Annotated in this window: 64 protein-coding genes and 1 tRNA gene (1 of these 65 only partly in view); 29 read left to right on the plus strand and 36 right to left on the minus strand. The window is 62.2% G+C overall.

The features are described 5' to 3' along the window. On the minus strand, positions 1-267 hold the 5' portion of the coding sequence (locus ASD99_RS29355; RefSeq protein ID WP_057145776.1) for a DUF2155 domain-containing protein. Its footprint begins 327 nt before the window's first position; 267 of the gene's 594 nt are visible here — the first part of the coding sequence; the start codon lies at positions 265-267; the stop codon falls past the left edge of the window. A gap of 123 nt (positions 268-390) precedes the next feature. After that, the gene (locus ASD99_RS29360; protein WP_057145777.1) at positions 391-789 is read right to left on the minus strand and encodes an NADH:ubiquinone oxidoreductase subunit NDUFA12; all 399 of its coding nucleotides are present in this window, start codon (positions 787-789) and stop codon (positions 391-393) included. A 228-nt stretch (positions 790-1,017) separates the two neighbouring features. Here ASD99_RS29360 and panB point away from each other — a divergent pair, with 228 nt between their 5' ends. Together panB and panC are read left to right on the plus strand one after the other, a co-directional pair. Then, entirely contained in the window at positions 1,018-1,860 is an 843-nt protein-coding gene (panB, locus tag ASD99_RS29365) for a 3-methyl-2-oxobutanoate hydroxymethyltransferase (RefSeq protein ID WP_057145778.1), read from the plus strand. Then, complete coding sequence (panC, locus tag ASD99_RS29370) at positions 1,857-2,708, plus strand: pantoate--beta-alanine ligase (RefSeq protein WP_057145779.1); 852 nt, start codon at positions 1,857-1,859, stop codon at positions 2,706-2,708. The genes panB and panC overlap by 4 nt, the downstream gene beginning before the upstream one ends. A gap of 88 nt (positions 2,709-2,796) precedes the next feature. Here the strand turns inward: panC and ASD99_RS29375 are convergent, their stop codons facing one another. Beyond that, on the minus strand, positions 2,797-3,114 hold the full coding sequence (locus tag ASD99_RS29375) for a hypothetical protein (RefSeq protein WP_244497937.1): 318 nt from the start codon (positions 3,112-3,114) through the stop codon (positions 2,797-2,799). A 76-nt stretch (positions 3,115-3,190) separates the two neighbouring features. On the opposite strand from ASD99_RS29375, the gene ASD99_RS35235 reads away from it, so the two are divergent. Continuing rightward, on the plus strand, positions 3,191-3,313 hold the full coding sequence (locus ASD99_RS35235) for a hypothetical protein (protein ID WP_274533730.1): 123 nt from the start codon (positions 3,191-3,193) through the stop codon (positions 3,311-3,313). A 23-nt stretch (positions 3,314-3,336) separates the two neighbouring features. Here the strand turns inward: ASD99_RS35235 and ASD99_RS29380 are convergent, their stop codons facing one another. Beyond that, complete coding sequence (locus ASD99_RS29380) at positions 3,337-3,825, minus strand: GNAT family N-acetyltransferase (protein WP_057145781.1); 489 nt, start codon at positions 3,823-3,825, stop codon at positions 3,337-3,339. A 4-nt stretch (positions 3,826-3,829) separates the two neighbouring features. Further along, positions 3,830-5,329, minus strand: coding sequence for an Asp-tRNA(Asn)/Glu-tRNA(Gln) amidotransferase subunit GatB (gene gatB / locus ASD99_RS29385; protein ID WP_057145782.1), 1,500 nt, complete (start codon positions 5,327-5,329; stop codon positions 3,830-3,832). A gap of 282 nt (positions 5,330-5,611) precedes the next feature. Here gatB and ASD99_RS29390 point away from each other — a divergent pair, with 282 nt between their 5' ends. Beyond that, on the plus strand, positions 5,612-5,869 hold the full coding sequence (locus tag ASD99_RS29390) for a YjhX family toxin (protein ID WP_056584435.1): 258 nt from the start codon (positions 5,612-5,614) through the stop codon (positions 5,867-5,869). A gap of 47 nt (positions 5,870-5,916) precedes the next feature. On the opposite strand, the gene ASD99_RS29395 is transcribed toward ASD99_RS29390, so the two are convergent. Both ASD99_RS29395 and ASD99_RS29400 read right to left on the minus strand, forming a co-directional pair. Further along, the gene (locus ASD99_RS29395; protein WP_056584432.1) at positions 5,917-6,348 is read right to left on the minus strand and encodes a CBS domain-containing protein; all 432 of its coding nucleotides are present in this window, start codon (positions 6,346-6,348) and stop codon (positions 5,917-5,919) included. Positions 6,349-6,435: 87 nt separating this feature from the next. After that, on the minus strand, positions 6,436-7,194 hold the full coding sequence (locus tag ASD99_RS29400; RefSeq protein WP_056584430.1) for a rhomboid family intramembrane serine protease: 759 nt from the start codon (positions 7,192-7,194) through the stop codon (positions 6,436-6,438). A 389-nt stretch (positions 7,195-7,583) separates the two neighbouring features. On the opposite strand from ASD99_RS29400, the gene ASD99_RS29405 reads away from it, so the two are divergent. The 5 genes from ASD99_RS29405 to ASD99_RS29425 all read left to right on the plus strand — a co-directional run bounded on the left by ASD99_RS29405 (position 7,584) and on the right by ASD99_RS29425 (position 11,687). Beyond that, on the plus strand, positions 7,584-8,216 hold the full coding sequence (locus tag ASD99_RS29405) for a PAS domain-containing protein (RefSeq protein WP_056584427.1): 633 nt from the start codon (positions 7,584-7,586) through the stop codon (positions 8,214-8,216). A gap of 184 nt (positions 8,217-8,400) precedes the next feature. Then, positions 8,401-9,018 (plus strand): PilZ domain-containing protein, encoded by a 618-nt coding sequence (locus ASD99_RS29410; protein ID WP_056584424.1) that lies wholly within the window; start codon positions 8,401-8,403, stop codon positions 9,016-9,018. Positions 9,019-9,291: 273 nt separating this feature from the next. Next, on the plus strand, positions 9,292-9,900 hold the full coding sequence (locus ASD99_RS29415; RefSeq protein ID WP_057145783.1) for a transglutaminase-like cysteine peptidase: 609 nt from the start codon (positions 9,292-9,294) through the stop codon (positions 9,898-9,900). A gap of 358 nt (positions 9,901-10,258) precedes the next feature. Continuing rightward, entirely contained in the window at positions 10,259-11,011 is a 753-nt protein-coding gene (locus tag ASD99_RS29420; protein ID WP_057145784.1) for an NYN domain-containing protein, read from the plus strand. A 115-nt stretch (positions 11,012-11,126) separates the two neighbouring features. After that, complete coding sequence (locus tag ASD99_RS29425) at positions 11,127-11,687, plus strand: ankyrin repeat domain-containing protein (protein ID WP_056584414.1); 561 nt, start codon at positions 11,127-11,129, stop codon at positions 11,685-11,687. A 44-nt stretch (positions 11,688-11,731) separates the two neighbouring features. Here the strand turns inward: ASD99_RS29425 and ASD99_RS29430 are convergent, their stop codons facing one another. Continuing rightward, positions 11,732-12,259: a gamma carbonic anhydrase family protein gene (locus ASD99_RS29430; RefSeq protein ID WP_056584410.1), complete on the minus strand. Its 528-nt coding sequence runs from the start codon at positions 12,257-12,259 to the stop codon at positions 11,732-11,734. Between the two features lie 19 nt (positions 12,260-12,278). Then, complete coding sequence (locus ASD99_RS29435) at positions 12,279-12,611, minus strand: DUF6949 family protein (RefSeq protein WP_413813965.1); 333 nt, start codon at positions 12,609-12,611, stop codon at positions 12,279-12,281. A gap of 134 nt (positions 12,612-12,745) precedes the next feature. Here ASD99_RS29435 and ASD99_RS29440 point away from each other — a divergent pair, with 134 nt between their 5' ends. Continuing rightward, positions 12,746-13,531: a hypothetical protein gene (locus tag ASD99_RS29440; RefSeq protein ID WP_056584403.1), complete on the plus strand. Its 786-nt coding sequence runs from the start codon at positions 12,746-12,748 to the stop codon at positions 13,529-13,531. A 111-nt stretch (positions 13,532-13,642) separates the two neighbouring features. On the opposite strand, the gene ASD99_RS29445 is transcribed toward ASD99_RS29440, so the two are convergent. Beyond that, the gene (locus tag ASD99_RS29445) at positions 13,643-13,846 is read right to left on the minus strand and encodes a DUF3126 family protein (protein WP_008875567.1); all 204 of its coding nucleotides are present in this window, start codon (positions 13,844-13,846) and stop codon (positions 13,643-13,645) included. A gap of 151 nt (positions 13,847-13,997) precedes the next feature. After that, complete coding sequence (cysE, locus tag ASD99_RS29450; RefSeq protein WP_056584656.1) at positions 13,998-14,846, minus strand: serine O-acetyltransferase; 849 nt, start codon at positions 14,844-14,846, stop codon at positions 13,998-14,000. Positions 14,847-14,993: 147 nt separating this feature from the next. Here cysE and ASD99_RS29455 point away from each other — a divergent pair, with 147 nt between their 5' ends. Further along, positions 14,994-15,596, plus strand: a complete 603-nt coding sequence (locus ASD99_RS29455; protein WP_057145786.1) for a hypothetical protein — start codon at positions 14,994-14,996, stop codon at positions 15,594-15,596. A 6-nt stretch (positions 15,597-15,602) separates the two neighbouring features. On the opposite strand, the gene ASD99_RS29460 is transcribed toward ASD99_RS29455, so the two are convergent. Genes ASD99_RS29460 through ASD99_RS29475 form a run of 4 tightly spaced genes read right to left on the minus strand, consistent with a single transcriptional unit; the run spans position 15,603 to position 17,974 of the window. After that, entirely contained in the window at positions 15,603-15,974 is a 372-nt protein-coding gene (locus ASD99_RS29460) for a hypothetical protein (RefSeq protein ID WP_156389106.1), read from the minus strand. Between the two features lie 26 nt (positions 15,975-16,000). Next, positions 16,001-16,768 carry an alpha/beta fold hydrolase gene (locus ASD99_RS29465; protein ID WP_056584393.1) on the minus strand — a complete coding sequence of 256 codons (768 nt, stop codon included), beginning with the start codon at positions 16,766-16,768 and terminating at the stop codon, positions 16,001-16,003. A gap of 20 nt (positions 16,769-16,788) precedes the next feature. Then, positions 16,789-17,352, minus strand: coding sequence for a DUF192 domain-containing protein (locus ASD99_RS29470; RefSeq protein ID WP_056584390.1), 564 nt, complete (start codon positions 17,350-17,352; stop codon positions 16,789-16,791). A 25-nt stretch (positions 17,353-17,377) separates the two neighbouring features. Further along, positions 17,378-17,974, minus strand: a complete 597-nt coding sequence (locus ASD99_RS29475; RefSeq protein ID WP_056584385.1) for a cold-shock protein — start codon at positions 17,972-17,974, stop codon at positions 17,378-17,380. 217 nt (positions 17,975-18,191) lie between these two features. Here ASD99_RS29475 and ASD99_RS29480 point away from each other — a divergent pair, with 217 nt between their 5' ends. Next, on the plus strand, positions 18,192-18,632 hold the full coding sequence (locus ASD99_RS29480; RefSeq protein ID WP_056584381.1) for a VOC family protein: 441 nt from the start codon (positions 18,192-18,194) through the stop codon (positions 18,630-18,632). A 135-nt stretch (positions 18,633-18,767) separates the two neighbouring features. Continuing rightward, entirely contained in the window at positions 18,768-19,061 is a 294-nt protein-coding gene (locus ASD99_RS29485; protein WP_057145787.1) for a DUF2218 domain-containing protein, read from the plus strand. 13 nt (positions 19,062-19,074) lie between these two features. Here ASD99_RS29485 and ASD99_RS29490 read toward each other — a convergent pair whose 3' ends face one another. Next, entirely contained in the window at positions 19,075-19,635 is a 561-nt protein-coding gene (locus ASD99_RS29490; RefSeq protein ID WP_057145788.1) for a DUF1697 domain-containing protein, read from the minus strand. Further along, entirely contained in the window at positions 19,632-20,888 is a 1,257-nt protein-coding gene (gene ilvA / locus ASD99_RS29495; protein ID WP_057145789.1) for a threonine ammonia-lyase IlvA, read from the minus strand. The genes ASD99_RS29490 and ilvA overlap by 4 nt, the downstream gene beginning before the upstream one ends. A gap of 149 nt (positions 20,889-21,037) precedes the next feature. On the opposite strand from ilvA, the gene ASD99_RS29500 reads away from it, so the two are divergent. The 3 genes from ASD99_RS29500 (at position 21,038) to ASD99_RS29510 (ending at position 24,923) form a co-directional block, all read left to right on the plus strand. Further along, a complete protein-coding gene (locus ASD99_RS29500; protein ID WP_057145879.1) occupies positions 21,038-22,441 on the plus strand; it encodes a M24 family metallopeptidase in 1,404 nt (467 codons plus the stop codon). Between the two features lie 101 nt (positions 22,442-22,542). Next, positions 22,543-23,616 (plus strand): alpha/beta hydrolase, encoded by a 1,074-nt coding sequence (locus ASD99_RS29505; RefSeq protein WP_056584365.1) that lies wholly within the window; start codon positions 22,543-22,545, stop codon positions 23,614-23,616. Between the two features lie 143 nt (positions 23,617-23,759). Next, positions 23,760-24,923, plus strand: a complete 1,164-nt coding sequence (locus tag ASD99_RS29510) for an alpha/beta hydrolase (RefSeq protein WP_056584362.1) — start codon at positions 23,760-23,762, stop codon at positions 24,921-24,923. A 24-nt stretch (positions 24,924-24,947) separates the two neighbouring features. Here the strand turns inward: ASD99_RS29510 and ade are convergent, their stop codons facing one another. Beyond that, a complete protein-coding gene (ade, locus tag ASD99_RS29515) occupies positions 24,948-26,765 on the minus strand; it encodes an adenine deaminase (RefSeq protein ID WP_057145790.1) in 1,818 nt (605 codons plus the stop codon). Positions 26,766-26,911: 146 nt separating this feature from the next. Between ade and ASD99_RS29520 the strand changes: the two genes are divergently transcribed. From ASD99_RS29520 to ASD99_RS29530, 3 genes are all read left to right on the plus strand, one after another. Next, on the plus strand, positions 26,912-27,763 hold the full coding sequence (locus ASD99_RS29520; protein ID WP_056584356.1) for an alpha/beta fold hydrolase: 852 nt from the start codon (positions 26,912-26,914) through the stop codon (positions 27,761-27,763). Between the two features lie 117 nt (positions 27,764-27,880). Further along, positions 27,881-28,546, plus strand: coding sequence for an outer membrane protein (locus ASD99_RS29525; protein WP_057145791.1), 666 nt, complete (start codon positions 27,881-27,883; stop codon positions 28,544-28,546). 226 nt (positions 28,547-28,772) lie between these two features. Further along, positions 28,773-28,858 (plus strand) — tRNA-Leu (locus ASD99_RS29530). A gap of 126 nt (positions 28,859-28,984) precedes the next feature. On the opposite strand, the gene ASD99_RS29535 is transcribed toward ASD99_RS29530, so the two are convergent. The 4 genes from ASD99_RS29535 to ASD99_RS29545 form a co-directional block, all read right to left on the minus strand. Then, complete coding sequence (locus ASD99_RS29535) at positions 28,985-29,317, minus strand: hypothetical protein (RefSeq protein WP_057145792.1); 333 nt, start codon at positions 29,315-29,317, stop codon at positions 28,985-28,987. Positions 29,318-29,695: 378 nt separating this feature from the next. After that, positions 29,696-29,905, minus strand: a complete 210-nt coding sequence (locus ASD99_RS29540; protein WP_057145880.1) for a hypothetical protein — start codon at positions 29,903-29,905, stop codon at positions 29,696-29,698. A gap of 13 nt (positions 29,906-29,918) precedes the next feature. After that, entirely contained in the window at positions 29,919-30,362 is a 444-nt protein-coding gene (locus tag ASD99_RS35380) for a hypothetical protein (protein ID WP_320410789.1), read from the minus strand. Positions 30,363-30,398: 36 nt separating this feature from the next. Beyond that, positions 30,399-30,992: an NUDIX domain-containing protein gene (locus tag ASD99_RS29545; RefSeq protein ID WP_057145881.1), complete on the minus strand. Its 594-nt coding sequence runs from the start codon at positions 30,990-30,992 to the stop codon at positions 30,399-30,401. A gap of 153 nt (positions 30,993-31,145) precedes the next feature. Here ASD99_RS29545 and ASD99_RS29550 point away from each other — a divergent pair, with 153 nt between their 5' ends. From ASD99_RS29550 to ASD99_RS29565, 4 genes are all read left to right on the plus strand, one after another. After that, positions 31,146-32,249, plus strand: coding sequence for an NADH:flavin oxidoreductase/NADH oxidase (locus ASD99_RS29550; protein ID WP_056584342.1), 1,104 nt, complete (start codon positions 31,146-31,148; stop codon positions 32,247-32,249). Between the two features lie 136 nt (positions 32,250-32,385). Then, positions 32,386-32,703 (plus strand): SH3 domain-containing protein, encoded by a 318-nt coding sequence (locus ASD99_RS29555; protein WP_057145793.1) that lies wholly within the window; start codon positions 32,386-32,388, stop codon positions 32,701-32,703. Positions 32,704-32,855: 152 nt separating this feature from the next. Beyond that, positions 32,856-33,134, plus strand: coding sequence for a DUF982 domain-containing protein (locus ASD99_RS29560; RefSeq protein ID WP_013532012.1), 279 nt, complete (start codon positions 32,856-32,858; stop codon positions 33,132-33,134). A 29-nt stretch (positions 33,135-33,163) separates the two neighbouring features. Further along, positions 33,164-33,403 carry a hypothetical protein gene (locus ASD99_RS29565; RefSeq protein WP_057145794.1) on the plus strand — a complete coding sequence of 80 codons (240 nt, stop codon included), beginning with the start codon at positions 33,164-33,166 and terminating at the stop codon, positions 33,401-33,403. Positions 33,404-33,474: 71 nt separating this feature from the next. Here the strand turns inward: ASD99_RS29565 and ASD99_RS29570 are convergent, their stop codons facing one another. The 3 genes from ASD99_RS29570 to ASD99_RS35040 all read right to left on the minus strand — a co-directional run bounded on the left by ASD99_RS29570 (position 33,475) and on the right by ASD99_RS35040 (position 34,828). Further along, entirely contained in the window at positions 33,475-33,762 is a 288-nt protein-coding gene (locus ASD99_RS29570) for a hypothetical protein (protein ID WP_057145795.1), read from the minus strand. A 67-nt stretch (positions 33,763-33,829) separates the two neighbouring features. Further along, positions 33,830-34,267, minus strand: a complete 438-nt coding sequence (locus ASD99_RS35035; protein WP_244497939.1) for an alpha/beta fold hydrolase — start codon at positions 34,265-34,267, stop codon at positions 33,830-33,832. 21 nt (positions 34,268-34,288) lie between these two features. Continuing rightward, positions 34,289-34,828, minus strand: coding sequence for an alpha/beta fold hydrolase (locus ASD99_RS35040; RefSeq protein ID WP_244497941.1), 540 nt, complete (start codon positions 34,826-34,828; stop codon positions 34,289-34,291). Between the two features lie 173 nt (positions 34,829-35,001). Between ASD99_RS35040 and ASD99_RS29580 the strand changes: the two genes are divergently transcribed. The 5 genes from ASD99_RS29580 (at position 35,002) to ASD99_RS29600 (ending at position 38,587) form a co-directional block, all read left to right on the plus strand. Continuing rightward, positions 35,002-35,745: a competence/damage-inducible protein A gene (locus ASD99_RS29580; RefSeq protein WP_057145796.1), complete on the plus strand. Its 744-nt coding sequence runs from the start codon at positions 35,002-35,004 to the stop codon at positions 35,743-35,745. Positions 35,746-35,825: 80 nt separating this feature from the next. Beyond that, a complete protein-coding gene (locus ASD99_RS29585) occupies positions 35,826-36,659 on the plus strand; it encodes a universal stress protein (RefSeq protein ID WP_056584332.1) in 834 nt (277 codons plus the stop codon). A 285-nt stretch (positions 36,660-36,944) separates the two neighbouring features. Continuing rightward, on the plus strand, positions 36,945-37,445 hold the full coding sequence (gpt, locus tag ASD99_RS29590) for a xanthine phosphoribosyltransferase (RefSeq protein ID WP_057145797.1): 501 nt from the start codon (positions 36,945-36,947) through the stop codon (positions 37,443-37,445). 211 nt (positions 37,446-37,656) lie between these two features. Next, complete coding sequence (locus ASD99_RS29595; protein ID WP_056584327.1) at positions 37,657-38,145, plus strand: NUDIX hydrolase; 489 nt, start codon at positions 37,657-37,659, stop codon at positions 38,143-38,145. 196 nt (positions 38,146-38,341) lie between these two features. Further along, on the plus strand, positions 38,342-38,587 hold the full coding sequence (locus tag ASD99_RS29600; RefSeq protein ID WP_244497943.1) for a PilZ domain-containing protein: 246 nt from the start codon (positions 38,342-38,344) through the stop codon (positions 38,585-38,587). A gap of 64 nt (positions 38,588-38,651) precedes the next feature. Here ASD99_RS29600 and ASD99_RS29605 read toward each other — a convergent pair whose 3' ends face one another. From ASD99_RS29605 to ASD99_RS29645, 9 genes are all read right to left on the minus strand, one after another. Then, positions 38,652-39,467, minus strand: coding sequence for an IclR family transcriptional regulator (locus ASD99_RS29605; protein ID WP_057145798.1), 816 nt, complete (start codon positions 39,465-39,467; stop codon positions 38,652-38,654). A gap of 29 nt (positions 39,468-39,496) precedes the next feature. After that, complete coding sequence (locus ASD99_RS29610; protein ID WP_057145799.1) at positions 39,497-40,729, minus strand: aminotransferase class V-fold PLP-dependent enzyme; 1,233 nt, start codon at positions 40,727-40,729, stop codon at positions 39,497-39,499. A 14-nt stretch (positions 40,730-40,743) separates the two neighbouring features. After that, positions 40,744-41,235, minus strand: a complete 492-nt coding sequence (locus ASD99_RS29615; protein ID WP_056584313.1) for a RidA family protein — start codon at positions 41,233-41,235, stop codon at positions 40,744-40,746. Next, positions 41,232-42,233, minus strand: a complete 1,002-nt coding sequence (locus ASD99_RS29620; RefSeq protein WP_057145800.1) for an ABC transporter ATP-binding protein — start codon at positions 42,231-42,233, stop codon at positions 41,232-41,234. Before ASD99_RS29620 ends, ASD99_RS29615 begins: the two co-directional genes overlap by 4 nt. Continuing rightward, positions 42,230-43,249: an ABC transporter ATP-binding protein gene (locus ASD99_RS29625; RefSeq protein WP_056584649.1), complete on the minus strand. Its 1,020-nt coding sequence runs from the start codon at positions 43,247-43,249 to the stop codon at positions 42,230-42,232. The genes ASD99_RS29620 and ASD99_RS29625 overlap by 4 nt, the downstream gene beginning before the upstream one ends. Continuing rightward, complete coding sequence (locus tag ASD99_RS29630) at positions 43,246-44,466, minus strand: amidohydrolase/deacetylase family metallohydrolase (protein ID WP_057145801.1); 1,221 nt, start codon at positions 44,464-44,466, stop codon at positions 43,246-43,248. Before ASD99_RS29630 ends, ASD99_RS29625 begins: the two co-directional genes overlap by 4 nt. Next, positions 44,466-45,329 (minus strand): ABC transporter permease, encoded by an 864-nt coding sequence (locus tag ASD99_RS29635; RefSeq protein ID WP_057145802.1) that lies wholly within the window; start codon positions 45,327-45,329, stop codon positions 44,466-44,468. The genes ASD99_RS29630 and ASD99_RS29635 overlap by 1 nt, the downstream gene beginning before the upstream one ends. Continuing rightward, entirely contained in the window at positions 45,329-46,270 is a 942-nt protein-coding gene (locus ASD99_RS29640) for an ABC transporter permease (protein WP_056584300.1), read from the minus strand. Before ASD99_RS29640 ends, ASD99_RS29635 begins: the two co-directional genes overlap by 1 nt. Before the next feature lie 86 nt (positions 46,271-46,356). Beyond that, entirely contained in the window at positions 46,357-47,895 is a 1,539-nt protein-coding gene (locus ASD99_RS29645) for an ABC transporter substrate-binding protein (protein WP_057145803.1), read from the minus strand. Between the two features lie 901 nt (positions 47,896-48,796). On the opposite strand from ASD99_RS29645, the gene ASD99_RS29650 reads away from it, so the two are divergent. Next, positions 48,797-52,579, plus strand: a complete 3,783-nt coding sequence (locus ASD99_RS29650; RefSeq protein WP_056584294.1) for a vitamin B12-dependent ribonucleotide reductase — start codon at positions 48,797-48,799, stop codon at positions 52,577-52,579. 750 nt (positions 52,580-53,329) lie between these two features. Here the strand turns inward: ASD99_RS29650 and ASD99_RS29655 are convergent. Together ASD99_RS29655 and ASD99_RS29660 are read right to left on the minus strand one after the other, a co-directional pair. Continuing rightward, positions 53,330-53,929 (minus strand): hypothetical protein, encoded by a 600-nt coding sequence (locus ASD99_RS29655; protein ID WP_057145804.1) that lies wholly within the window; start codon positions 53,927-53,929, stop codon positions 53,330-53,332. A 6-nt stretch (positions 53,930-53,935) separates the two neighbouring features. Then, positions 53,936-54,457: a hypothetical protein gene (locus ASD99_RS29660; protein ID WP_057145805.1), complete on the minus strand. Its 522-nt coding sequence runs from the start codon at positions 54,455-54,457 to the stop codon at positions 53,936-53,938. Between the last annotated feature and the right edge of the window lie 108 nt (positions 54,458-54,565).

Raw genomic sequence — 54,565 nt, forward strand, 5'->3', positions numbered from 1 at the left:
CGGCCGCGAATAGCAGACGCGCGGCGTGACCTGCAAAGCGCCAAATTGGACCGTCTCGTCGATATAGACATCGAAGGTGATGATGCGGCCTGTGATCTTGTCGATGCCGGCAAACTCGGCAATGGGATTGGTGACCCGTTCCGCTCCCGCAGGCGGCGCCGGCGCCGGCGCGGCGGGTTCAGGCGAAGCCGCGAAGGCCGTGGTGCTGACGGCAAGGCCGGCGGCTACCGTCAGGCCGCCCATCGATGTCAGGCTGAAAAAGCTCATATAGGGGTACCGGTGGTTCGCGCCCGGGTGATTCTATTGATCGCCAAGGCTAGTCGGCGTTTTCTGATCAGCAAGCAGCTAAACACCAATTGTGGCGATAAAGGACCGGCTTGCACCCTGTCGTTACGACCCGGGTGTCCAGGCGTCGTAGTCGCCGGTGACCTGCGGGCGGTGCTGATTGGTCAGCACCGAACCCTTCGGACGATAGGCTGCCGGAGTGCCGGTCAAATTGGGCTGATGCGACTTCTGCCAGTCGCGTGACTTGTAGTCCTCGCTCGACGGCGCGACGTCGACCCGGTGATGGATCCAGCCGTGCCAGCCGGGCGGGATCGCGGAAGCTTCCGAATAGTTGCGGTAGATGACCCAGCGGCGCGTGCGGCCTTCCGAATCGATGCCGCCCTCGTAGTAGACGTTGCCGGTTTCGTCCTGGCCGACCCTCTTGCCATGCCGCCAAGTGTGCAGGCGCGTTCCCAACGTCTGGCTGTTCCACCAGGTGAAAAACTGCGTAAGAAAAGTCTTCATCACAAAACCCTCGCGCCGGCGGCGCCCGTTTCCTGCTTATGGCGTCAGGCCTTCGGGAAGGCAAGGGTTTTGCCACAGGGAGCGTGCAAATGGCTTGCCAGAAACCCGACACAAGCCCGTGATCCTTCCGGGCGGCTGGATGGGCGCTTGCCAAGCCTTTGCGGTCTTTCTAAAGCTCTGCGCGCCATGCGGGGTATCCAACCCGGCTGCAGGCCGAAGAGGTGACGATTGGCCACGGAATTGCCGACCACCGACATCCGCATCAGCACTGAGGCGATTCGCCGCCGCAAGGGCGGCACGCCGATTGTCTGCCTGACCGCCTATACCTACCCCGTCGCCCGTCTGCTCGACGACCATGTCGACCTGCTCCTGGTCGGCGACAGCGTCGCCATGGTGCTGCATGGCCACAAGACGACGCTGGGCGCCTCGCTGGAGATGATGATCGCGCATGGGCAAGCGGTGATGCGCGGCTCGGCCAGGGCCTGCGTCGTCGTCGACCTGCCGGCTGGAACCTATGAGGATTCGGCAGCACTTGCCGTTGCCTCGGCGCGGCGGGTCGTCGACGAGACCGGTTGCCAGGCGGTGAAACTCGAAGGCGGCGTCGACATGAACAGGCAGATCGCGGCCATCGTCGATGCCGGCATTCCGGTCATGGGACATATCGGCCTGCAGCCGCAATCGGTCGAGAAGGACGGCGGCTACAAGATCAAGGGCCGCACCGAGGAGGCTGTTGCGGCATTGCTTCGCGATGCGCTCGCCGTCGAGAACGCCGGGGCTTTCTCGGTGGTCATCGAAGGCACGGTCGAGACAGTCGCCGCCGATATCACCCGCCGCATCGCCATTCCAACCATCGGCATCGGCGCCAGCAGCGACTGCGACGGCCAGATCCTGGTCATCGACGACATGGTCGGGCTCACCGTCGACCGCGTGCCGAAGTTCGTCAAGGAATATGCCGATCTGCGCGGCGTGATCGCGCATGCCGCCGAAACCTATGCAGCGGAGGTGCGAGGCCGGACATTCCCCGGCCCCGGCCATGTCTTTTCGGCGGCAAAGAGCAGGGATGACGCATGAGCCAGCCCGTCGTCGTCGACAGTGTTGCCGCACTTCGCGCGCAAATCCATGACTGGCGGCGCGATGGCCTCCGTGTCGCCATGGTGCCGACCATGGGCGCGCTGCATGACGGGCACATCTCGCTGGTCAGGATTGCACTCGAACGGGCCGATCGCTGCGTCATATCGATCTTCGTCAACCCGACGCAGTTCGCGCCGAGCGAAGATCTCGACAAATACCCGCGCCAGCTCGCCCGCGACCTCGATCGGCTGGGCGTGGCAAAGGCCGACCTTGCCTTCACACCGACGGTTGGCGAGATGTATCCCGTCGGCTTCGCCACGAAAATCTCGGTCGGTGGCCCCTCAGCCGGGCTCGAATCGGACTTTCGGCCGACCTTTTTCGACGGCGTCGCTACCGTGGTGACAAAGCTCCTGCTGCAGGCAACGCCTGACTGTGCGGTCTTTGGCGAGAAGGACTACCAGCAGCTTTGCGTCGTCAGACAGCTCTGCGGCGATCTCGACCTGCCCGTCGAGATCATCGGCGCACCGACGATACGCGACGCGCATGGTCTCGCCATGTCGTCACGCAATGCCTATCTCGACGAAACCGAACTCAAGATCGCCCGCCAGTTCAACGTGATATTGCGCAACACGGCAGTGGCCCTGGCGGCAGGCGCAGACCGGAGCGACGCAACCGAAGAGGCCAGCCGCGCCCTCATCGCCGCCGGCTTCCAAAAAGTCGACTATGTCGAGGCACGCGAAAGCCTGACGCTTGCGCCATGGCGTCGAGACCGCGAAGGGCGCCTGCTCGCGGCCGCTTGGCTCGGCAAGACCAGGCTGATCGACAATGTCGAGGTTGCCTCTACCTAAAGCGAAGGCTTGTTCCTCCGGCCGACCACAGGTCGATGTGCCCGCACTTCTTCCAGGTCGACGGTATTGCGGCGGATTCCTGCCGCGCCTACCTCTCGCTCTTTTGTCCGCCGGCCCTGACGATCAGGTGTCCCGCGACGATCCCAACCACTCCGGCAAAGGCTTTCACAAGTGCATCGATGAGGCGTGCGTGACGGCCTGGATCAATGATCTGCAGCAATTCCAGCATGCCGGCGGTCACAGCCACAAAGATCACGGCTTGATACAGTCGGTTGGGGAAGCCGAGCGCCAGGGCGAAGCCCAACAGAACATAAGCCAAGGCACGCTCAACATTCGCTTCGGCGATGTGCGGCCGCATCTGGATCGGCGACGAGGTCGCGAAAATGATGATGGCGAGCAGCGCCAACGCTGCGGTGCGAGACAGTTTGGTCATCCCCTTGCATATCCGTCGTGAGCCGGCACAGCAAATGCCGGGATGACGCATGGCCGAATCGCTGCCGCCACGCGGTGTTGCCCGCCAGTCGCCTTCCTCGCGCTATTCCTCGGTTGGCATGTACAGCTACGTCAACCGGATGCCGCTCCAGCCCGGCCCGGTGACCGGTTGACGATAAAAAGCCCAGGCGGCAGCCTATCCGAGCGGCTTCTCGAAACTCAGCGTCGTCGGCCTTGAAGTCTCATGGGATTCTCCGGCGGTGCCGACGGGCAAAAACCTCATCGATCGGTAGAAGGCGATGGCGGCGCCATTGGCCTCCTCGACCTCGACGCGTAGCGTTTGGGCTTCCGGGAAACTGGCTTCGACCTCGTCGAGCAGTGCTTGCCCGACCCCGCGCCTTTGGCAGTCCGGATGGACATAGAGCTGGTTCAACAGGATGACTTTCGCATCCGCGGTGGCGGCGGCGAAAGCCATGCCGCCGATGCGCTTGCCGTCATCGGCCACCAGGAATTCCGAATTCGGCCTTGTCAGCCCCGAGCGGAGCGAAGCGATCGAGTGCCATTCATCGGTGATCTCGGTGACTTTGGCAGCCCCATAAATGGCGTCATAGGTCGCATGCCAGGTTTCGACCAGGAGCGTCCGCACAGCGGCAAGGTCGCCCTCTCCGGCAGTGCGGACGAACACGGCCCTACTCGATGCCCAGCTTGGCCTTGACGAGGTCGTTGACGGCTTGCGGGTTGGCCTTGCCGCCGGTCGCCTTCATCACCTGGCCAACGAACCATCCGGCCATGCTCGGCTTGGCGCGCGCCTGTTCGACCTTGTCCGGGTTGGCGGCGATCACCTCGTCGACGGCCTTCTCGATGGCGCCGGTGTCGGTGACCTGCTTCATGCCACGGCTTTCGACCAGCTGACGCGGATCGCCGCCCTCGTTCCAGACGATCTCGAACAGGTCCTTGGCGATCTTGCCGGAGATGGTGCCATCCCTGATCAGATCGATGACCGCGCCGAGCTGGTCGGGCGAAACCGGAGCGTTTTCAATGTCTTTTCCGGCCTTGTTCAATTGTCCGAGCAGATCGTTGATGACCCAGTTGGCGGCGAGCTTGCCGTCGCGGCCGGCGGCCACCTTCTCGAAATAATCGGCGATCGGCTTTTCCGACACCAGGATCGACGCGTCATAGGTAGACAGGCCGAGCGTCGCGATCAGCCGCGCCTTCTTGTCGTCGGGCAGTTCCGGCAATTCCTTGGCCAGCGCATCGACATAGGCCTGGTCGAATTCCAGCGGCAAAAGGTCCGGATCGGGGAAATAGCGGTAATCGTGCGCCTCTTCCTTGGAGCGCATCGAGCGCGTCTCGCCCTTGACGGCGTCGAACAGCCGCGTCTCCTGGTCGATCTTGCCGCCATCCTCGAGAATGGCGATCTGCCGGCGCGCCTCGTAGTCGATGGCCTGGCCGATGAAGCGGATCGAGTTGACGTTCTTGATCTCGCAACGCGTGCCGAACTCGCCGCCCGGCTTGCGCACCGAGACGTTGACGTCGGCGCGCATCGAACCTTCGTCCATGTTGCCGTCGCAAGTGCCGAGATAACGCACGATGGTGCGCAGCTTGGTGACATAGGCCTTGGCTTCGTCGGCCGAGCGCATATCGGGCTTGGAGACGATCTCCATCAGCGCCACGCCGGAGCGGTTGAGATCGACATAGGACATGGTCGGATGCTGGTCGTGCATCGATTTGCCGGCATCCTGCTCCAGATGCAGCCTCTCGATGCCGACCTCGATGTCCTCGAATTCACCCTGGCGGTCCGGGCCGACCGAGACGATCACCGTGCCCTCGCCGACGATCGGCTGCTTGAACTGCGAGATCTGGTAGCCCTGCGGCAGGTCGGGATAAAAGTAGTTTTTCCGGTCGAAAACCGACTTGTGGTTGATCTGCGCCTTCAGTCCAAGGCCGGTGCGGATCGCCTGCTTGACGCATTCCTCGTTGATGACGGGCAGCATGCCGGGCATGGCCGCATCGACCAGGCTGACATTGGCGTTGGGCGCCGCGCCGAAGGCGGTCGAAGCGCCGGAAAACAGCTTTGCTTCCGAAGTGACCTGCGCATGGACCTCAAGACCGATGATAATCTCCCAGTCGCCGGTGGCGCCGGGGATCAGGCGTTTCGCGTCGGGCGTGCGGGTATCGATGAGGGACATGTAAAACCTGTTGCGTATCGATCTGGTGCCTTGTTTGCAGAATGCAAACGGACAGCGACTTTCGCTAGTCCAAACAGCCAAAAGAGACAAGCGCAAAGCCGTCGACTGGCATTTTCCGCCACCTTCAGCTAAATGCCTCTCCATTCCAATGGAGAGTGGATGTCCACTTACGCTCAGTCCCGGTAAGGCCCTGGCCTCCTAGCGAGGCAGGGCAGAAAACCTGAAACCCCGTGCCGCGAAGCTTCGCGGCGGCGGCATTTTTGTTTTCCCGGAAACTCTCCCATGGATATTTCGCGCATAGAACAGCGCATCCTGCACCTGCTCGCGCAGGGCGGACGCATTGAAGTCGAAAAGAACGAGAAAAAGCGGATCGCCTCCGTCAAATGCCTGACCCGTGACGGCTGGCACTATCCGGGCGTCGATCTCGACCTGTTTCGAAAGCTGAAGCGCAAGAAGGCGGTTTCTTCGTCGGGTAGCGGACCTTACCGCATCACCCGGCGCGGGCTGGAACTCGTCCGTTCCGAACTCGACAACAGGTAGAATACGCTCCGCCGGTCGGTCCTCCGGCCGGCGGTTCCCTTCACGGCTCAGGCGGTGGCGATGTAGGCCCTGATCTCGTCGGCCTCGCGCTCGACATCCTCGATGCGGCGCTTGACCACGTCGCCGATGGACACGATGCCATCGAGCATGCCGTCCTTTTCCACCGGCAGATGGCGGAAGCGGCCTCGGGTCATGATCTCCATCACCTCGTTGACGGTATGGTTTTCGTTGCAGATCTTCACCTTCGGCGTCATCGCCGAACGCACGGCGATATCGAGCGCGGCTCCGCCTTCGCGGGCGACAACCCGCACGATGTCGCGCTCCGAAAGGATGCCGACGATCTTGCGATCGCCATTGGTGATCACCAGCGCGCCGATCTTGTGTTCGGCCAGGATACGGATGGCTTCGCTCAGCTTTTCGTTTGGCCCGAGCGTGAACACGTCATGGCCTTTTCTCTCGAGAATTGCCTTAACCGTCATGGCGTCCTCCTCTGCTTTGCCTGCCGGTTCCTGCCCTGACCGGCCTTCACATAAGAGTGAACATCGTGCGCCGTGATCGGTTGCATTTCAAGTGCGGTAGTCGGTCGTCTCCCACTCGGCCGCCTGCCATCGCCTGTCGAACCAGCGCAGGCCGAAGAAGCCGGCGGCGAAGCCGCCAATGTGGGCCTCCCAGGCGATCTGGCCGTCTACCCCCGGGGCAAAGCCGAGAAGGCCGGTGGCGAGGTTGATTATCATCCATATGGCGAGGAAGATCACGACGCCGCGCAAGCGCAATACGAATGCGATCGGCAGCACGGGGCCGGCGAAGGCGGCCTTGCCGGCCGAGCGGTCGGTGTGAAAACCAAAACGCGCCGCGGCCCCCATCATGCCTGATATCGCGCCGGAAGCGCCGACCAGCGGCGCCTCTCCGTAAGGATGCACCGCCCAGAACAGCGCGACCGAGGCCAACCCGGTCACGGCAAAGAAGAGCGCGAACCAGAACGTGCCCAGACGATTTGCCAGCGGTGAACCGAAAGCAGCTAGCCACACCATGTTGATGGCAATGTGGGCAAAACCACCATGCATGAAAGCATAGGTGAAGGGGCGGGAAAACAGGAACCAGTCGAAGCCGTATTGGCCGGTGTAGAGAACAGGGATGAAGGCCCCGTCATACAGCAGTGTCATCTGCTGGGATTCGGTCAGCACATATTGCTGCAACAGGTAGACGACCACGCAGATGCCGATTATCGCCAGCACGACGGGCGGCAGATTGAACACCGGCTCGCGCCGGGGCTCGGGTGCGCCCTCGACCGGGTCGGCTTCCGGGGGAGTTACCGGTTCACTCATTTGAAATTGCACTCACTGCGGGATTCGAGATTCGAGCATCTAGATCACCGCGGACCGAACAGCAAACCGCGAATCGCTGGGCGCGAATCAAAAAAGAAGCCGTTCAAGGTTTCCCTTGAACGGCTGGTCGAGCCCCCTGCTCCCCTAAAACTCTTGACTGAAGTGCTGCCGATCGTCGTGAAACGACCGCTTCTGGAGTGGTTTTTAAGTGCCACGGGGCTGGCTTCGATGCAATGTAAACCACTTGTTAACCTTAACGGCCCCGACCCGTGAACAAGTGTTAACGACGCTGGCACGCTTCCTGCTCCGCAACGCATGTAGGTCATCGGAGGGCGCCCTTCTGTTCACCGATGGGACATCAGACGACAGATTGCGCGGAGCAGCATAGCATGAACCAGAACGGATCGATCACGCTGTTCCAATATTGGAACCGCCTGCGTGATGGACGCCCTGCCCCGAAGCGTTCGGAGGTCGAGCCGGCCGACATCAAGTCGCTGCTGGCCGACACCTTCATCCTGGAACGGGACACGCGCGGGCAAGCCGTATTCCGGCTCGCCGGCACAAGGCTTTGCGCCTGCTATGGCCGCGAGCTCAAGGGGTTCTCCTTTCCCTCGCTGTGGCGCGAGAAGGATCAGCGGCTCGTTTCGCGGCTGATCCATGGCGTCTTCGACCAGAAATCGGTGGTGCTCATCAGCTATGAGGGCTTCAGCCGCAACGGACGCTCCAACAGGTTCGAGCTGCTTGCCCTGCCGCTTGACGGCGGCGTCGAAAATCCGCGCTGCCTGGGCGTCATCAGCGCCGTGGAGAAGCCCTTCTGGCTGGGCGCCGACCCGATCACCGACGCGTTGATCGATTCGATCCGCGTCATCGATCCGGAGAAGGAGCTGCTGAACAACCGCCCGGCGATCGATGTTCCCTCGCTCGTTCCCGATGAACTCGGGGCACCCGAGACGATCTCCGCGCTCGGCCGGGCGCGCCGCATCCGCCATCTCGTCGTCTTCGATGGCGGGCGCGAGGAATAAGTCCGCAATCTCGCGGCTTGCTGCATGTCGCCCGAAACTGCACAGCGGTTTTGGGACAACGACATGCATAAAAAGGAAAGCCCTGAAGCGCCCACTTTTCCCCTTTGTTAACCTGCTTTGTTGTACTTCTGCGATGAAGTTCCTCGCATCGACGCGTGGGATGCCAAACGGGGTGTAGGCAGACATGAGGTCAGCGGCGGTCGACTACGCGCCGTCCCAAGCTGAAAGGCGTAACTTTCAGCGCGTCCGGGTCAAGATATACGGGCGCTTCATGCTGGAAGACCGCACCGAGCATCCCTGCCAGGTCGTCGACATGTCACCGGGCAATGTCGCGTTTCGCACCGACCGCAAAGGCATGCCCGGCGAAAAGATCATCGCCTACATCGATCATATCGGCCGCATCGAAGGTGTCGTCACGCGCACCTTGCAGGACGGTTTCGCGATGACCGTCATCGCGTCGGATCGCAAGAAGGACAAGCTTGCGGCGCAATTGACCTGGCTTGCCAACAAGCACGAACTCGACCTGCCGGAGGACCGCCGCCACGAGCGCGTCGCGCCACGCAATCCGACCAGCGTGCTGCAGCTCACCGACGGCCGTCAGTACCAGTGCCGTATCATCGACCTGTCGCTTTCCGGCGCCGCGATCGAGATCGACGTCAAGCCGGCGATCGGCGTCCAGGTCATGCTCGGCACCATGCGCGGGCAGGTCGTGCGCCATTTCGAAGACGGCGTCGCAATAGAATTCGCCGTCATCCAGCGCCCCGAGACGCTCGATTCCGAATTCAACACGCCGCGCGCCTGAGCAGGCCCGACAGCACCACTCCATGAACCCGGTCCTTGCGGCCGGTTTTTTGTTTTTACGCCCCGTGACCAGCGCGCTTCGGCTGCTCCCGGAAAGGCCTGAGTGACATCAATGCACGAGAGCAGAGGCCTCAAAACCCCAAACAAGTTAATACTCAAATAATTCAAATTTTACGTTTATTCTACTGGCGTTTTACTCAATATCTACTTCGCGCTTTTGCCTCAAATAAATCCACATGTGGCAATGTCTCCTTCGAACGGGGAGACTACAACAATGAAGAAAACGAGGGGCAAGCTGTTGCTGGTGGCAATGGCGATGCAGCTTTCCGCTTGGGGGTCAGCATATGCCGCGGGACCGGCCTATATGCACACCGGCGGACGCACCACGCAGCCTGTTGGCCACTATGAATTCTGCCAGCGCATAGCCGGCGAATGCAGCGAAAGGACCCCCAAGGGCGCGCCGGTCGAACTGACCCGCAAACTGTGGGCGACGATCGTCAACATCAACAATTCGGTCAACACCCGCATCAAGCCGCGCACCGACATGGAAAACTACGGTGTCGAGGAATACTGGGCCTATCCCGACAATGGCTATGGCGATTGCGAGGATTACGCGCTGGAGAAGCGTCGCGAATTGATGGCTGCGGGCGTGCCCGCCGGCAATCTGCTGATGACGGTCGCGCGCCAGCCGAATGGCGACGGCCACGCGGTGCTGACCGTGCGCACCAGCCTGGGGGAATTCATCCTCGACAATCTGGAAACCAAGGTGCTGTCCTGGACGGACACCGACTACACCTATCTCAAGCGCCAGTCAGATCAGAATTCCGGCGTTTGGGTGACGATCAACGATGGCCGCTCCGACGCGGTCGCCAGCGTCCGCTAAGGGCCGCCAATGCATGCCGCCCGAGAGTGCGCAGCGGTCTTGGGACGACGACAGGCATAAAACAGAGGTCAGGCGCGTCGCATGACTGCGAGGTGCTTCAGGAGAAACCCGGTCGAGTCCCCACCCTCCCCGTCCCCAACGACCGGGTCAAAGGAGCCGGCCCCGTCCCCGGGCCGGCTCCGCCATTTCTGGAATTAACTCATTGAAATCGTGATCGATGTCACGATTCCAACAGCGTTGATTTCTGTTTGCTGCGTACCTCTGCTACAACAGCAAAGTAGCGCGAACCTCGGTTCAGCGATGGTTTCACCGGCTATAGTTCGAAACTCGCGATCGCGCCAACTGCAGGAAGTGTCGCATGCCGACCGAACCTCGATCACCGCGCCTCGCGGTTCTTATCGACGCCGACAACGCTTCCGCCAAGATTGTCGACGGTCTGTTCGAGGAGATCGCGAAGATTGGGGAAGCCAGCGTCCGCCGCATCTACGGTGACTTTTCAAATGCCCGATCGAAGGGATGGGCTGACGTCTTGTCGAAGCATGCGATCATCCCGCAGCAGCAGTTCGCTTATACCGCCGGGAAGAACGCATCCGACATCACATTGGTGATCGATGCCATGGACCTGCTCCATAGCGGTCGCTTCGACGGTTTCTGTCTGGTTTCTTCCGACAGCGACTTCACCAGGCTCGCCGCCCGCATTCGTGAACAGGGCGTCGATGTATTCGGGTTCGGCGAGCAGAAAACTCCGGAAAGTTTCCGGCAAGCATGTCGCCGGTTCATCTACACCGAAAATCTTCTTCGTGGCGCTGCGAACGTTCTGGATACCGCGCCTGTGGCCAAGCCGCTCCAATCGCCCAGCGCTGCTATGCCCATACTCAAGAAAGTCATTGGCCAGATGGACAGCGAGGATGGCTGGGTGTTGCTCGGCACCTTCGGAAAACAGCTGTCAAACCTGTTTTCAGATTTTGATCCCCGCACCTACGGATTCAGCAAACTGAGCGACCTGGTGAGGAGTACAGACGCATTTGAGATCGACACCCCCAAGGGTGGAGGCATGCGAATACGGACCAAGCCTTCGGCTGGAAAAAAAGTAAAAAACAAAGCCGCGTAGCGGTGGCCAGAGGATCACAGGTCCCACCGAGCGCATCAGAACATCCCGGCCGCCTTTCCACAGGCAGAAGATCGAGGCACTATAGGCCGTTGGTTTCGCCTTCTGGATCACCGCGATGTTGGAAATCCCGGAAGATCGGCGCGAGCGTCATCGCCTGTTCAAGGCGATCGACGATGCCTTCAAGGCCGGCGATTTCGAAGGCCTCGGCGTAGCCCTGGGCGGCTCTTCCCGCTGGTTCGACGAGCGCATGCCGTTCGAATTCGGCCTCGGCCATCCGCTGGAATATGCCATCTATTGGAGCCCCGCCCGCTTCATCTCGACCTTGCTCGATGCGGGCTCGGATCCGAATTACCAGGATCACGGCGGGTTTCCGTCCATCATTGCGGCGCTGTCCACCGACCGGGCGGACAGGCTGGACATCGTGCGGGCGTTGATCGACGGCGGTGCTGACCCCAACATGCGGGGCGTGAACGACTGGACGCCACTTCACTATTCGGTGGCAATCCGCAGTGTCGATGCGATCCGCCTGCTTTTGGCGGCTGGCGCCGACCCGGCGCTCGAAACCCGCATCGATGACTACAGGACAGCCATCGAGGAAGCCGAGATTGCCGGCTTTGAAGCCGGTGCTTCATTGCTGCGCGATGCGATGGCCGGGCGCAGCTCTGACGGACAGTAAGTTGGGGCGCTACGAAACCACCGCCTGCAAATGCCAGGCTGACCTCAGACCTTCTTCAACCCCATCTTGAAGCGCTTGCCGTTGGCGACATAGTGCGCCGCCGACCCGCGCAACCTTGCCACGACCACGTCGTCCAGCACCCTGATCGCCTTGGCAGGCGAGCCGACGATCAGCGAATTGTCGGGGAATTCCTTGCCTTCGGTGACCAGCGCGCCGGCGCCGACCAGCGAATTTCTGCCGATTTTCGCGCCGTTCAGCACGATGGCGCCCATGCCGATCAGGCTGTTGTCGCCAATCGTGCAACCATGCAGCAAGGCGCGGTGGCCGATCGTGCAGCCCTCGCCGATGGTTAGCGGAAAGCCGGGATCGGTGTGCATCACCGTATGTTCCTGCACATTGGTGTCGGCGCCGATGACGATGGGCTCATTGTCGCCGCGAATGACGGTGCCGAACCAGAAGCCGGCGTTGCGGCCGACGCGCACGTCCCCGATCAGCGTCGCATCCGGCGCGATCCAGTTCGAGTCCGCATCCTCGAAGCTGGGCTCCGTTCCATCGATCGCATAAAGCGGCATTTCTGGTCTCCGAATCGTCTCACGCTGGCAATTCGGACCCTAGGAGACGGATCGTCCATGAGGCAATGGCGAGCACGACGACGCCCAGCGCCAAGGACCAGGCTATCGCCGTGCAGCCGCAGGACATCAGTGCGAGCGTCGAAATGCGGCGCTCGCGGCGGGCATCGATGGCATGGTTGACCAGCATGAAGGGCCCGGCACAGGCGGTGGCGAGCAGCGAGCGCAAGACATGTGACGGCGACACATAGGGTTCGGTGAACGCGACCTTGCGGCCCGACACCAGTTCCATGGCCGATCCGGCCAGCCCGCAGGCCGTCAGCCCGACGACAAAAGAGAAGAGTGTGAGTTCCATCGGTCCCATCTTAACTTTCCATTTACCATGAAATTGCACAGTCGTTCCATCAAGGCTGCAAGAGCCGTGCCGTGCGATGTGTGCCACCCGGGGACACCAAAGACGGACAGGCGGCCCGAGATCCGAGGACTGAGATGAAGCAGGCAGCGCTCGCCAACGGCCCCGAACTCGCGGTGGTCGATTCCAGGCTGATGAAGCGGGTGTTCTACGGGTTCGCGGCGCTGGCCCTGCTGTCGGTGGCGATCAGCCTTGGTGGCAAATGGTTCGGCCATTCGATCGCCATGGCCGGATACACCGACGACGCAACGCTCCACCAGGTGGTGATCGGCAACAATGTCATTGCCGTGCCGGCCAACGCCATCCGTTTCGCACAGGCCCGGCGCGACGGCATCGCCTCGCGGCTCGACCTCTATCTGCGCTATCCCCAAATGGACGGCTACAGCGAGGCCGCGCGCGACGATTTCAATCACAAGGGGACCGGCAAGAGCATCATCTTCCTGTCCTTCGAACAGCAGATGATGTCGCGTGACATGAGCGGCCGCTTCGCGCCGATCTACAGCGCGTTGATCACCCAGCCCGGCATTGCGGGACCTGGCGGCACGATGATGTACGGTTTCAATGAGAAATCAGGCTATCTGAACGAGGTGCTGGTTGTCGGCAAGCGCCCCGGCAAGGACCCGTTCGTGGCCCGTTGCCTGAGCGGGCCGAGCGCCGAGCAATCGCTGGCACCCTGCGAGCGCGACATCCAGGTCGGCGACCAACTCAGCCTCACCTATCGCTTCCCAAGGGAGTTTCTGGGGGATTGGCAGGCGCTCGACGCGGCAATCGCCACTGAAGCCACACGCGTCCTGAAAACAGGACATCAAGAAGGGAGATCCGGCTGGCCGGCCGCATTCGAGGCCGAGCCGACCGAGCGTTAAAGCGCGTCGCGTTCGAGCGGATTCAGGCGACGCGCTTTAGTCTTTGATTTCATGCATGTCGTCGTCCCAAAACCGGGGCCACTTTTGGGCGACATGCATTGGATTGCTGGCTCAGGCCAGATCGATGTCGAGGATCGCCATCGAAAAATTGTAGTCGCCGTCGTCCTCGTCCTTGAAGACGATGCCAAGGAATTCGTCGCCGACATAGACCTCGGCCGAATCGTCCTTACGCGGCCGTGCCTTGACCTCGATCTTGGGGTTCTGGAAGACGCGCTTGAAATAGGCGTCCAGCTTTCTGATTTCGTCCGGCTTCAACAGTCTTCTCCGATCATCGGGCTTGCTCGTTCGAACGCGCTTCTGGCACGTCGACAATGGCGATGTAAAGGCAAGCGGCCTGATAAGACGAGACAACCACCCACTCGTGCCCGCGGCCGGAATCCGACAGCAGGCGGCGGACCTGTGAAAGTCAGATGTCGAAGCTGACGACCTGATCCATCGTCTGCGACGGCAGAAGCTGGTCCATCTGGCGCGACGGCTGATCGCAGCCGGTCTCGCCGACGACGCGGGCCGGCACGCCGGCAACCGTCTTGTTGTGCGGCACTGGCGACAGCACCACCGAGCCTGCCGCGATCTTCGAGCAATGGCCGATTTCGATGTTGCCGAGGATCTTGGCGCCGGCGCCGATCAGCACGCCGTAGCGAATCTTGGGATGACGGTCGCCGCCGGCCTTGCCGGTACCGCCCAGCGTCACACCATGCAGGATCGACACGTCGTCCTCGATGACCGCCGTCTCGCCGACCACAAGGCCGGTGGCATGGTCGATAAAGATGCCCTTGCCGATGCGGGCAGCCGGATTGATGTCGGTCTGAAAGACCGAGGACGAGCGGCTCTGCAGATAGAGCGCGAAATCCTTGCGGCCCTGGTTCCACAGCCAATGCGCCAGCCGATGCGTCTGGATGGCGTGGAAACCCTTGAAATAGAGCACCGGCATGATGAAGCGGTCGCAGGCCGGATCGCGATCGTAATAGGCCTGGATGTCGACACGCACGGTCGTCGGCCAGTCCTTGTCGTCGGCCAGCATGGACTTGAACGTCTGGCGGATGAGATCGGAGCCGATGTCCTGATGGTCGAGCCGCTCGGCCAGCCGATGAATGACCGCTTCTTCCAGGCTGTCCTGGTTGAGGATGGTCGAATACAGGAACGCGGCGAGCAGCGGGTCGCGGTTCACCGCTTCCATCGCCTCGTCGCGGATCGAACGCCAGATCGGATCGACCGGCTGCAATGCGCTGTGTCGGGAAATGCTGATGCTGTTCATCGCCGTCTCGTCCTGCGCCCTGCCGGGCTTGCCTGTTGTGCTTGCCTGTTTTCTGGCCGCACATATAGGCCAAATCATAGCACGATTGAACTCAATTTTCCTTAGTGCATTGTCAAATGGATTTGGTTCGCGGGAATTCAAGAAGCCATGGAAAACGAACCCTTGATCGACGACGCGCTGAAAAGCGAGCTTTCGGGACTCTACCGGGCACAAGGCCGCCACTACCACAACCTTGCCCATATCCAGGCGATGCTAGCGCTGGCAGGCGACTATCGAGGGTCGCTCGGCGATCCCGAAGCCGTCGAAGCGGCGATCTGGTTCCACGATGCCATCTATGACAGCAAGGCCAAGGACAACGAGGCGCAAAGTGCTGCCCTTGCCGAAAAAAAGCTGGCGGGCCGCGTAGATCCTTCACGTCTCGACCGCATCAAGGCAATGATCGTTGCGACAGCCACGCACCAATTGCCGCCGTTCGACGACGCGACGGCCACGCGAGACGCAAGTCTTTTCCTCGACATGGATCTGTCGATCCTGGGTGCCGCGCCGGATGCCTTCGACGCCTATGAGCGCGCCGTGCGGCGTGAATACGCCTGGTTGGAGGAGCCGATGTGGCGGGCCGGACGCAGTGCGGTCCTGAAGAATTTCCTCGCCCGCCCGCACATCTTCCACACCGAAGCGTTTCGCCAGCGCTTCGAACCGCAGGCCCGGGAAAACATGGCGCGGTCATCGCAGGCCCTCACAAACAGCTAAGGGCAGTCAGGTAAAGGCGCCTATCGTCGATGCCAACATCGCCAGGATCGCTAGCCCTGCCATCACCGACAGCCCGTTGAGGATGATCCCCAGAAGGCCAAGCCCACGGCTGTCGTTCGAACGCACCAGCGCCATCACGCCGAAAACCGCGCCGGTGACATGCGCCAGCGGGGCGGCGAGCAGAAACACCGTCATGAAGAAACCGGTGGCGATGTTCTGCGCAAGTTTCGAGGCGTCGCTTGGGATCGCCACCAGGATGGTTATGGCAAGTGCCCCCGCGGCGAACGCCGACAATGCCAGTATAACCGAACGTTTGCCGAGTCTGGCTTGTGCCGCCGCAGCCGGCACGGCGGCCGTGCTTCGTCCCCATTGCGCCACTGTTGCCCACTCCCCTCGCCGTCCGCTTAGAGCGGATTTTCGGCATAGAACTCCAGCACGCGCTGCTTGAAGGTCTTGTCCCCGACGGCCAGCATATGGTCGCGGCCCTCGATGTGAAAGGCTCTGGCGTTCGGCATCAACGCTGCAAGCTCATCGGGCGAACCGCCAATGTCGTCGGTCGTGCCAACAGCGACCAGCGTCGGCTGGGCAATGCGGGCAATATCCTGCTCGCTCAGCAATTCCCGCGATTTGGCGATGCAAGCGGCCAAGGCACGGCGATCGCTGCGGGTCTGGTCGGCGAAGGCGCGAAACGATCGGCCGCGCGGATGGCTGGTGGCGGCCGGATCGTCGGCAAGCAGGGCTGCTGCAATGGGATCCCAATCGCCGACACCGTCGATCATGCCGATGCCGAGACCGCCAAAGACCAGCGTCGCCACCTTGTCCGGATCGGAGAGTGCCATGAACGCCGCGATGCGCGCGCCCATCGAATAGCCCATGACATGGGCGCGCTCGATGCCGAGATGATCGAGCAAGGCGGCGCCATCTGAGGCCATCTTGACCGGCGTATAGTCGGCCTCCTCATAACTCTTGGAGGACGAGCCGTGGCCGCGATTGTCGAAGGCGATGGCGCGGTAACCGGCATCGTTCAGCGTCTTGAACCAGCCGGGCGATACCCAATTGACATAATGGCTCGAGGCGAAGCCATGGATCATGAGCACCGGATCGCCCTCGCCCGATGCCGGCTGGCGGTCGAGGAAGGCAAGGTCGAAGCCGTCATGGGCGAAAAACTGCATCAGCGATCCCGCCTGCCCACTCAACCCGCACCGCCATTGGGCGCGTCGCCATTGTCGGCGGGCGGCATGCTCGGGCCAGACACTGTGCCTACGGCCGGATGGCGCAACAGGTCGCCATACTCGATGCCGTTCCTGGCGGCCGTGCCGGCCTTGAGTTCGAGCACGAAACGCACCGGCACACCGGGCGAAATAACGGCGTCGGATTGCGGCTCGCCGTGCTTGACCGCTCGGATCTTGCCGTCCTGGCCGACAAAGATCAGATCGAGCGGCATCGGCGTGTTGTGCATCCAGAAGCCAACCTGCTGCTGGACCTCGAAGACGAACAGCATGCCATGGTCGTCCGCCATGTCCTGGCGATACATCAAGCCGGCCTCGCGCTCGGCGGCGGTGTCGGCGACTTCAATGGAAAAGGAGCGATCGCCGCCTTTCGTCACCACGACCAGTGGCGCCGGATCGGCCGGAAGGATCATCGCTCGGCTGTCTGCCGAGGTTGGCTTTTCGGAATAGAAGTAAGCACTGGCGGCGACGACCACGGCAATTGCGGCGCATATCACGCCCGCAGTCAGCCAATTCCTATGAGCCATTCGAGATCCTCGGCCGGAAATCGTCCTAGTGCGAGACCGGCAAGGTCCCCATATCGGGGTGAATTTCGGCGGCCATAAGGCCTTTGTCGCCGCGTCCGAAACGAACCAGCACGACCTGCCCAGGCCGAAGCTCGGTGATGCCGTAGCGGCGCAAGGTCTCCATGTGGACGAAGATGTCCTCGGTGCCTTCGCCGCGGGTGAGAAAACCAAACCCCTTGGTGCGGTTGAACCATTTCACCAAGGCTCGTTCGAGACCGCTCTCCGGCGTCACCGCGACATGGGTGCGCTGCTCCTGCATCTCGGCCGGATGGACCGCCGTGGTGACATCCATGGAGAGCACCCGAAAGGCCTGCAATCCGCGGTCGCCCTGCTTGACGAGACAGACCACGCGCGCGCCCTCCAAGGCCGTCTGAAAGCCGTCCCTTCGAAGACATGTCACATGGAGGAGGATGTCGCCCGAGATGCCGTCATCCGGGAGGATGAAACCATAACCCTTGGCCACATCGAACCACTTGATGGCGCCGGCTACTTCGAGCAGGTCAGCGGTGTCGCCGCCTTCGTCACGCTGCAAGGCGTCGCCAAGGGTTCCGTCCCGCCCCGTGAAAGAGGCCTTTTCCCCCATAAGAATGCCCCCTGTTTTCAAGAACACCGCAACTGATTCTTGACACCAGATTAACACTGCGGCTTCCGGTGTGTGCAAGACCTGCCGTGCCTTTTTTCACGGTTCATTGGGGCAATACCGGATTTGTTCTTTGCCGGCATTGCGCACTGCCGCATGATTGCCCTTTGACAGGGCCGACCCTATGTTGCACCGCAACGCAATTTATCGAGGAAATCACATGCGCTATCTGCACACCATGATCCGCGTCGCCGACATCGACGCCTCGCTTGATTTCTACTGCAACAAGCTCGGCCTCAAGGAAGTGCGACGCTACGAAAACGAACAAGGCCGCTTCACGCTGATCTTCCTCGCGGCCTCCGAAGACGAGCAAAGCGGCATCGCCGACAAGGCCCCGCTGGTCGAACTGACCTACAATTGGGATCCGGAAGACTACAAGGGCGGGCGCAATTTTGGCCACCTCGCCTATGAGGTCGACGATATCTACGCCACCTGCCAGCATCTGATGGACAATGGCGTCATCATCAACCGGCCACCGCGCGACGGCAACATGGCCTTCATCCGGTCGCCGGACGGCATCTCGATCGAGCTTTTGCAAAAAGGCCCGGCCAAGGCCAAGGCCGAACCGTGGGCCTCGATGGCGAACACCGGAAGCTGGTAAAGCAGCTCCGGGCGAAAAATCGCCGACAGCCTTTGGCATTCGGCAACAGCACGCCTATCTGTCGGACTGTCGGGCCGGCCTTGTGTCGGCGCACTGTCGTGCAATTGGGCGCCTGCCCTCCTGGAGAATCCGCTCATGCCGACCAGCCGAGCCGACGTCACCACCGAACGTGCCAGCCGCTACCTGCAGCAGCTGTGCAAGCACTGGGCGCACAAATTCGCGGTCGAGTTCGATCCCACCCACGGCACGATCGATCTCTCAATGGGCCGCATAGTTCTGGACGCATACGCGAGCGCCCTTCATGTCGTGGTGAGGACTGACGAGGGCGGATCGCTCCAGCGCCTGGAAAGCGTCGTCGCCGATCACATCAAGCGCTTTGCTTTCCGCGAAGAACTGACCTTCGAATGGAAACCCGCCCCGGCAGCCTAATTTAGGCGGCAACTTACTTCCCGCCGGCCTGAGCGGCCATCGCCAGCAGCGCCAGCACCGAGCGCCAGTTGCGCGCGGTGCCCGGCACTTTCAGGGTGCGCGGGATGAGCCCGGCAAACACCGATTTGCCCAGCCCGTCCGGCGCGCTGAGGTAGAGCACATCGCCCTTGATCTCGAATCGTTCGGGGCCGGTGCACTTTTCGGCCAGCGGCGCCACCTCATCGGCGGTCGGCTCGCGCTCCAGCACATAGGCATGGAGCTTCGTGTGATCCGCGGCAACTTCCGGATAGGGATTTTCGCTCACCAACCGCTCGAACCATGAGAGATCGCGCACCATGATGCGCGAATAAAATCCCCATTTCTTCTCGAAGGCTGCTTCGAGCTGTTTCGTCAGCGTCGCCGCGTCGCCCTTCTTCGCCCGGAACACGGCATTGCCGCTCTGCACATAGGTGGCGACATCGGAAAAGCCGAGATTCTCGAAGAACGACCGCAACTCCGCCATCTTGACGATGCGGTTGCCGCCGACATTGATGCCGGAAAACAGCGCGACGAAGATTTTTCCGGCACCGCTCATATGATGAACCCGGCCAATGTCTCGTTGTCGGTGATGTCCTGATACTGGACGCCCTCGGCCTCGAAATTCGCCTTGAGCAGGTCGAAATTGCGACGGTCCTTGGTTTCGATGCCGATCAGCACCGAACCGAAATTGCGAGCCGATTTCTTCAGATATTCGAAACGGGCGATGTCATCGTCTGGACCGAGCAATTCAAGGAAGTCGCGCAGCGCGCCCGGCCGCTGCGGAAAGCGGATGATGAAGTACTTTTTCAAACCTTCGAAGCGCAGCGCCCGTTCCTTGACGTCCGGCAGCCGCTCGAAATCGAAATTGCCGCCCGACACCACGGCGACGATGGTCTTGCCCCTGATCTCCTTCCTGGAGAAATCCTTGAGCGCATCAATCGCCAGCGCTCCAGCCGGCTCCAGCACGACGCCTTCGACGTTGAGCATCTCGATCATGGTGGCGCAAAGCCGGTTTTCCGGGATAAGCCGCACCATGTCGGCCGGAAAGTCCTTGAGATGCCGCAACGGCTCGCGGCCGATCTCTGCCACCGCAGCGCCATCGACGAAATTGTCGACCTTGGCGAGCTTGAGCCGTTTTCCCGCAGCGAGGCTCTCGCGCAGGCTCGGCGCGCCGGCCGGCTCGCAGAAGACGAAGCGCGCTTCCCGGCCCTGATCGGCGAAATAGTGGGTGACACCGGCGGCAAGCCCGCCCCCGCCCACTGGCAGCATGATGATATCAGGCATGCGGGCGCCCGGCATCTGGTCTGCGATCTCGTAGGCAACGGTTGCTTGGCCCTCGATGATGTCCTTGTGGTCAAAGGGCGGCACCATATGGGCGCCAGAGCTTTCGGTGAATTCGAAGGCAGCGCGATAGCAGTCATCGAAGAAATCGCCGACCAGCCTGATCTCGACGAAATCGCCGCCGAACAGCCTGGTCTTGTCGATCTTTTGCTGCGGCGTCGTCACCGGCATGAACACGACACCCTTCTTGCCGAAATGACGGCAGACGAAAGCAAAACCCTGCGCATGGTTGCCGGCGGACGCGCAGACGAACAGTTCGGCCTCGTTGCCCGCCGCGAGCGTCTTGCGGAAGAAGTTGAAGGCGCCGCGGATCTTGTAGGAACGCACCGGCGCCAGATCCTCGCGCTTGAGAAGAACCCGCGCGCCGGTTTTTTTCGACAGATAGTCGTTTTCCTGCAGCGGCGTTTCCGGGAAGATCTGGCGGATCGCGGCGGCCGCGGCAGCGACACGGGAAGAAAAACTGTTCATCGGAAAACCACCCCTCACCGCCTGTTGTTCGCGGACCTCTATATCCCGCCTATTGCATATCCGGCCCCGCGAAGCCATTGTCCGGCCGTTCATGCCCCCGTGCAACGGGCATTCACAGAATCCTTGCAAGCACTTGGAGGCGTTTGTTCATGCCCGTGGCATCGGTTGGCCTGAAATCCATGTCCTTGCCGGAATTCGGCGAGCCGACGGTCATGCCGCTCGTTGCTCGTAGCACCCACGAAATGCGCATCGAGGCGCTCATGGCAGCGGGCGCCGAGGCCGACTTCGATGCCTTCGCCATCTATGGCGACCGCGAGCATGCAGCCAATGTCGCCTACCTCTCAGGCTATGATCCGCGCTTCGAGGAAACGTTGCTGGTCATTGTTCCCGGCCGGCAGCCAAGGCTTCTCGTCGGCAATGAGGGTTGGGGCTATGCCGAGCTCTGCGACGGCCCGTACGAACGCGTCCTCTACCAGACCTTCTCGCTGCCGGCGCAGCCGCGCGACCGCTCGGATGCGCTGCCCCACATCCTCGCCGATTGCGGCCTGAAGCCCGGCCAGCGGATCGGCGCCATCGGCTGGAAGCCTTTCGGCCCCGGCGATGCCGGGTTCAACGAAACGACGCTCGACCTGCCGTCCTTCATCGCCGATACGCTGCGCACGCTTGTGGGCGACAAGGGCGCGGTTGTGAATGGCGCCAATCTGCTGATGAACCCCAGCGACGGCCTGCGCGCCATCAACGAGGCCGATCAACTGGCTGCCTTCGAGTTCGCCGCGACCTTCACCTCGCAGGGGCTGCGCAATGTCCTGCAGCGCATCGAGCCAGGCATGACCGAACTGCAGGCGGCCCGGCTGATGGGCATGAACGGCTTGCCGCATGGCTGTCACCCGATGCTGTCGGCGGGAAAGCGCGCAGCCTATGGCCTGCCGAGCCCGCGCCTCGATGTCATCAAGCGTGGCGACCCGATCACCATGGCCTATGGCATCCAGGGCGCGCTCAACGCCCGAGCCGGCTTCCTCGCCGAAGATGCATCCGAGCTCCCGCATGCCATTCGCGACTATGTCGGAAGGCTGGTCGCACCCTATTTTGCCGCCGTCGTCGATTGGTACGAGGCGATCGGCATAGGCACCACTGGTGGCACGCTGTGGAAAGTGGTGCATGACCGCATCGGCGACCCGTTCTTTGGCGTATCACTCAATCCCGGCCATCTGGTCCACATCGACGAATGGATGCATTCTCCGGTGTTTTCCGGCTCCCGCATCAGACTGAGATCGGGCATGGCGCTGCAGGTCGATATCATTCCGGCGACCGGCGGCGACTATTTCACCACCAACATCGAGGACGGGATCGCACTTGCCGACGAGAGGTTGCGTGAGGAGATCGCGGCGCGCCATCCCGAGGCCTGGAGCCGCATCGAGGCGCGGCGTGGCTTCATGACGGATGTGCTGGGCATCCGCCTCAAGCCGGAGGTGCTGCCCTTCTCCAACATTCCGGCATTCCTCCCGCCGTTTTGGCTTTCCCGCAACAGTGCGATGGCTGTAACCGGGCGCTGATCACATTTCGACTGGACACGACTTAGTTCTGCCGCACTCTGCCTGTCCGGGAGGTGTCGCGGGGGTAGACAGGCCTTTGGGCCAGAGTTGGAATTTCAGGCGTGCCTTTGAAGAAGATCTTTACCGTAGTCCTAGCCTTGTTCGTCGCCGGCTGTGCCGGCTCGCAAACACAGGAACTGCTGGGTAGCGCCATGATGTCCGCTCCGGTGACGGAGATCGCAGGCAATCACAGCATCTTCATCGCCACGACGCGCAAGAAATCCGACGATCCCAACAAGGTTTTCGACGGCGAACGCTCGGCCACGCTGAACTACGCCCGCGTCAATGTCACTGTTCCGGGATTGCACGAGACCGGCCAGATCGAGCGGCGCTCGCGCGGCAAGTCGGACGACCCGGCGAAATATTTCATGGCTTCGGAAGTCGTCGGCTACGACACCCAGCCGAAATTCTCCAGCGCGCTCAACGCCGACATCGCGGCGCGTGGCGGCCGCGTCATGGTCTTCGTGCATGGCTACAACACCGGCTTCGATGCCGCCGTCTATCGCCTGACCCAGATCGTCCATGATTCCGGTTATCCCGGCACGCCTGTGCTGTTTTCCTGGGCATCGGGCGCCAGGACCACCGACTATGTCTATGACAAGGAAAGCGCCAGTGCTGCCCGCGACCAGTTGGAGGTGACACTCAGGATGCTGGAGCAGTCGGGCGCTCGTCGCATCGACATCGTCGCGCATTCGCTCGGAACCTGGGTCACCATGGAAACGCTGCGCCAGATGGCCATCACCGGCGACCGCGATCTCGGCGGCAAGCTCGGCGACGTGGTGCTGGCCTCGCCCGACATCGATGTCGACGTGTTCAAGAGCCAGATGCGGCGCTACGGCAAGCCCGACAAGCCATTCATCCTGCTGTTGTCCGACGACGACCGGGCGCTGAGGCTCTCCGGCCTGATCGCCGGTTCGCGGCCGCGTGTCGGCGACTACAAGGATGCCGCCGATCTTGCCTCCTACGGCGTGACGGTCGTCGACCTCTCCAAGGTCAAGGGAAGCGACAGCTTCAACCATACGAAATTCGCCGACAATCCGACGCTGGTGAAGATGATCGGCCAGCGGTTGCGCGAGGATGACGGCTTTGCCAGCGACCGTGACGTGACGGATCGCATCGGCCTGCTTGGGCAATAGATGCGGTCCTGCGGTTTTCGCCGTGCCTGTTCACCATCGCGGCCGTACGAATTCACTTTGAACTGGACCGCGCCGGCCTCTGGCTTTATCGGAATAGCCAGCGACGTCATGCGTTTGACGTCCCCCTTTGCGGGAGCCCGCGTGTGACGGTGCGTTCGAAGAGCTACATCGTCGTTGCGTTCGCGCTCGCTGTCACCGGCTGCGCCGGCCGGAACACGCATGACCTGCTCAACAGGACGACGATCGCGGTGCCCGCTTCCGACATCGCGGCCACGCATGAGATTTTTGTTGCCACGACCCGCCAGAAGGCAACCAAGGATCCCCGACAGGTGTTCGACGGCGATCGCTCGCCGACCACCAGCTTTGCCCGTGTCGACGTCACCGTTCCCAAAAGCCATCAGGTCGGCGCCATCGAGCGGGCCAAGGGATCCGCAAACAGCAATCCGGCCAAGGACTTCACCGCCAAGGACGTCACCTTCTACGAAGGCGCGCCCCAATTCGCCAAGGCGGTCGGCGCCGACATCGCCATGCGCGGCGACCGAGCGCTGGTTTTCGTGCACGGCTTCAACAATGGCTTCGATGACGGCATCTACCGGCTGACCCAGATCGCCCACGACACCAAATACCCCGGCACGCCGGTGCTGTTCTCATGGGCTTCGAGCGGCAAGACCACCGGTTATATCTATGACAAGGAAAGCGCCAACGCGGCGCGTGACGACCTCGAAGCGACGCTCAGGATGCTGGCCAAAACGAAGGTCAAGAGCATCGACATCATCGCCCATTCGATGGGAACGTGGGTGACCATGGAGGCGCTGCGCCAACTGGCCATCACCGGCGATCGCGATCTCGGTGGCAAGCTCGGCTATGTCATCCTGGCCTCGCCCGACATCGATGTCGACGTCTTCAAGAAGCAGATGATCCGCTACGGCAAGCCCGACAAGCCGTTCGCCATCCTGCTCTCGGCGGACGACCGGGCTCTCAAGCTCTCCTCTCTGATCTCTGGCGACAAGCCGCGCGTCGGCGACTACGGCAACGCTGCCGACCTCGCCAGCTATGGCGTGTCGGTTGTTGATCTTTCCCAGGCCAAGGGCGGCGACCGTCTCAACCACGCCAAATTCGCCGACAACCCGTTCATGGTGCAATTGCTCGGCGACCGGCTGCGCGCGCCCGCCGGCCTGGCTTCGGACGAGACAGCGCCCGCACAACTCGACAATCTCGGCCAGGGCCTCGGCAAGGCTGTCGGCTCGGTTGCCGAGATCGTCATCACCACGCCGTTCAGGGTGCTGACTATCGCCACCGGCGGGTGACCAGCGAAACGCCGAGGGCTGATGTCAAACGAAGAGGTCGACCTTCTGGAAGGTCGTCACGTCGATCAGGCCGACATCGGAAATCCTGAGTTCGGGAATGACGACCAGCGCCAGCAGCGAATGCTGCATGTAGGCGTTGTTTAGCGAACAGCCCATCTTGCGCATCGCCTCGGTGAGGTTCTCGGCCTTGGCCGCGACGATTTCGGCCCGCTCGTCCGACATCAGCCCGGCGATCGGCATTTCGACCAGCGCCAACTCCTTGCCCTTGGAGAACAGCACGACGCCGCCGCCGACCTCGCCCAGCCGGTTGACCGCCAACGCCATGTCCTGCTTGTTGGTGCCGACGCAGATGATGTGGTGGGCATCATGCGCCACACTGGACGCCAGGGCGCAGTCGCCCATGTAGCCGAAGCCGGAGACGAAGGCGTTGGTGACGCCGCCCGTGCCTCGGTGGCGCTCGACCAGCGCGATCTGGCAGATGTCGTTGCGGCGGTCCATGGCGACCAGCCCGTCCTCGACCGGCAGATCGGCCTCCAGCGCGCGCGTCGGCGCCTGGTTCTCGATGACGCCGATGACGCGCACCCGCACTTCATTGGCGCCCTTGGGAGCGGCGATGTTGAAGTCGCCGCCCTTCAGCTTCTTGCCGAGCTTGACGGTGTTCTTCGCCGTCTTCGGGTAATCATAGGCCGGAATATCGATTTCGAGCTTGCCGCCCTTGGCCAGCCTGACGCCGCGCGCATAGACCTCGTCGATTGTCATTGCGGCGAGATCCGAGACGATCAGCAGGTCGGCCAGCCGCCCGGGCGCAATCGAACCGATCTCGCGCTCCAGTTTGAAATGCTGGGCGGTGTTGAGCGTCGCCATCTGGATCGCCGTCACCGGCTTCAACCCCTGTTGGATGGCGTGGCGCACCACGCGGTCCATATGGCCTTCCTGAACCAGCGTGCCGGAATGGCTGTCGTCGGTGCACAGGATGAAGTTGCGCGGATCGATGCCGCTCTCCGTCACCGCCTTGATCTGCGAGGCGACGTCGTACCAGGCCGAGCCAAGCCGCAGCATCGCCTTCATGCCCTGGCGTACGCGGGCGATGGCGTCCTCGGCGCGCGTACCCTCATGATCGTCCTCGGGGCCGCCGGCGACATAGCCATGGAACGGCAGCCCGAGGTCGCGCGAGGCATAGTGGCCACCGACCGTCTTGCCTGCCTTGACCGTCGCGGCGATCTCGCCCGACATCACCGGGTCGTTGGCGGCAACGCCGGGAAAATTCATCACTTCGCCCAGGCCGATAATGTTCGCCCAGGTCATCGCTTCCGCAACATCGGCGACCGTCAGCTCGGCGCCGGCATGTTCCAGTCCCGGCGCCGAGGGCACGCAGGACGGCATCTGCACATGCACGTTGATGGGCATGGCGACGGCTTCGTCATGCATCAGCCGCACGCCGGGCAGGCCCAGCACATTGGCGATCTCGTGCGGGTCGATGAACATCGAGGTCGTGCCGTGCGGAATGACGGCGCGGCAGAACTCGGTCACCGTCACCATGCCGCTCTCGACATGCATATGCGCGTCGCAGAGCCCCGGCACCAGATAGCGCCCGCCGGCATCGACCACCTTGGTGCCCTGGCCGATGGCATGGCTGGCATTCGGCCCGCAATAGGCGAAGCGCCCGCCGGCAATGGCGATGTCGGTGCCGGCGATGATCTCGCCCGAATGGACATTCACCCAGCGGCCGTTTCGCACGACCAGGTCAGCGGGTTTGCGCCCCATGGCGACATCGACCAGATGCGTCGCCATCTCGGTCCAGGGTTTGGGTTTTGCGGGCCCTGCGGGCTTGGCTTTCGTCATTGGCGATTCCTCGGTTGCGGCCAGTGTCGCAAATGTAGGCGGGTGCCGCCAGAGCCGTCGGTCCGACATCCGGCGGCAGGCCGGGCTTGTTGACTTATCCGGCTAAAACGCGATGCTGGTTGCGGACCGAGCCGCAAGAGGGAAACATGACCCGGTTTTGGAAAGCGTTCGCCGTCGTCATCTTGTTCGCGGCGTCAACCGCTTTTGCCGCCGCCGAGGAACGTTGGCAGACCTTGCCCGAGCCGGCGGCCATGCCCAAACCTGATCAGAGCGGATATGCGCCGGTGAACGGCATCCAGATGTACTATGCCGTTTTCGGCGCGGGCGAGCCGGTGCTGCTCATCCATGGCGGCCTCGGCCACGCCGACATCTGGGCCAGCCAGGTGGCCACGCTTTCCAAAACGCACAAGGTGATAGTCGCCGACAGCCGTGGCCACGGCCGCTCCACCCGCACCGAGCAGCCTTACGGCTACGACTTGATGGCGTCGGACTATCTGGCGCTGCTCGACCACCTGAAGATCGACAAGACCGCGCTTGTCGGCTGGAGCGATGGCGGCATTATCGGTATCGACATCGCGCTGCGTCATCCGGAGCGGCTGACAAGGCTCTTTGCGCAAGCCGCCAACGTAACCACCGATGGCCTCGATCCGGGTGTGATGATCAACAAGACCTTTGCCGCCTACATCGACCGCTCCGGCCGCGACTACAAGAAGATGTCAAAGACACCGGACCAGTATGACGCCTTCGTGGCGCAGATGAGCCATATGTGGGAGACCGAGCCGGCGTGGACCAAGGAACAACTCGCCAAGATAACCACGCCGACGGCGATCGTTGCCGGCGACCATGATGAGGTGATCAAGCGCGAACACACCGAATACATCGCCTCAGCCATCCCGGGCGCGAAGCTCATCATCCTGCCCAACGCCAGTCATTTCGCCATGCTGCAAGCGCCGGATGAATATAGCCAGGCGGCGCTGGACTTCATCGACGCCAAATAGGGGGGTCTGTGCGGCAACAGGAGGTTTGCGATTGTTGAACAATGGGATTCCGTTTTGAGGCTATTGCGGTTATCCTTCCTGCAAGGATCTTTCTGAATTGTCATTTCGGGGAGTTCGATGCATCGCCTGATGGTCGCAAGTGCCGGTTTCCTCGCCGCTCTGGCCGTGCCGGCTTTCGCAGCCGACCCGACGGTCGACGTGCCGATGACCGCGCCCGGCTTCGACTGGACGGGCTACTATGCTGGCCTGCAGGCCGGCTATGGCTGGGGCCGATCCGATATATCAGCGACAGAAGGCGCGCCGTTTTCAATCTCGCCCGACATTGACGGCGGCTTCGTCGGCGGCCATGTCGCCGGCCTGTGGCAGTTCGACCAGGCGGTGCTCGGCGCCGAGGCCGACCTCAACTATTCCTCGATCGACGGCACGATCGTATCTGGCCTGGGAAGCACATTCGGGACCGACATCAAGTGGTTTGGGTCCGTCAACGCCAAGGCCGGCTACGCCGTGGATCGCCTGCTGGTTTACGGCATTGGCGGCGTCGCGTTTGCCGGCATCGAAACGTCGCAAATCGCCGGATCGGCGTTCGCCACCACGCGCACAAATGTCGGCTTGACCGTGGGTGCCGGCGTCGACTATGCGCTGACCGACAAGTTCGTCGTCGGCGCGCAGTATCGCTACTATGATTTCGGCTCCGAGCACTACGACGTGGCGGAACCCTTCAACGATCGCGATCAGGACGTGAAGCTGAACACGGTCGGCATCAATTTGAGCTACAAGTTCTGAACCAGAACGTTGTTGTCACGCTGGAGGCCGGGACTCGGGGGAATTGGCGCGGCCAACGCCTTGGCGGATCCACCACACAAGCATCGTACCAGCGCGCCGAGCGCCGAGCGCCGATAATTCCGTGATCGCGCCAGTATCACCAAGCCGCCCGGTCTGTTTGCACGTTCGGCCAAGGCTCAAGAACACGACTTGACGGCCTGTGTCTGGCGTCTGAAAAGGGCTGGCTGCGGACGTGGCGGAATTGGTAGACGCAAGGGACTTAAAATCCCTCGATCTCTGATCGTACGGGTTCGATTCCCGTCGTCCGCACCACTGCTGTGCTTTGTGCCAGATTCAGCTTGAACCAGCCGGAAACGGCGTCATTCCAAGCGCAGCCATCAAATGTCAGGCGTCGCGACACCATGAACTGAAGGGGCAACGCCGGTATCCTGGTCACAGTCACGCCATACCGACAAGGGTTTGCGCGTGAGCATAGAGCTCGCGGGCGGCCCGCCGATATTCGATCTCCTCGCCGCTACAAACGACCATGAACTGCGCCGCGAACTCATGGGTGGTCGTGGCCGGGGTTGCGAGCATGGTTTCCACGATGCTGGACATGTCAGCATGCAAGCGAACCAGTTCATTGTCGGAAATGTCAAAGGAAATCGATTCCCTGAGCGCCTCCCAACGGCGAAAGCTTGCCAGGATCGGGCTTTCGTTCAGGTTTGCGGCAGAAGCCCTTTCCACTGCAGCGGCTCCTATTGCCGGAATGGATACGACCGCGCCGAGCATGGTGCGTCTGGTCGTTGCATGAAAAGTCATGTCCAAGTCCCTACGGTTGTAGCCGACTTTCTACGGTCGACAACCCGAAGCAGCATTGCTCTAAATCAAAATCATCGGCAGACGGGCCGAACCGAGGAACACACGCCATATGGCCGCGCGCCGCGTAACAAACGGCCCGGCACGCTCGCAGTCGGGGGACGTTGGGGTCGTGCCGGGCCGTTGCGGGTAGGCTTGGTGTGGGATCTTGCCCCGCACCGACCAGCGTATATGTGTATTAGATACAGCTCAATTACGACTGAAGTCCTGCCGGCTTCAGAGCAATTCCAGGAAAAGTGTGAAAACAAGGAGATAGAGCGGTTCGCCGTTTCCGTGAAACGGTGAGCTGCTCTAGCGGCCCAAGGGGTACCTGGAAAGCGAAACCAGCTCCAACTCATCAGTCACGCCGGCCATGTAGTTTGCGATGATCCGAGACGCGAGCGCATTGCGCGCATCAATCGATTGGCTGTTGAGCCTGAGTTGCTCAAAAACGCGCCCCAACAAGGCCAGTTCGGATGGATCAAAAATCCCGGCTTCCGTTGCTTTTCTCCGAATAGGCACGCGACCTCCCAACTCAATATATTTGAATGCCAAGGCGCTCACGCCTTCGCCACCTCACCACAGCTCGATAGCTGGCGTCATCTTCAGGTACTTGCAGGACGAAACGGTCGGGAATTGTGACGCCGGGGTCCACCCGCAATTCCGCACCATGAGCGTGTTGATTTCTAACAGAGCAACCGATCTTCGCATCGTCCGTGATGATGGTCGCATCCTTCAGGACAATCCCACGAGCGTGAGAGCGTCGCTCCATTGGCGGATCAATGGGGGTCATGGTGTTATTCTTCCCGTAAAATCCAGCAGTGAACGTTTGACGAACTTCAAACGCATCCTGACTCGCAAAACCACGATTCAATTTAGCTATCACTAAAATGGTTCCCAAAACGCAAAGCCGATTGCCCGCCTCGGCTTGTTTTGCCCTGGAGAAGCGCCCTCGCTCCGTGGCCTGCTTTGATGGCACTTATTTTCCAGCGCTCCGATGCAGGCAAGGCGCCGGCTAGCTGCCGAGGGTCAAGCAAGCGATCGGGTTCAGCTTCAGATGCTGGATCAGGATGATGGTCTTGGCATCGATGATACGACCGTCGGCAATGCCGGCCAGCGCTTCGTCGAGCGGCATCTCCAGCACCTCGATGTCCTCGCCCTCTTCCGGCGCGCCACCGCCGGCCGAGATGCGATCGGCGGCCGAATAGCGGGCGATGAAGAACCAGAGCCGCTCGGTGACGCTGCCCGGGCTCATATAGGGCGAAAACAGCCGCTCGACGTTCTGCAGCCGGTAGCCGAGCTCTTCCTCCGCCTCCTTGCGGATGCAAGTTTCCGGATCGTTTTCGTCGAGCAGCCCCGCACAGGCCTCGATCAGCGGCTCGCGGTGGCCGGTGACGTAGGCGGGATAGCGGAACTGGCGCACCAGAAGCACGGTCGAACGCGAGGGATCGTAAGGCAGGATCACCGCGCCGTCGCCGCGATCATAGGTCTGGCGCACCTGCGTCTCCCACTCTCCGTCACGCCGGCGATAGTCGAGGACGGTCTTCTTCAGGACGGCCCAGTCGTCGGAGAGTATCTCTTCCGAACGGATGCGAATGCGATCTTCCATCGTGGTCTCCATGCCACCCGGCCGAGGCGTAGCCGCGAACCGGCATTTGCGCAATGCAGGCAATTGGTCCAAAAAACCCTTCACCGTCTCGTGTGTGGCGCGCTTCCGATCCACTACCTAGATAAAGGCTTACCTCTCCCGGAGCCCCATTTCATGACAACATCGCTTTTCCAGCCGATCACCCTCGACGGCCTCACCTTCCCCAACCGCATAGCGGTCGCGCCGATGTGCCAATATTCGGCCGAAGACGGCTCGGCCAGCGACTGGCACCTCTATCACTGGATGAACCTTGCCATGTCAGGCGCCGGCATGGTCACGGTCGAGATGACTGATGTCGAGCGGCGCGGGCGCATCACGCATGGCTGCCTCGGCCTCTATTCCGAAGACAATGAGGCCGCTGCCCGTCGGACGCTCGATGCGGCAAGACGCGTCGCCGCACCCGGCACGAAATTCGGCTCCCAGCTTGCCCATGCCGGCCGCAAGGCCTCGAACCGCAAGCCGTGGGAGGGCGGCGGACCGCTGCAGCCAAACGAGGATCCCTGGCAGACCGTGTCGGCCTCGGCCATCGCCTACGACACCGGCTGGAACGTACCACACGCGCTGGAGGACGAGGAGATCCTGCAGCTCATCGAACGCTTTGCCGAGGCGGCAAGGCGGGCCGAACGCGCCGGCTTCGATTTCCTCGAACTGCATGCCGCACACGGCTATCTGATCTTCCAGTTCCTGTCGCCATTGTCCAACCAGCGCACGGACCGTTGGGGTGGCTCGCTGGAAAACCGCATGCGTCTTGTCGTCGAGATCGCCAAGGCGGTGCGGAAGGCAACGCCAAGGCTGATGCTCGGCGCGCGGCTGTCGGTGAAGGATTGGGTCGATGGCGGCTTCGACGTCGAGGACGCGATCGAAGTCGCGAAAGCACTCAAGGCCGTAGGCGTCGCCTATCTCTGCTGCTCGAGCGGCGGCAATTCACCGTTGCAGAAATTGCCCACCGGTCCGGGCTACCAGGTGCATTTGGCGGAAGCCGTGCGCAAGGGTGCCGATATTCCGACCCGTGCGGTCGGCCTGATCGACGACCCGAAGCAGGCCGAAGCGATCCTCACTGAGGGCCGCGCCGACATGGTGGCGCTGGCGCGCGCCTTCCTGGCCGATCCGCGCTGGGGGTGGCGAGCGGCGGCGACGTTCAGCGAGACAATCCACCCGGCGCCGCAGCTTGCCCGTTCGGTGACCACGATGCAGCACTGGATGAAGGCGGCGGGCTGATCGGCGCGTTCTCCGCATACCGGCGCAGTGCTGCCTTCTCGCCTGGATAGTTTGCCACGGCTTCGCTTCAACTCTGTCCGCAACCTGTTACGTTGGGTGAGGCTGCGGCGGGCGCGGCCGGGCTTGGGAGGAAACCATGTCGTTCAGGGCATTCTTGCCGGTTGCAGCGCTGACCGTTGTGGCCGGACTTTGGGTAGGCACATCGACGCCGGCCGGCGCGCAATATTGCGAGGGCACGGTGCACGGCCTGTCCGGCCGCTACAATCCGGCGACCGGCAGCGGCTTTCTTGCAGTGCGGACACGGCCGAACTCGTCGTCGCGAATGATCGGGCAGTTGTTCAACGGCGATCGTACCGAGATCTTCGACCGACGCGGCAACTGGTATCAGGTCGAAATCGGCGGCCGGACCGGCTGGGCAAACGCACGCTGGCTGCGTAACGATTGCGGCTACTGAGACGCCCGTGCATGTCGCCCAAAAGTGGATCCGGTTTTGGGATAACGACATGCATCAAGCAAAGCCTAAGGCGCGTCCCAAACGCGACGCGACTTTTGGGCGCAGGCTGAAGGCCATGGTTGCAACCAAATTGGCTGCTTTGCGTTGCGGCCATGATGGACAACAAACCTTTTGAAGTGCCGGTCGTCGTCGAACTTGGCCACGTCGGCAAATATCGCCATATCCGCAGCGCCCAGGAGGCGGCGGAGTGCCTGATGACCGTGTGGCCGCTCAATCGCGGCCCGCGCCATCGTGATGCCCTCGACACTTGCCTCAAAGTACTGGAAGGTTATCGTTCGACCGCAGATGCGCGCCGGGCACTGATTGAAGCCGCCAAGGAATCGGAAGTGCTGGTGCCCGACGACAGACTGCCCGACGACCGGCTGCATTGAGCAGACCGACCTTTCAACTGGAGGTTTTCATGGCGAAGCTGACTTACAAGATCGTCGAGCATGACGGCGGCTGGGCCTACAAGGTCGGAGAGACCTTCTCGGAGACGTTTCCCAGCCACCAGGACGCCTTGCGCGCCGCCGAAATCGCCTCGGCCGAGCAGCAGGTCGCCGGAGCCACGGACGGCATCCAGTACGAGGACTCCGAAGGCAAATGGCATGAAGAACTGGCCGATGGCCGGGATCGGCCGCAGACAGAGATTTCCGACTGACCCTTCTTCAGGGAGCCGACCGCGGACGCCCGGAGAGAAGGACGTCTCGCGGCGGCAGAAGCCTGCGCTGACTATTTGCCGCAGTACTGGTCGTTGACGTTCCCCTGAGCATTCGCATCGGGACCGGCGGTGTTGGAGGCGCAGGGTCCGACCGCGCCACTATTGCCGAGGGTGTTCAGCCCGGAGGTGTCGCCATTGATGCTACCGGTCGTGGTAGTGTCCACGGACGATGAGGCCGCATTGCCGAAAAGCCAGTTGTGATGGATCCAATCTTGATGATTGCCGTCCGACGACTGCGCCATCGCCGATGTGGCGAGACCGATCGTCAGAATGGATGCTGCGAGAAGTTTCCTGTACATTGAATTACTCCGTGTCTTGGCCGCCTTGGGTGCGACACGGATAAAACCCGCCAATAAGCCGAATGGTTCATTGAAATTGTTGTGAAGCCGGGTTGATGTCGGATCGGAAAGCACGGGCCGCAACGCGCTGGATGAACGCAATGACCCGTTCCGGCTCGTTGAATTGCGGCATGTGTCCGAGGCCGTCGACAGATTCGAAATCGAGCCTTTCGATCTTGTTCTGCATGGGCTCGCCGTGCGTGCGGATATCGATAACGCGATCAGCCGTTCCGAAAAGAATGCCGGCCGGCATGGCGATCTCGCCATAGCGACCCTCGATGCGGCCGAGATCTTGTTCGACTGCCACGACATCGGAGGACGTGGCGTAGAAGTGGGCTGGCCTCAGCCCTAGCCATCCACCTCCGTCGACCATGTAGTCGGCAGGAAAAGCCTGCGGCGCGAAGACGAATTCCATTGTCGGCCGCGCATATCTGAGGCTCGTCGGTATCGCCAGGGTATAGCTCATGATCCGGCGCCATAGGCGTGACTAGATATAGAGCGAGCCCAACTTTTCGCGCGCACCGGCTTCCATGTGGGTCAATGGCGACAACAAGGCGATTCCGCAAATCACGTCCGGGTGCTCCACGGCAAAGGTCAGCGCGATGGCGCCGCCGAGGGAATGACCGACCACCAGCGGCCTTTCCAACCCAAGCGCTTCGATGAAGCGTCGCACGATCTCGGCCTGTTCGGGCAGGCTACCGGTGGCGCCGCTGGCGCGCGCCGAATAGCCCGCCCCAGGTCGGTCGAGCGCGATCAGCCGGTAGCCCGGGCCGAATCGTCCGAACAGAGTGTGCCGGAAATGATGGAGCTGAGCGCCAAGCCCATGCACGAAGACGATCGGCCGCCCCTCACCCTGATCGACATAATGGATGCGGTTGCCGTCGATCTCAAGGAACTTTCCGACCGGCGGCACCAGCCTTTCGGCCTTGGCTGCGATCCACAGCGTCGCCAGCACCAGACTGGCGATCCCCAGGACTGCCAGCAACAGAAGAACGGCCAGCAGCCACGACAGAATCGACAACAGCATTATTCACCCGAACCCGAGCCAGGTTGAGCTTAGCCGCATCCGCTGCCGCTGCAACCTGCATCCTTGCATCGAAACGAGCGGCCCGAGGACCGCCCGTATTCATCGCTCGGGGCGGCATTGCGGCCGCTGCCGCGGCGCGCTATCTCAGGCGACCTTTCTTGCCGGAGCTTCCCATGCCTGAAATCGTAACCGCCGCCATGCTCGTCATCGGCGATGAGATTCTGTCCGGCCGCACCAAGGACAAGAACATCGGCCATCTCGCCGACATCATGACGGCGATCGGCATCGACCTGAAGGAAGTGCGCATCGTCCCGGACGAGCAAGACGAGATCGTCGCTGCGGTGAATGCCGTGCGCGTCCGCTACACTTATGTGTTCACCACCGGCGGCATTGGCCCGACGCATGACGACATCACGGCCGATTCCATTTCCAAGGCCTTCGGCGTGCCTTGCGAATACGATGCCAAGGCCTATGCGATGCTGGAGGCAAGCTATGCCGCGCGCGGCATCGAATACACGGAGGCCCGCAAGCGCATGGCACGGATGCCGCGCGGCGCCGATCTCATCGACAATCCGGTGTCGGTCGCGCCCGGCTTCCGCATCGGCAACGTCCATGTCATGGCCGGTGTGCCGTCGATTTTCCAGGCCATGCTCGACAATGTCGTGCCGACGCTGAAGGCCGGCACGAAAATGCTGTCGGCGACCGTACATTGCCCATTCGGCGAAGGCCTTATCGGCGGGCCACTGGGCGACATCCAGAAAGCGCATCCGGACACGATCATCGGATCCTACCCGAAATATGGCGACGGCAAGTTCTGGACCGAACTGGTCGTGCGCGCCCGCAGCCAGGAGGCGCTGGACGCTGCCCGCGCCGATGTCGAGGCGATGGTCGCCGGGTTCGCCAACAATCCCGGTTGATCTGGTCCAGACCGGAACCAAGCACGACACTGCAACGTTTCGTCGGCACGGGTTCTTAGCTCGTAGACTGAGGGATAATCATGCGGTTCAAAACCATCGTCGCCATTCTGCAGAACGAGCAGGACGCGGAGCGGGTGCTCGACTGCGCCATTCCTCTCGCCACCCGGTTTCAGAGCCATCTGATCGGCATCCACGCCGAAACCCTTCCCGCGCCCTACACCTCTGCCACAGGCTTTCCGGACACCGAGTTCCTGCAGGTTTCGGCCGACATGAACCGGGAGCGGGCCGAGAAGCTGCAGTCCGTGTTTCTGAGGTATATCGAGAATTCCGGTCTTTCCTTCGAGTGGCGAAGCCTGGAGAGTTTTTCGGGCGACAGTGCGCTGACCGGGATTTCGAGCGTGCGCGCCGCCGACCTGATCATAGCGGCGCAGCGCGAAACGGGCGGCGACCCGAGCGCGGATGTCGACACGCTGGTCTATGACGCCGGCCGGCCGGTGCTGGTGGTGCCGCATGCGGGCCCGCTGGTCACCACCTTCAAACACGTGCTGCTCGCCTGGAACGGCAGCAAGGAAGCGGCGCGCGCCGCCTTCGACGCACTGCCCTTCATCATCGAAGCCGAGAAGACCGACATATTGGTCATTGACCCCCCTGAAACGCTCGACGACAACCCGGAAGCCGCCGGCGCCGAAATCGCGTCCGCGCTATCGCGCCACGGCGCCACCGTCAGCGTCTCGGTGCAGCGTTCGGGTGGCAATTCGATCGATGACATTATCCAGACCAGGATCGCGGAGACCGGCGCCGATCTGCTGGTGCTCGGCGCCTACAGTCACTCATGGCTGCGCCAGCTTCTGTTCGGCGGCGTGACGCGCACGGTGCTGCGCACATCGCCCGTGGCAGCCTTCCTGTCACGCTGATGCACGTCGCTCAACAGTGGCCCCGGTTTTGAGAAAACGACATGCATGAAACAGAGACTTAGAGGGCATCGCATGAATCCGTTTCGACGCGACGCGCTTTAAGTCCACAGCGATCGCCGAGCCCTGCCCTTGCCAAGGCCCCTGCTCTTGCCAAGACCCTGCTCTTGCGAAGACCCTGCTCTTGCCAAGACCCTGCTCTTGCCAAGACGGGGGCTTTCCAGCTAATTCCGCGCGCATTCCCCTGTTTTCTTGCGCGCGATCCCCGCGTGCTGCGGAGTGCGCGACATGTCCCTTCCCGAAAAAGCCTTTCCTGTCTCCTGGGACCAGTTCCATCGTGATGCCCGCGCGCTCGCCTGGCGGCTAGCCGGTGCCAACAAGGGGCAGTGGAAAGCGATCGTCTGCATCACGCGAGGCGGGTTGGTCCCCGCGGCGATCATCTCGCGCGAACTCGGCATCCGAGTCATCGAAACCGTCTGCGTCGCCTCCTATCACGACTATACGAGCCAAGGGCAGCTGCAGGTCCTAAAGGAGATCACTCCTGCCCTGCTCGCCGAAGACGGCGCCGGCGTGCTGATCATCGACGACCTCACCGACACCGGCAAGACAGCGGGCATCGTGCGCGCGATGATGCCCAAGGCGCATTTCGCCACCGTCTACGCCAAGCCGAAAGGCCGGCCGCTGGTCGATACTTTCGTCACAGAAGTCAGCCAGGACACCTGGATCTATTTCCCGTGGGATATGGGCTTCACCTATCAGAAGCCGATCGCCGACGACCACGCCGGCTGATTCTCGATAACCTGCCTGTTACATACCAGCAGCTTGCACCGGGCGTGATTTGCTTTCGCAAACGGGCTCGGCAGGCCAGATCTTTTGCGAAATCGACGTCTATCGGCGCAAATCGGCCAGACGAGTGAAATTTTTTACTTTTATTGAAGACAATTAGCCGTAAGATTCGTGAGACGGCAAACGATTCTGGAGGCTGGGGCTAGCTTCTTCGATGTTGACGAGGCCAACGACGCACAATCATCTGGCCGAAAGGGTCCGACGGCTCTTCGGCACCGCACCCTGCCGCCTACAGGTTGCCGCCCTTCCTTGGCGCGATACCGGGAACGGCGTCGAGATCATGCTGATCACCAGCCGGGATACCGGTCGCTGGGTTTTGCCTAAGGGTTGGCCCGAGGCCAGGGAGCCGCTCTGCGAGGCCGCGGCGCGCGAGGCCGGCGAGGAAGCCGGGCTGCGCGGGAGTGTCTCCCATCTCGAAGCCGGCCGCTACTTCTATGCCAAGGTACTGGCTTCCGGCGAAGAAGTGCCGTGCGAGGTCCTGGTGTTCCCGCTGCATGTCGACAAGGTCGCCGACCGCTGGAAGGAAAAACACTCCCGCACCCGCAAATGGGTCAGTTCCAGCGAAGCGGTGCGCATGATCAACGAACCCGATCTTTGCCAGATCATCGCCTATTTCTGCGCCGACCCGCACAGCTTCCCCTGATGGCGGCCACACCACGCTCCTTGCAGACGGGACTGGTTTGCAAAGGCAAGACACGCATTGCCGCCCATCAACGTGAATGTTTTCCTAAGGAATCGAGGGTAAGGTTCGGCGATTCTGGTATTTTCATCGATGGCGAACCCTGCAAAAGCCAATTCCCAACGAGTCCGACGAGCCCCACCGTGAGCGTCGTCCGCGCGTGCTCAAGGGCGGAACGATCATCACCGGAATTCAGAACTCGGAGGTCGGTTGCACGCTGCGCAATCAGCACGAGGGCGGCGCCGAACTGAAGATACCGCTCGAGGCACGGGTTCCCGATCATTTTCTTCTCTATGTGCCACTGGACGGCATTGCCTATCGGTGCGAGGTCCGCTGGCGTCGCAACGACCGTATTGGGGTGCAGTTCACCAGCACCGAGCCGAAACCCCGGCTGCATTACGGCTGATCCTGCCGGGACCTGCAGTTGGCAAGCCAACCCGCGCCCAGTCTCGAAAACATCAAGCTGGCCGCTACGGCTGGCCGTTCCGCCAACCCAGTCGTGTTTCAATACGCCTGGCGCTCAGTTTGACCAGCGCGGTCAGGTCCGGGTTCTTTTGTTTCAGCTTCAAATCGGGAACGACGATCGAGATCGTCGCGCGACAGGCTCCCAGATTGTCGCGGATCGGAGCCGCGATACAGGCGACGGAAAAATCGGACTCGCCTGCCTGGATCGACAGCCCCTGCGCCAGCGCCGCGGCGGATGCTTTGGCAAGCACATTCTTGTCGGTTTCGGCACGCCCCGTCGGCGAGGCCGTCGCCGAGCGGGCGAAGATATCCAGACGCTCGGCTTCCGGCAAATGACCGACCAACAGCCGGCCCGAGGCGGTCCAGTTAAGCGGCGTGCGCGTGCCGACGCGCGACGTCACCTGGAAATGATCCTTGCCCTCTTCCATGGCGAAGACGACCATGTGGTCTCCATCGCGACCACATATCTGGACGGTCTCTTTCGAATTCTGGGCCAGTTCGTGCATTTCCTGCGCCGCAACATTGAGCAGGTCGAGGGTGCGGGCATAGGTCAAGCCATATTGATAAAGCCGCGGCCCGAGCCACAACAGGCCGCCATCCTTGCGGTCCAGAAGCTCCTTCTCGACCATGTCGTCGACAATCACATAGATGGTCGACAACGGCGCGCCGATATCGCGCGCGATCTCATAGGCGGTCGCAGGCCGTCCCTGCCGCTGCAGGCAATCCAGAATCTGCAACGCACGGTCGATGCCGCTGGTACGCGACCGGCGCGGCTCCGTGGCGACGTTGCTCAGGTCTCGGTCGGTTGTCGTCGTTGCCATGAGGCCTCGGGGGTCATCGCGGATGGTTGTCAAACGGCAGTAGCATGGCGGCAATCCGGCCAGTTGAGGATTGCCGCCTCGCTGGCGAGGACGCGCTCGTTGAAAGGCGTAGCGATGATCTCATTCGACTTGCGCGCCACATCGAGTTCCTCGCCAAGCCTGGCAGCCACGACGAACTCTTCGTCCGGATGAAGGTTGCAGGGGTCGAGAAGGAGGTAACCGTGCTCGACTTCGTGGTCGCGCACGATCACCGGGCTGTCGCCGGCGGCCAGACGATCGGCGAGATCCCATGCGGTGATGCGGGCCTGCGCCGGATCAATCGTAAGCTTCAGGCGGTCGAGCGGGTTGTTGGTCGGATCGGGCTCGATGCTGACATTGACGCCAGGCCGCCCTTCAAGCGTCTCTATCCAGCAATCGAGCGCCCTGCGTTCACGGGCACGAATGGCGTCATGGTCGCGCACCTTCCAGGCCTGAAGTGCCGCGAGCGCCCCGACGATGCCCTCCTTGCCCACCTTCATGCCGCGGCCGATGCCGCGGTTCTGCAGGTAGACGTCGCGAACTCTTTCCTTCGGCCCTGCGACGATGCCGGAGGTCGGGCCGCCAAGGAATTTGTGGCCGGAATAAAGGACGAGATCGGCGCCGGCCGCGAGAAAGCCGGTGAGATCATATTCCGATGCCGCATCGACGATGACAGGCACGCCACGCGCGTGCGCAACCTCGGCAAAGATCGCCAGCGGTATCTGGGCATAGTCGACCACATGGTGCGAAACGACAAAGACCGCCGCCGCGGTGCGATCGGTTATGGCGCCAGCCAGATGATACGCCGAGGCGCTGGTCGCCTGGCCAACCGGGACGACCTTGGCGCCGGTCAGCCGGATCGCCTGTTCCACCGGCGCACCATAGGAGATCATGTGGCCGGACTGGATCAGCACCTCGTCTTTCAGGCCTGACGTGTCGGGCAGCCGCTCGATTGCCCAGAGGTTCGGTCCGGTCATGCAGGCAGCCACGGCAAGACTGATCGCCGCCGAACAGGAGGCCGTGATGAAGCCGGCTTCGGCGCCGGTCAATTGCGCAATGACGGTACTGGCACGCCGATGCAGGTCGCCCATTTCGACGAATTCGCCGAGGATGGCGGAGACGGCCTCGACCGCCTGCGGAACGACGATGGAGGCACCAAGCGAGGTCATCGTGCCGGATACGTTGATGACGGGCCTCAAGCCCAGCTTGCGGCGGATGTGGTCGGGTCTGCTGTGCTTGGTCATGTCCTGTCCTCTCCTCAGTCGATCGCTATGACGGCTTCGATCTCGACGGTGATGCGGCCGGGCAAGGAGCCATGCCCTACCGCCGAACGCGCGTGGATACCGGCCTCCTGGAAAACATCGATAAGCAGGTCCGAACAGCCGTTGATGACAGCCGGATGGTCTGCAAAGTCGGGTGTCGCGTTGACCATGCCGAACAGCTTGACCACACGCCGAACACGGCGCAAGTCGCCCAGGGCCGTATGCATGACGGCGATCAGGTTGATGCCTGTCAGCCGGGCATGGGCATAGGCTTCGTCGACGGTGACGTCGGCGCCGACCTTGCCGGTATGGAGCCGGCCGTCGGCTTCGCTCGGTCCCTGGCCGGACAGGAACAGCAGCTTTCCCTCCTGGACGTGGGTAACAAAATTTGCGATTGGCGACGGCGCCTCGGGCAGCGTTATGCCAAGCGCCGAAAGCCGGCTGTAGGGCGTGCTGTCCGGATGCTTGAACAGCTCGGAAAAGGTCATTTCAAACTCCAGTCAGGCATTTTCTCATTGTGGCGGATGCATGCCACGTGATGTCCGCCGCCGATAGGCTCGACCGGCGGCACGATTTCAGCGCAGGCCGCGATCGCTTCCGGACAGCGGGTGCGGAAGACACAGCCGGAAGGCGGATCGATCGGGCTCGGGATGTCGCCATGCAAGGGTATGTGCGAGCGGCGGCGCGTCGGGTCCGGCACGGGCGCCGTCGCCAGCAAGGCTTTCGTGTAGGGGTGGCGTGGCGCGGCATAGACAAGGCGGCTCGGGCCACGCTCCATCACGCGGCCGAGATACATGACCACCACCTCGTCGCAAAGATATTCGACCACCGAGAGATCATGGGCGATGAACAGCAGCGTGAGGCCAAGCTTTTTCTGCAGGTCGCCAAACAGATTGAGCACCTGTGCCTGCACCGAGACATCGAGCGCCGAAACCGGTTCGTCGGCGACGATGAATTGCGGCTCTACCGCGAGCGCGCGCGCGATGCCGATGCGCTGGCGCTGGCCGCCGGAGAACTCGTGCGGATAGCGGCTGGCGTGGTCCGGCGACAGGCCGACCAGCGTCAGCAGTTCGCCAACGCGTTCTGCTCGTTTCTTGCCGCGGGGAAAGCCGCGCGCATTGAGCGCTTCGCCGATGATGGCAGCGACCCGCATGCGGGGATTGAGGCTGGAAAACGGATCCTGGAAGACGATCTGCAGCTTTTGCCGGTAGGCGCGCATGTCGCGCGACGACAGCGAAAACAGGTCGACGCCGTCGAACAGCGCCTTGCCGCCTGTCGGTTCGACCAGCCGCAGCAAAGACCGGCCGGCGGTGGTCTTGCCGGAACCGGACTCGCCGACAAGACCGACGGTCGAGCCGCGCTGGACATCGAAACTGACATCCTCGACCGCATGCACGATGCGACCGTTGCGCGCCGGAAAATGCTTGGTCAGCCCCCGCACGCTGAGCAGCGGTTTGGCCTCGACGGATTTTGCAAGCGCGCTCACAGTTCGGCACTCCTGATGCAACGGGAAGCGCCCTGCGGGCCGGCCGGCACAAGTGCGGGCGGCGCTGCCCTGCAAGGCGCAATGGCAAAGTCGCAACGCGGCTCGAAGGCACAACCTGGCGGCAGATTGGTGATCGGCGGCACGCTGCCAGGGATCGAATAGAGCGCACGGCGCTCGCCGGCGGCGTCGATGTCGCGGGCGGCGTTCGGCGTGCAGGCCAGCAGGCCCCTGGTGTAGGGATGGCGTTGATGCGCGAAGAGATCGTTGACCGGCGCCTGTTCGACGACGCGGCCGCCATACATGACGACCACATCATGGGCGATTTCGGCCACGACACCGAGATTGTGGGTGATGAACAGGATCGACATGCCCATCTCGGCCTGCAGCCGGCGCAGAAGATCGAGGATCTGGGCCTGGATGGTGACGTCGAGCGCAGTGGTCGGCTCGTCGGCGATCAGCAGAGACGGGCTGCACGACAGCGCCATGGCGATCATGACGCGCTGGCGCATGCCGCCGGACATCTGGTGCGGATAGTCGTCCAGCCTGGATTCGGCGTCGGGGATTTCGACATGCTTCAGCATGGCGAGCGCACGCTTGCGCGCTTCGCGACGATCGACCGGCTCATGCAGCGCGATCATCTCGCCGATCTGGTCACCGACGGTGAACAGCGGGTTGAGGCTGGTCATCGGTTCCTGGAAGATCATCGCGATCTCGGAGCCGCGCATTTTTCGAAACTGCTTCTGGCTAAAGCCGGCAAGATCGTGGACGCGCTCCTGCCGGTCGCGAAACAGGATGCTGCCGCCGGCAATGGCGCCCGGCCGTGACAGGAGCCCCATGATGGAGAGGCTGGTGACGGATTTTCCCGAGCCGGATTCGCCGACCACGGCGAGTGTACTGCCGCGCTTCAGATCGAAGGTGACGCCATCCACCGCCTTGGCCGTCAGCCGGCGAGTCACGAACCAGGTCCGCAGATCGCGAACCGACAGGATAACGTCGCTGGCGAGCGGTTCTGTCACGACTTCCACCCGCAATGCGGACAGGCGTGGGGACCGCTCTCGCCTGCCGTGGGCATATGGCGATGAGCTGCAACGGCGTGCGCGCCCAAAATGGCGTGGCGCGGTTCGAACAGCCGGTGCAACGTGCTCCACGCACCTTGTGAATCGCGTACCGTCAGGTCGGCGTCGACGACGTCGAACAGCGTGAACTCCGCTGGCTTGCCCTTGTCGAGCAACTGCTCGGTCGGCAAGCGGATGGCGCGGCGCGGCGCGGTGGTCGACGCGGCCACCACATCCTCGAATTTCATGCCGAGCGACAACAGCTTGGACATGGTGGTGGCCATGTCCCAGACCGAGGTGTCGAGCGAGCGGTTGTGAAGATCAGTCGAGATCGTTGCCGGCGGCAGGCCGCGCTCGAGGGCGGCTTTGGCGACATCGAAAGAGAAGGAGGCGCCGCCATGCCCGACATCGAGCACGATGCCGCGCGCCGCCGACTGTTCGGCCAGTTGGTAGAGATCGTCATCCTCGATGATCGAACCGCCGGCCTTGCCGTTGAAGCAATGGGTGACGATGTCGCCTTCCGTCAACAGGCCGAGCACATCATCGTAGAGCGGCGGCGGTTCGCCGACATGCACCATGATGGGCAGCTTGAGGATGCGGCTGAGCTTCTTCGCCAACCGGACCGGCGTCAGGTCCCAGCCGCCTGTGATGACATGGCTGGCGCGAACTTTTAGCCCAACGATGACATCGCGGTTGGCCTCGACGGTGGCGATTGTGCGGTCGAAATCGATGGAGCGCATGTCGATCAGTTCGCTGACGCGGTTGCAGGCAACGAGGCCGATCGAACCGATATTCAGGAAGGCGTAGACGTTCTCCTTGGCAGGTTCGATAATGAATTCGCGAAAGCCATGGAAATTGGCTTCGCCGGCCGAGCCGGCATCGACCATCGTAGTCACGCCGCGCGCCGCACCACATTGTTCAGGGCGCAGCGAGATATCGGTGCCGCCATACCAGACATGGACATGGAGATCGGTCCAGCCCGGCGACAGGAAGGCGCCCTTGGCATCGACAATATTGACACCATCGCCTGCGGAAATTCCTGAGGCTGTTTCGGCGATACGGCCCTGCTCGTCGACCAGCACGTCGATCGGCTGATCTAAGCCGCCGCCGAACCCGACGGGTCTGGCGTCCTTGATGAGCAGCGGCCGGTCGGCCTTTTGGAAACGATTGCCGAACATCAGATATCCTTTGCCAGACGGGGGTCGAGAAGATCGCGCAGGCCATCGCCGACAAGCTGCAGCGACAGCACCGTGACGACGATGGCCGCACCTGGAAACATCATGACCCAGGGCGCCTGATCCATGTACTGGCGGCCGGTGGCGATCATGGTGCCCCAGGTCGGAATGTCGGGCGAAATGCCGACGCCGAGGAAAGACAGACCCGCCTCAGCCAGGATGGCGTTGGCGAAGATGAAGGTGCCCTGCACCAAGAGCGGCGAGGTGACGTTGCGCAGCACATGGCGGACCAGGATGATTGGCGTCGGCACACCCAGCGCGCGCGCCGCCTCGACATAGGGAAGTTCGCGGATGATCAGCGTCGAGGCCCGCACGACGCGCGCAAGCCGCGGCGCATAGACGATGCCGAGCGCGATGACGACATTGACCGCGGTCGCGCCAAGTGCGGCGACCAGCGCGATGGCGAGCAGGATGTCCGGGAACGCCATCATGGCATCGATCAGCCGCGATACCGGCGCATCCAGCCGTTTGAAATAGCCCGATACCAGCCCCATCAGGGTGCCGATGATGGATGAAAAGACGACCACGGCGAAGCCGACGCTGAGCGAGGTGCGCGCGGCATAGAGCATGCGGGTGAACACATCGCGGCCGAGATCGTCGGTGCCGAACAGATGGTCGAGGCTCGACGGATGCAGCCGGCTGGCGATGGAGAGTTTTGACGGCGCATAGGGCGCGATGACAGGCGCCAGGATCGCAGCCAGCACAATGATCACCAGCACGGCGATGCCGGCGGCCGATGTTGGCCTGCCGATCAGCCGCGAAAGGATGTTGGGCTCCGAGTGAAGCGGAACCGAGATCGCGGCCATCAGTAGCGGACCCTGGGATCGACCGCGAGATACAGCATGTCGATGGCGAAATTGACCAGCACGTAAAGCCCGGCAATGACCAGCAGCGCACCCTGGATGACAGGATAGTCGCGCCTCAGCACCGCCGAGACGACGAGACTGCCGACGCCCGGCAGGCCGAACACCGTTTCGGTCACCACCGCCCCGGAAATGAGCAGTGCGGCGGTCAGCCCGATGACGGTGAGGATGGGGATCAGCGCATTCTTGAAAGCATGCTTCAGCACCACGCGCCATTCGCTCATGCCCTTGGAGCGTGCTGTGCGCACATAGTCGTCGTTGAGCACGTCGAGCATCGAAGCGCGGGTGAAGCGGGTGATCAGCGCCGATGAGACGAGGCCGAGCGCCAGCGCCGGCAGCACGAGATGGTTCAGCCTGTCGGCAAAGGATGCGCCCGGCCCGCCATAGCCTGACGTATCGAACCAGCCGAGCCTCACGGCGAAGAACTGGATGAACAGCAGCCCCAGCCAGAAGCTCGGCACGCTGGCCGCGAACATGGCGATGGTGGTCGTTGCCTGATCGAAGACCGAACCGCGCTTGTAGGCAGCCAGTATGCCGACCGGCAAGGCGATCGCCGTCGCGATCAGCAGCGAGAACACGGTGAGGAAGAAGGTCGGCTCGGCACGCTGCGCCAGCGCCGTCGTGACCGGCTCGCCGAGGAAGATCGACTGACCGAAATCACCTTGCACCACGCCAAGCACGTAGCGTCCGAACTGTTCGAGAATCGAGCCGTCGAGCCCGAGCCTGGAGCGAAGTGCTGCGATGTCGGCGGCCGACGCGTCGGGGCCGAGCATCACTGCCGCCGGATCGCCCGGTGTCACGCGCACGATGACGAAGACGATGGTGACCACCAGCGCCATGACGACGATCATGCCGAGAAGTCTGTTGAAGATCGAGCGCAGCATCGGTTCAGCCTGTCCCTTCCACAATCCATCGAAACGGTCTTGTTGGGCGCCGGCGAAGTCTGGCCGGCGCCCGGTTGCGGGAGGAACTACTTGGCTTCCAGATAGGCGTTCCAGAAATACGGCCATGGCGCCGGCGTCACGCCCTTGAGCGTCGGCGCCTGGGCGGCCAATGCGTTGAAGTCGCCGATCTTGACCGCCGGAACCTCTTCGAAGACCGCCTTTTGCACATCGGCGAACAGCGCGACGCGCTTGGCCGGATCGGACTCGGCATTGAAGGCGCCCAGCACCTGGTGCTTGCGGTCGGAAACCCACCAGCCCGGCGAAGAATCCGACATGATGCCGGTCAGCGAGGGCTCAGGCAGGAACGGGCTGTGGGTGATGTAGATGTCCCAGAGCGCCGGATCGGTGCGGTTCTTGGTCAGTGTCGCCCATTCGACCACGTCGAGTTGGACCTGGAAACCGGCGGCCTTGAGATACTCCGCGGCAACCTGCGCCATCTTGTAGTGGAACTCGTACTGGCGGCTGGTGAGGATCCGCAACGGCTTGCCGTCGTAACCGGCCTCTTTCAGCAGCGCCGCGGCGGCCTCGGTGTCGCCATCGGGCTTGTAAGCTTCGACGCCGGCATCGGTGTGCCAGGCATAGCCTTCGGGATAGAGCGCGCCGTCGGCGGCGAAGAAGTCCTTGGAGCCGAAGGCGGCAAGCAGCATGTCATTGGGTGCCAGTGCTGCCTGGATTGCCTTGCGGATGCGGATGTCGGCGTTCAGCCCCTGCTTAGTGTTAAGGACGAAAACCGGCCAGCCGAAGGGTTTCAGGATGACGGGCGCGGTCTTGCCGCCGGAAATCTTGTCGAAGGATTCCACGGGCAGAGAATCGGCATAGGCGAACTGGCCGGCAACCGCCCCCTCGACGCGGGTGTTGGCATCGGGGACCGGCACGAAACGGATTTCGTCGAGATACTGCTTCCTGGCGCCGCCATAACCGTTGGGCTCGCCATCGCGCGACTTGTAGCCATCGAAGCGCGCAAGCTGGATGAACTGGTCGGGCTTGCGGTCCTTCAGCATATAGGGGCCGGTGCCGACAAAACTGGCCAGCGGGTCCTGCCCTGCATTCTCGGACGGAATGATGATGGCGGCGGCGTTGTTGAGCGACAACAGCGCCAGCAGTGGCGCGAATGGCTTCTTGAGCGTGATCTTGACCGTGCTGTCGTCGACCGCGTCGACCGAGGCGATGACCTCGGCGGCCTGCTTGCCGCGCGTGGCGATTTTCATCCAGCGTTGCAGCGACGCGACGACGTCGGCCGAGTTCATATCGCTGCCGTCATGGAACTTCACGCCGGTCCTGAGCTTGATGGTGTAGACGAGCCCGTCAGGTGAAATCTGCGGCATGTCGGCGGCGAGAAGGGGCGTGATGCCCCAATCCTTGTCGAAGGTGTAAAGCGTCTCGTAGATGTGCTGCGTAACGATCCCGACGAGATCGGCGGTCGACGCCATCGGATCGAGCGTCGGCGGTTCGCCGATCGTGGCCACATCGATGACGCCGCCCTTGGCGGGCTCAGCCCAGACATTGCCCGTCGCCGGCAGCATGAGTGCAGCGAGCGAAGCTGCGATTTGGAAAAAGCGCTTCATCTTGGTTCCCTTCGCATCTATTCCATATTTATGGAATTTATATCTTAGTTACGGACTAGTAGATGCATCAGCCCTTCGCAACGTCAAGTTTTTTCTCCCTGGGTTGCATCGTCATCCGAATCCGGCAATCGATTTGCGCCGTCCTTCCCGACCGATCGTCCATTTCACCGGCAGATTGACGTGCCTCATGGAATTGAACCTCTCCGGTCATGCGCGGATGGCGGCAATCCCTAGGCAAACGGTGGCTCGCCCTGGGGCAAACGGCGGGCTTGCCTCGGGCAAACTGCGGCTTGCCCAAGGGCGAAGGGCGGCTTGCGATCATGCCAAAGCGAATTCGGCTCAGCCGGCTTTCTATCCCCGTTATCCACATATGTGACACACAAGATGTTGGGGTCACAAAAGCTACGCAAACGAATCCTTGACGGCGCAAAACGAGTCGCCTTTTATAGGCCATGCGCTCCTGTTGAGAGTGCGACCGGAAAGTTCTGAGCCCGGTCTTTTTCCCGGATTATGTGCGTTTTTACCCGCATTTCCGCCTGTTTACGAGGCCGGCGGAAGCGTTGGGATTGTGGGGTGGTTGGGGACGATAGGGACAATTGCCGGACTGGAATAAATTGTCTGTTAATACTATATTTAGTGTTTGCAGGTAGGTTCGGCGCTAGATAGCTTGAATTTCCCTCCAGCGAGGGAATCGGAAAAAATCAGTTTTGAGGGACCCGCGGGGTTCGTCGGCGCGTTGGACAGGCACTTCGCAAGGAGTTTGACCAGCAGGGCCGGCGGAGACTGCAAAATGGAGAGCCGGCCGTTTTCGAACGCCGGCAGACGGCGGACATGCGCGTTTCGCATTAGGGGCGGAAATCCCTGGGAAAAGCGCTATATATAGACAAAAGGGACCGGACCAATGCGCATCGAGCGTCGTTTCACCAAGCCAGGACAATCTGCCTATGCGGAGATCGAATTCCGCAAGGCGCTTTCGGAGATCAAGAATCCGGATGGTTCGGTGGTGTTCCGCTTGGACAACATCGATGTGCCGGCGCAGTTCTCCCAGGTTGCCGCCGACATCCTGGCCCAGAAGTATTTCCGCAAGGCCGGTGTCCCCGCGCGCCTGAAGAAGATCGAAGAGAACGACGTCCCGTCCTTCCTGTGGCGCTCCGTCGCCGACGAGGCGGAACTCGCCAAGCTGCCGGAAGCCGAGCGCTACGGCTCCGAGATCGACGCGCGCCAGGTCTTCGACCGGCTGGCCGGCACCTGGACCTATTGGGGCTGGAAGGGCGGCTACTTCAAGGCGTCGGAGGAAGACGCGCGCGCTTTCCGCGACGAGCTTGCCTACATGCTGGCCACCCAGCGCGTGGCGCCGAACTCGCCGCAATGGTTCAACACCGGCCTGCACTGGGCCTATGGCATCGACGGCCCGAGCCAGGGCCACTTCTATGTCGACCCGTTCACCGGCAAGCTGACCAAGTCGAAGTCCTCCTACGAGCATCCGCAGCCTCATGCCTGCTTCATCCAGGGCGTGCAGGACGACCTGGTCAACGAGGGCGGCATCATGGACCTGTGGGTGCGTGAAGCGCGCCTGTTCAAATATGGCTCCGGCACCGGTTCCAACTTCTCGCTGCTGCGCGGCGAAGGCGAAAAGCTGTCGGGCGGCGGCCGCTCGTCCGGCCTGATGAGCTTCCTCAAGATCGGCGACCGCGCGGCGGGCGCCATCAAGTCGGGCGGCACGACGCGCCGCGCCGCGAAAATGGTCATCGTCGACGCCGACCACCCCGATATCGAGGAATTCATCGACTGGAAGGTCAATGAAGAGCAGAAGGTCGCCTCGCTGGTGACCGGCTCCAAGATCGTCAAGAAGCATCTCGAAGCGATCATGAAGGCCTGCGTCAACTGCGAAGGCAATGGCGACGACTGCTTCGACCCGTCGATCAACACCGCGCTGAAGCGCGAGATCAAGGCGGCCAAGAAGTCCGCGGTGCCGGAGAACTACATCTACCGCGTCATCCAGTTCGCCAAGCAGGGCTATTCGTCGATGTCGTTCAAGACCTACGACACCGACTGGGATTCCGATGCCTATCTCACCGTCTCGGGCCAGAACTCCAACAATTCGGTGTCGCTGAAGGACAATTTCCTGCGCGCCGTCGAGGACGATGCCGACTGGCATCTGACCGCCCGCAAGGACGGCAAGGTGCTGAAGACGCTGAAGGCACGCGACCTGTGGGAAAAGATCGGCTACGCCGCCTGGGCTTCCGCCGATCCGGGCCTGCACTTCAACACGACGATGAACGACTGGCACACCTGCGCTTCCGCCGGTGCGATCCGGGCGTCCAACCCGTGCTCGGAATACATGTTCCTCGACGACACGGCCTGCAACCTCGCCTCGATCAATCTGCTGCCCTACCGCAACGCCGACGGCACGATCGACATCGCTGCCTATGAGCACACCGTGCGGCTGTGGACCGTCGTTCTCGAAATCTCGGTGATGATGGCGCAGTTCCCGTCGAAGGAGATCGCCAAGCAGTCCTATGAATACCGCACGCTCGGCCTCGGCTACGCCAATATCGGCGGCCTGCTGATGACCTCCGGCATTCCCTATGACTCCGACGAGGGCCGCGCGATCTGCGCCGCACTCACCGCGATCATGACCGGCGTCGCCTATGCGACCTCGGCCGAGATGGCTTCCGAGCTCGGCGCCTTCGCCGACTACGACCGCAATGCGCAGAACATGCTGCGCGTCATGCGCAACCATCGCCGTGCCGCCTATGGCGAGAAGCAGGGCTATGAGAAGCTCGCCGTCAACCCGGTGCCGCTGGTCGCTTCCGACCTGAAGCAGCAGGACCTCGCAACCCACGCCAAGGCCGCCTGGGACCGCGCCATAGAGCTCGGCGAGGAGCATGGCTACCGCAATGCGCAGGCAACCGTGATCGCGCCGACCGGCACGATTGGTCTCGTCATGGATTGCGACACCACCGGCATCGAGCCCGACTTCGCCCTGGTGAAGTTCAAGAAGCTGGCCGGCGGCGGCTACTTCAAGATCATCAACCGCGCCGTGCCGGAAGCTTTGCGCACGCTCGGCTACTCCGAAGCCCAGATCGGCGAGATGGAGGCCTATGCGGTCGGCCACGGCAACCTCAACCAGGCGCCGGCCATCAATCCCGGCGCGCTCAAGGCCAAGGGCTTCACCGACGACAAGATCGCCGCGCTGAACGCAGCCTTGAAGTCGGCCTTCGACATCAAGTTCGTCTTCAACCAGTGGACGCTCGGCGCCGACTGGGTGAAGGAGACGTTCGGCTTCACCGACGAACAGCTCAACGACTTCTCGTTCGAGATCCTGCCGGCGCTGGGCTTCTCCAGGAAGGACATCGAGGCCGCCAACATCCATGTCTGCGGTGCGATGACGCTGGAAGGCGCGCCCTTCCTCAAGCCCGAACACCTCGCAGTGTTCGACTGCGCCAGCCCGTGCGGCAAGATCGGCAAGCGCTCGCTGTCCATCAACAGCCACATCCAGATGATGGCGGCGGCACAGCCCTTCATCTCCGGCGCCATCTCGAAGACCATCAACATGCCCAACGACGCGACGGTGGAAGATGCCAAGGGCGCCTACATGCTGTCGTGGAAGCTGGCGCTGAAGGCCAATGCGCTCTACCGCGACGGCTCGAAGCTGTCGCAGCCGCTCAACTCGTCGCTGCTCGCCGATGGCGAGGACGACGAGGACGAAGCCCTCGAGCAGCTGATCGCTGCACCGGCGGCGGCGCGCGCCGCACAGATCACCGAGCGGATCGTCGAGCGCATCATCGAGCGCGTGTCGCGCGAGCAGGAAAAGCTGCCCGGCCGCCGCAAGGGCTACACCCAGAAGGCCAAGATCGGTGGCAACACCATCTTCCTGCGCACCGGTGAGTATGACGATGGCCGTCTCGGCGAGATCTTCATCGACATGAACAAGGAAGGCGCGACGCTGCGTGGCCTTCTCAACAACTTCGCCATCGCCATCTCGCTGGGCCTGCAATATGGCGTGCCGCTCGAAGAATATGTGCACGCTTTCACCTTCACCAAGTTCGAGCCGGCCGGCATGGTGCAAGGCAACGACGCCATCAAGAGCGCGACGTCGATCCTCGACTACGTGTTCCGCGAGCTGGCGATCTCCTATCTCGGCCGCAACGACCTCGCCCATGTCGACCAGTCGGACTTTTCCAACACCGCGCTTGGCCGCAACATCAGCGAAGGCAAGACGGATGCGGTCTCCAAGGGCCTGACCCGCGGCGCCTCGCCGGTGAAGCTGGTGTCGCGCGTCAGCGGCAACGATCCGAAAGGCTTTGCAGCCCCCTCGGGCACCCCTGCCCGCTCAGTGCCGACAGCCTTCTCGGGCTCCAACGTGCTGGCCCTGAAGCCGGCCAGCGACGAAGCGGTCGCCTACAAGCGCGACTATGAGGAGCGGGCGAAGGAACTGGCCGAGGATATCGCCTTCGAGGAAGCGGCGGGTGTTGCTTCCGACGCCACGGCGGGATTGTTCACCGACGCCGCGGCCGTTGAGGCGGCCGAAGCCAAGAAACTCGCCAACGACCGCCGCGCCAGGTCACTGCTGCAGGGCTACACCGGCAATTCCTGCTCCGAGTGCCAGAATTTCACGATGGTGCGGAACGGGACCTGCGAGAAGTGCGATACTTGTGGTGCGACGAGCGGGTGCAGCTGAGAAAAACTAGCGGCGTTAAAACGCAACATCGTCGGCCCGGTCGCATGATCGGGTCGAAATGGCAAAAGGAACAAAAGCGGAAACTTATCTAAAAAATTTAGATCGCACGCTTGTGCCAGAAACACCAAAGCCGACCCAAACTGGGCCGGCTTTGATACCGCGAATAAGCCGGAGCCCACGCGGGGCGACGAGACCGAAATCCCATCTCCTGTGCAAAGGTATCATATGGGGAGTCGGTTCTCGGAGTCGAGGTAGCTCAGGCAGTTCCAGAAGAAAGATATCCAAATGACTACCAACGAGCGTAAGACTTTCGACATTGGACGAAGCTCCAAGAGCGGCCAATTCATTCCTGTGAAGGAAGCAGAGCGCCGGCCGAACACAACCACGGTCGAGCGTGTGCCCAAGCCCGGCTTCGGGGACACCAAGAACGAGCCGCCACGCAAAAAATAACGCCCTAGGGTTGAGTTTGCCGGTCGCCCGACTGCGGCCGGCAAACAACCTTATCCAAGCACGCCTGCGCTATATGTAGTTCTCTTCTATCAGCAAATGCCATTATGTTGATTTTTGTGGACTTTTTCTATTATGCGATTAGAATTTGACTAATTCGAAGGGGCTTCGGATTCACTGAGTAGGGGCCTAGCCGGCTAATACTTGTAATCCTGATGCATTTGCGGCACATGGTTCATTTCGTCCAGAGCAACGGGCCATCTGCACATCTGATTTGACTCTTACCTCTGACGCTTAACCCGCCTACAACACCCGCAGCGTCTGCTCGTCAAACAACGGCTCGTCCTGTCCTATCCGCACGAACAGCAGCTTGCGCCCCTCACCCGCCGGCACCTCGAAATACTGGATGCCGTCAGGCATTTCGCCCCAGTCGCCGCAGGGCGGCTCCGGGATCTCGTCGGGGCTGGCTACCGCTTTCAGTTCCTTCGCGTAGGAGGCGTCCGGGCTGAAGGTGTAGCGCTTGATGCCGGCGGGCATGGTGCCCTCGGTGTAAGGCGCCAGCACGCAGCGCGCGCTGACGGCCTTGTCGGTCTTTTCCAGGAACAGGCGCTGCAAGGCGACCTCGGCGGTTTCGCCGGGCCTGATGTCATACAACTCGACAAGAGGGTCGGCCGCGCCGCCATCGCTGTATTTGATGGCAAGCGCATTGCCGGCGAATTCGAAGTGGATCTGGCGGAAGCCGAAATCGCAGCGCTGCGCCCAGGCGGCAAGCCCGACATTTTTGTCCGTCAGCCTTTCCCAAACGCATTTGTCGATGGGCGGGCGCGATGGCGACGGCTCGTCCGCAACGGCGGATACCGTCGCGGATGCAAGCAGGGCGCTGGCCCAGATGATCGATCTCATGGCGCGCTATTCATCGCTGCATCCTGTCAAAGTGAAGGCATCCCACGCCGAGCCGTCTGGATTGGCGTTGGCGAAATCGGCTCCTTCAGTGAAAGCCACGCCGAAATCAGGCAAGAGCAGCCCTTTCGGCGCCGGTGTCGCTTCGCGCGAATTCAGCTGCTCGGCGCCGCCGCCGGTCAAGGCGTAGACCTGGCCCTGCCATATCCTGCAGAGCCCGCTGCCGTCCTGCAGGCCCGCTTCGCGGTCGTCATCGGTGCAGGTGTGGCGGATGGTGCCAAGCGGAAAGGAATTCCTGCCGTTGGTCCAGGTGATGTCGGCCGGCAGGCTTGTGCCGGTGTTGGGCACGGTCAGCGAAAACACCTGCGCCGTCAGCGCCGCCGGCTCGTTGGCGAGCGGCCGAAATTGCATGACCGCACCCGAGCGCGGCTCGCGATAGGTGGCGTGGCTCAGAAGGCATTCTTTTGCGAAGGCCGCCTGCACCGGGCCGAGCAGGCCCAGGACAACGAAGGCGAGTTTGCGGGTGATCATTGGATGTCTCTGGGAAAGCGTTGCCTGGGTCCACAGTCGCATCATCCGCGCAAAAGCATAAGCGAAATCCGGAACGGCCGCGTTTATCCGCGCCGGGACGAAAACTTG

This window comes from Mesorhizobium sp. Root695, assembly GCF_001428185.1.
Lineage (GTDB): Bacteria > Pseudomonadota > Alphaproteobacteria > Rhizobiales > Rhizobiaceae > Mesorhizobium.

Bases quoted from the DNA above. Each gene is read 5' to 3' on its own strand.
- ASD99_RS29360 (WP_057145777.1), bottom strand. From the start codon at position 789: ATGAAGACTTTTCTTACGCAGTTTTTCACCTGGTGGAACAGCCAGACG.
- panC (WP_057145779.1), top strand. From the start codon at position 1,857: ATGAGCCAGCCCGTCGTCGTCGACAGTGTTGCCGCACTTCGCGCGCAA.
- ASD99_RS35235 (WP_274533730.1), top strand. From the start codon at position 3,191: ATGGCCGAATCGCTGCCGCCACGCGGTGTTGCCCGCCAGTCGCCTTCC.
- gatB (WP_057145782.1), bottom strand. From the start codon at position 5,329: ATGTCCCTCATCGATACCCGCACGCCCGACGCGAAACGCCTGATCCCC.
- ASD99_RS29390 (WP_056584435.1), top strand. From the start codon at position 5,612: ATGGATATTTCGCGCATAGAACAGCGCATCCTGCACCTGCTCGCGCAG.
- ASD99_RS29395 (WP_056584432.1), bottom strand. From the start codon at position 6,348: ATGACGGTTAAGGCAATTCTCGAGAGAAAAGGCCATGACGTGTTCACG.
- ASD99_RS29400 (WP_056584430.1), bottom strand. From the start codon at position 7,194: ATGAGTGAACCGGTAACTCCCCCGGAAGCCGACCCGGTCGAGGGCGCA.
- ASD99_RS29405 (WP_056584427.1), top strand. From the start codon at position 7,584: ATGAACCAGAACGGATCGATCACGCTGTTCCAATATTGGAACCGCCTG.
- ASD99_RS29410 (WP_056584424.1), top strand. From the start codon at position 8,401: ATGAGGTCAGCGGCGGTCGACTACGCGCCGTCCCAAGCTGAAAGGCGT.
- ASD99_RS29415 (WP_057145783.1), top strand. From the start codon at position 9,292: ATGAAGAAAACGAGGGGCAAGCTGTTGCTGGTGGCAATGGCGATGCAG.
- ASD99_RS29420 (WP_057145784.1), top strand. From the start codon at position 10,259: ATGCCGACCGAACCTCGATCACCGCGCCTCGCGGTTCTTATCGACGCC.
- ASD99_RS29425 (WP_056584414.1), top strand. From the start codon at position 11,127: ATGTTGGAAATCCCGGAAGATCGGCGCGAGCGTCATCGCCTGTTCAAG.
- ASD99_RS29430 (WP_056584410.1), bottom strand. From the start codon at position 12,259: ATGCCGCTTTATGCGATCGATGGAACGGAGCCCAGCTTCGAGGATGCG.
- ASD99_RS29435 (WP_413813965.1), bottom strand. From the start codon at position 12,611: ATGGAACTCACACTCTTCTCTTTTGTCGTCGGGCTGACGGCCTGCGGG.
- ASD99_RS29440 (WP_056584403.1), top strand. From the start codon at position 12,746: ATGAAGCAGGCAGCGCTCGCCAACGGCCCCGAACTCGCGGTGGTCGAT.
- cysE (WP_056584656.1), bottom strand. From the start codon at position 14,846: ATGAACAGCATCAGCATTTCCCGACACAGCGCATTGCAGCCGGTCGAT.
- ASD99_RS29455 (WP_057145786.1), top strand. From the start codon at position 14,994: ATGGAAAACGAACCCTTGATCGACGACGCGCTGAAAAGCGAGCTTTCG.
- ASD99_RS29465 (WP_056584393.1), bottom strand. From the start codon at position 16,768: ATGCAGTTTTTCGCCCATGACGGCTTCGACCTTGCCTTCCTCGACCGC.
- ASD99_RS29470 (WP_056584390.1), bottom strand. From the start codon at position 17,352: ATGGCTCATAGGAATTGGCTGACTGCGGGCGTGATATGCGCCGCAATT.
- ASD99_RS29475 (WP_056584385.1), bottom strand. From the start codon at position 17,974: ATGGGGGAAAAGGCCTCTTTCACGGGGCGGGACGGAACCCTTGGCGAC.
- ASD99_RS29480 (WP_056584381.1), top strand. From the start codon at position 18,192: ATGCGCTATCTGCACACCATGATCCGCGTCGCCGACATCGACGCCTCG.
- ASD99_RS29485 (WP_057145787.1), top strand. From the start codon at position 18,768: ATGCCGACCAGCCGAGCCGACGTCACCACCGAACGTGCCAGCCGCTAC.
- ASD99_RS29490 (WP_057145788.1), bottom strand. From the start codon at position 19,635: ATGAGCGGTGCCGGAAAAATCTTCGTCGCGCTGTTTTCCGGCATCAAT.
- ilvA (WP_057145789.1), bottom strand. From the start codon at position 20,888: ATGAACAGTTTTTCTTCCCGTGTCGCTGCCGCGGCCGCCGCGATCCGC.
- ASD99_RS29500 (WP_057145879.1), top strand. From the start codon at position 21,038: ATGCCCGTGGCATCGGTTGGCCTGAAATCCATGTCCTTGCCGGAATTC.
- ade (WP_057145790.1), bottom strand. From the start codon at position 26,765: ATGACGAAAGCCAAGCCCGCAGGGCCCGCAAAACCCAAACCCTGGACC.
- ASD99_RS29520 (WP_056584356.1), top strand. From the start codon at position 26,912: ATGACCCGGTTTTGGAAAGCGTTCGCCGTCGTCATCTTGTTCGCGGCG.
- ASD99_RS29525 (WP_057145791.1), top strand. From the start codon at position 27,881: ATGCATCGCCTGATGGTCGCAAGTGCCGGTTTCCTCGCCGCTCTGGCC.
- ASD99_RS29535 (WP_057145792.1), bottom strand. From the start codon at position 29,317: ATGCTCGGCGCGGTCGTATCCATTCCGGCAATAGGAGCCGCTGCAGTG.
- ASD99_RS29545 (WP_057145881.1), bottom strand. From the start codon at position 30,992: ATGGAAGATCGCATTCGCATCCGTTCGGAAGAGATACTCTCCGACGAC.
- ASD99_RS29550 (WP_056584342.1), top strand. From the start codon at position 31,146: ATGACAACATCGCTTTTCCAGCCGATCACCCTCGACGGCCTCACCTTC.
- ASD99_RS29555 (WP_057145793.1), top strand. From the start codon at position 32,386: ATGTCGTTCAGGGCATTCTTGCCGGTTGCAGCGCTGACCGTTGTGGCC.
- ASD99_RS29560 (WP_013532012.1), top strand. From the start codon at position 32,856: ATGATGGACAACAAACCTTTTGAAGTGCCGGTCGTCGTCGAACTTGGC.
- ASD99_RS29565 (WP_057145794.1), top strand. From the start codon at position 33,164: ATGGCGAAGCTGACTTACAAGATCGTCGAGCATGACGGCGGCTGGGCC.
- ASD99_RS29570 (WP_057145795.1), bottom strand. From the start codon at position 33,762: ATGTACAGGAAACTTCTCGCAGCATCCATTCTGACGATCGGTCTCGCC.
- ASD99_RS35035 (WP_244497939.1), bottom strand. From the start codon at position 34,267: ATGAGCTATACCCTGGCGATACCGACGAGCCTCAGATATGCGCGGCCG.
- ASD99_RS35040 (WP_244497941.1), bottom strand. From the start codon at position 34,828: ATGCTGTTGTCGATTCTGTCGTGGCTGCTGGCCGTTCTTCTGTTGCTG.
- ASD99_RS29580 (WP_057145796.1), top strand. From the start codon at position 35,002: ATGCCTGAAATCGTAACCGCCGCCATGCTCGTCATCGGCGATGAGATT.
- ASD99_RS29585 (WP_056584332.1), top strand. From the start codon at position 35,826: ATGCGGTTCAAAACCATCGTCGCCATTCTGCAGAACGAGCAGGACGCG.
- gpt (WP_057145797.1), top strand. From the start codon at position 36,945: ATGTCCCTTCCCGAAAAAGCCTTTCCTGTCTCCTGGGACCAGTTCCAT.
- ASD99_RS29595 (WP_056584327.1), top strand. From the start codon at position 37,657: ATGTTGACGAGGCCAACGACGCACAATCATCTGGCCGAAAGGGTCCGA.
- ASD99_RS29605 (WP_057145798.1), bottom strand. From the start codon at position 39,467: ATGGCAACGACGACAACCGACCGAGACCTGAGCAACGTCGCCACGGAG.
- ASD99_RS29610 (WP_057145799.1), bottom strand. From the start codon at position 40,729: ATGACCAAGCACAGCAGACCCGACCACATCCGCCGCAAGCTGGGCTTG.
- ASD99_RS29615 (WP_056584313.1), bottom strand. From the start codon at position 41,235: ATGACCTTTTCCGAGCTGTTCAAGCATCCGGACAGCACGCCCTACAGC.
- ASD99_RS29630 (WP_057145801.1), bottom strand. From the start codon at position 44,466: ATGTTCGGCAATCGTTTCCAAAAGGCCGACCGGCCGCTGCTCATCAAG.
- ASD99_RS29635 (WP_057145802.1), bottom strand. From the start codon at position 45,329: ATGGCCGCGATCTCGGTTCCGCTTCACTCGGAGCCCAACATCCTTTCG.
- ASD99_RS29640 (WP_056584300.1), bottom strand. From the start codon at position 46,270: ATGCTGCGCTCGATCTTCAACAGACTTCTCGGCATGATCGTCGTCATG.
- ASD99_RS29645 (WP_057145803.1), bottom strand. From the start codon at position 47,895: ATGAAGCGCTTTTTCCAAATCGCAGCTTCGCTCGCTGCACTCATGCTG.
- ASD99_RS29650 (WP_056584294.1), top strand. From the start codon at position 48,797: ATGCGCATCGAGCGTCGTTTCACCAAGCCAGGACAATCTGCCTATGCG.
- ASD99_RS29655 (WP_057145804.1), bottom strand. From the start codon at position 53,929: ATGAGATCGATCATCTGGGCCAGCGCCCTGCTTGCATCCGCGACGGTA.
- ASD99_RS29660 (WP_057145805.1), bottom strand. From the start codon at position 54,457: ATGATCACCCGCAAACTCGCCTTCGTTGTCCTGGGCCTGCTCGGCCCG.